50 protein-coding genes and 2 tRNA genes (1 of these 52 running past the window's edge) are annotated in these 57,671 nt (G+C 69.2%); 39 read left to right on the plus strand and 13 right to left on the minus strand.

The features are described 5' to 3' along the window. The first annotated feature begins 126 nt into the window (after positions 1–126). Positions 127–1,914, plus strand: a complete 1,788-nt coding sequence (locus tag IE209_RS34435; protein WP_189688251.1) for a PAS domain S-box protein — start codon at positions 127–129, stop codon at positions 1,912–1,914. Further along, the gene (locus IE209_RS17615) at positions 1,911–6,083 is read left to right on the plus strand and encodes a response regulator (protein ID WP_189688252.1); all 4,173 of its coding nucleotides are present in this window, start codon (positions 1,911–1,913) and stop codon (positions 6,081–6,083) included. The genes IE209_RS34435 and IE209_RS17615 overlap by 4 nt, the downstream gene beginning before the upstream one ends. A 326-nt stretch (positions 6,084–6,409) precedes the next feature. Here the strand turns inward: IE209_RS17615 and IE209_RS17620 are convergent, their stop codons facing one another. Beyond that, positions 6,410–7,384, minus strand: coding sequence for a Bug family tripartite tricarboxylate transporter substrate binding protein (locus IE209_RS17620; RefSeq protein WP_189688253.1), 975 nt, complete (start codon positions 7,382–7,384; stop codon positions 6,410–6,412). Then, positions 7,381–8,466, minus strand: coding sequence for a CDP-6-deoxy-delta-3,4-glucoseen reductase (locus IE209_RS17625; protein ID WP_189688254.1), 1,086 nt, complete (start codon positions 8,464–8,466; stop codon positions 7,381–7,383). Before IE209_RS17625 ends, IE209_RS17620 begins: the two co-directional genes overlap by 4 nt. A 48-nt stretch (positions 8,467–8,514) precedes the next feature. Here IE209_RS17625 and IE209_RS17630 point away from each other — a divergent pair, with 48 nt between their 5' ends. Continuing rightward, positions 8,515–9,426 (plus strand): SDR family oxidoreductase, encoded by a 912-nt coding sequence (locus tag IE209_RS17630; RefSeq protein WP_189688255.1) that lies wholly within the window; start codon positions 8,515–8,517, stop codon positions 9,424–9,426. On the opposite strand, the gene IE209_RS17635 is transcribed toward IE209_RS17630, so the two are convergent. After that, positions 9,427–10,443 (minus strand): S1C family serine protease, encoded by a 1,017-nt coding sequence (locus IE209_RS17635; protein ID WP_189688256.1) that lies wholly within the window; start codon positions 10,441–10,443, stop codon positions 9,427–9,429. Positions 10,444–10,536: 93 nt separating this feature from the next. Then, the gene (locus IE209_RS17640; RefSeq protein ID WP_145550438.1) at positions 10,537–11,067 is read right to left on the minus strand and encodes an Rrf2 family transcriptional regulator; all 531 of its coding nucleotides are present in this window, start codon (positions 11,065–11,067) and stop codon (positions 10,537–10,539) included. Positions 11,068–11,219: 152 nt separating this feature from the next. On the opposite strand from IE209_RS17640, the gene nhaR reads away from it, so the two are divergent. The 3 genes from nhaR (at position 11,220) to rimO (ending at position 14,256) form a co-directional block, all read left to right on the plus strand. Next, positions 11,220–12,116, plus strand: coding sequence for a transcriptional activator NhaR (gene nhaR / locus IE209_RS17645; protein ID WP_189688257.1), 897 nt, complete (start codon positions 11,220–11,222; stop codon positions 12,114–12,116). A 192-nt stretch (positions 12,117–12,308) separates the two neighbouring features. Then, complete coding sequence (phaR, locus tag IE209_RS17650) at positions 12,309–12,842, plus strand: polyhydroxyalkanoate synthesis repressor PhaR (protein WP_189688258.1); 534 nt, start codon at positions 12,309–12,311, stop codon at positions 12,840–12,842. A 34-nt stretch (positions 12,843–12,876) separates the two neighbouring features. Next, complete coding sequence (gene rimO, locus IE209_RS17655) at positions 12,877–14,256, plus strand: 30S ribosomal protein S12 methylthiotransferase RimO (protein ID WP_189688259.1); 1,380 nt, start codon at positions 12,877–12,879, stop codon at positions 14,254–14,256. Between the two features lie 127 nt (positions 14,257–14,383). Here rimO and IE209_RS17660 read toward each other — a convergent pair. Both IE209_RS17660 and IE209_RS17665 read right to left on the minus strand, forming a co-directional pair. Beyond that, a tRNA-Leu gene (locus IE209_RS17660) sits at positions 14,384–14,468 on the minus strand. 262 nt (positions 14,469–14,730) lie between these two features. Further along, positions 14,731–14,815, minus strand: a tRNA-Leu gene (locus IE209_RS17665). A gap of 23 nt (positions 14,816–14,838) precedes the next feature. Between IE209_RS17665 and rnr the strand changes: the two genes are divergently transcribed. After that, the gene (gene rnr / locus IE209_RS17670) at positions 14,839–17,088 is read left to right on the plus strand and encodes a ribonuclease R (RefSeq protein WP_189688361.1); all 2,250 of its coding nucleotides are present in this window, start codon (positions 14,839–14,841) and stop codon (positions 17,086–17,088) included. Positions 17,089–17,131: 43 nt separating this feature from the next. Next, a complete protein-coding gene (locus IE209_RS17675) occupies positions 17,132–17,881 on the plus strand; it encodes an SDR family oxidoreductase (RefSeq protein WP_189688260.1) in 750 nt (249 codons plus the stop codon). 3 nt (positions 17,882–17,884) lie between these two features. On the opposite strand, the gene IE209_RS17680 is transcribed toward IE209_RS17675, so the two are convergent. After that, the gene (locus tag IE209_RS17680) at positions 17,885–19,318 is read right to left on the minus strand and encodes an NAD(P)H-hydrate dehydratase (RefSeq protein ID WP_189688261.1); all 1,434 of its coding nucleotides are present in this window, start codon (positions 19,316–19,318) and stop codon (positions 17,885–17,887) included. A gap of 28 nt (positions 19,319–19,346) precedes the next feature. Next, entirely contained in the window at positions 19,347–20,597 is a 1,251-nt protein-coding gene (locus tag IE209_RS17685; protein WP_189688262.1) for a D-amino acid dehydrogenase, read from the minus strand. A 207-nt stretch (positions 20,598–20,804) separates the two neighbouring features. Between IE209_RS17685 and rpsB the strand changes: the two genes are divergently transcribed. From rpsB to IE209_RS17795, 22 genes are all read left to right on the plus strand, one after another. Beyond that, positions 20,805–21,554, plus strand: a complete 750-nt coding sequence (gene rpsB, locus IE209_RS17690; RefSeq protein ID WP_189688263.1) for a 30S ribosomal protein S2 — start codon at positions 20,805–20,807, stop codon at positions 21,552–21,554. A gap of 92 nt (positions 21,555–21,646) precedes the next feature. After that, a complete protein-coding gene (gene tsf, locus IE209_RS17695) occupies positions 21,647–22,570 on the plus strand; it encodes a translation elongation factor Ts (RefSeq protein WP_189688264.1) in 924 nt (307 codons plus the stop codon). A gap of 84 nt (positions 22,571–22,654) precedes the next feature. Next, positions 22,655–23,377: a UMP kinase gene (pyrH, locus tag IE209_RS17700; protein WP_189688265.1), complete on the plus strand. Its 723-nt coding sequence runs from the start codon at positions 22,655–22,657 to the stop codon at positions 23,375–23,377. Positions 23,378–23,436: 59 nt separating this feature from the next. Further along, positions 23,437–23,997 carry a ribosome recycling factor gene (gene frr / locus IE209_RS17705; protein ID WP_189688266.1) on the plus strand — a complete coding sequence of 187 codons (561 nt, stop codon included), beginning with the start codon at positions 23,437–23,439 and terminating at the stop codon, positions 23,995–23,997. Positions 23,998–24,034: 37 nt separating this feature from the next. After that, a complete protein-coding gene (gene uppS, locus IE209_RS17710; RefSeq protein ID WP_268245968.1) occupies positions 24,035–24,745 on the plus strand; it encodes a polyprenyl diphosphate synthase in 711 nt (236 codons plus the stop codon). A 10-nt stretch (positions 24,746–24,755) separates the two neighbouring features. Continuing rightward, positions 24,756–25,586 (plus strand): phosphatidate cytidylyltransferase, encoded by an 831-nt coding sequence (locus IE209_RS17715; RefSeq protein ID WP_189688267.1) that lies wholly within the window; start codon positions 24,756–24,758, stop codon positions 25,584–25,586. Then, complete coding sequence (gene ispC / locus IE209_RS17720; protein ID WP_189688268.1) at positions 25,583–26,755, plus strand: 1-deoxy-D-xylulose-5-phosphate reductoisomerase; 1,173 nt, start codon at positions 25,583–25,585, stop codon at positions 26,753–26,755. The genes IE209_RS17715 and ispC overlap by 4 nt, the downstream gene beginning before the upstream one ends. A 10-nt stretch (positions 26,756–26,765) precedes the next feature. Next, positions 26,766–28,121, plus strand: coding sequence for an RIP metalloprotease RseP (gene rseP / locus IE209_RS17725; RefSeq protein WP_189688269.1), 1,356 nt, complete (start codon positions 26,766–26,768; stop codon positions 28,119–28,121). Positions 28,122–28,191: 70 nt separating this feature from the next. Then, positions 28,192–30,477, plus strand: a complete 2,286-nt coding sequence (gene bamA / locus IE209_RS17730) for an outer membrane protein assembly factor BamA (RefSeq protein WP_229882920.1) — start codon at positions 28,192–28,194, stop codon at positions 30,475–30,477. Then, positions 30,477–30,998, plus strand: coding sequence for an OmpH/Skp family outer membrane protein (locus IE209_RS17735; RefSeq protein ID WP_189688271.1), 522 nt, complete (start codon positions 30,477–30,479; stop codon positions 30,996–30,998). Before bamA ends, IE209_RS17735 begins: the two co-directional genes overlap by 1 nt. 20 nt (positions 30,999–31,018) lie before the next feature. After that, positions 31,019–32,017 carry a UDP-3-O-(3-hydroxymyristoyl)glucosamine N-acyltransferase gene (gene lpxD / locus IE209_RS17740; RefSeq protein WP_189688272.1) on the plus strand — a complete coding sequence of 333 codons (999 nt, stop codon included), beginning with the start codon at positions 31,019–31,021 and terminating at the stop codon, positions 32,015–32,017. Continuing rightward, positions 32,014–32,454, plus strand: coding sequence for a 3-hydroxyacyl-ACP dehydratase FabZ (gene fabZ, locus IE209_RS17745; RefSeq protein WP_189688273.1), 441 nt, complete (start codon positions 32,014–32,016; stop codon positions 32,452–32,454). Before lpxD ends, fabZ begins: the two co-directional genes overlap by 4 nt. 16 nt (positions 32,455–32,470) lie before the next feature. Beyond that, entirely contained in the window at positions 32,471–33,259 is a 789-nt protein-coding gene (lpxA, locus tag IE209_RS17750; RefSeq protein ID WP_189688274.1) for an acyl-ACP--UDP-N-acetylglucosamine O-acyltransferase, read from the plus strand. A gap of 33 nt (positions 33,260–33,292) precedes the next feature. Continuing rightward, positions 33,293–34,423, plus strand: coding sequence for a lipid-A-disaccharide synthase (gene lpxB / locus IE209_RS17755; protein WP_189688363.1), 1,131 nt, complete (start codon positions 33,293–33,295; stop codon positions 34,421–34,423). Next, positions 34,395–35,036, plus strand: coding sequence for a ribonuclease HII (gene rnhB / locus IE209_RS17760; RefSeq protein ID WP_189688275.1), 642 nt, complete (start codon positions 34,395–34,397; stop codon positions 35,034–35,036). Before lpxB ends, rnhB begins: the two co-directional genes overlap by 29 nt. Then, positions 35,033–35,797: a TrmH family RNA methyltransferase gene (locus IE209_RS17765; RefSeq protein ID WP_189688276.1), complete on the plus strand. Its 765-nt coding sequence runs from the start codon at positions 35,033–35,035 to the stop codon at positions 35,795–35,797. Before rnhB ends, IE209_RS17765 begins: the two co-directional genes overlap by 4 nt. A gap of 223 nt (positions 35,798–36,020) precedes the next feature. Further along, the gene (gene carA / locus IE209_RS17770; protein ID WP_189688277.1) at positions 36,021–37,205 is read left to right on the plus strand and encodes a glutamine-hydrolyzing carbamoyl-phosphate synthase small subunit; all 1,185 of its coding nucleotides are present in this window, start codon (positions 36,021–36,023) and stop codon (positions 37,203–37,205) included. Further along, positions 37,198–40,452 (plus strand): carbamoyl-phosphate synthase large subunit, encoded by a 3,255-nt coding sequence (carB, locus tag IE209_RS17775; protein WP_189688278.1) that lies wholly within the window; start codon positions 37,198–37,200, stop codon positions 40,450–40,452. Before carA ends, carB begins: the two co-directional genes overlap by 8 nt. 18 nt (positions 40,453–40,470) lie before the next feature. Continuing rightward, positions 40,471–41,340, plus strand: coding sequence for a Kdo hydroxylase KdoO (kdoO, locus tag IE209_RS17780; protein WP_189688279.1), 870 nt, complete (start codon positions 40,471–40,473; stop codon positions 41,338–41,340). A gap of 64 nt (positions 41,341–41,404) precedes the next feature. Next, on the plus strand, positions 41,405–41,884 hold the full coding sequence (gene greA, locus IE209_RS17785) for a transcription elongation factor GreA (protein ID WP_189688280.1): 480 nt from the start codon (positions 41,405–41,407) through the stop codon (positions 41,882–41,884). A 12-nt stretch (positions 41,885–41,896) separates the two neighbouring features. Next, complete coding sequence (locus IE209_RS17790) at positions 41,897–42,325, plus strand: DUF4149 domain-containing protein (protein ID WP_189688281.1); 429 nt, start codon at positions 41,897–41,899, stop codon at positions 42,323–42,325. 2 nt (positions 42,326–42,327) lie between these two features. Next, positions 42,328–43,455 (plus strand): aminotransferase class V-fold PLP-dependent enzyme, encoded by a 1,128-nt coding sequence (locus IE209_RS17795; RefSeq protein ID WP_189688282.1) that lies wholly within the window; start codon positions 42,328–42,330, stop codon positions 43,453–43,455. Here the strand turns inward: IE209_RS17795 and IE209_RS17800 are convergent, their stop codons facing one another. After that, positions 43,456–43,938 carry a YhbY family RNA-binding protein gene (locus IE209_RS17800; protein ID WP_189688283.1) on the minus strand — a complete coding sequence of 161 codons (483 nt, stop codon included), beginning with the start codon at positions 43,936–43,938 and terminating at the stop codon, positions 43,456–43,458. A gap of 20 nt (positions 43,939–43,958) precedes the next feature. Here IE209_RS17800 and IE209_RS17805 point away from each other — a divergent pair, with 20 nt between their 5' ends. The 7 genes from IE209_RS17805 to IE209_RS17835 all read left to right on the plus strand — a co-directional run bounded on the left by IE209_RS17805 (position 43,959) and on the right by IE209_RS17835 (position 51,374). Then, entirely contained in the window at positions 43,959–44,630 is a 672-nt protein-coding gene (locus IE209_RS17805) for an RlmE family RNA methyltransferase (RefSeq protein WP_189688284.1), read from the plus strand. Positions 44,631–44,762: 132 nt separating this feature from the next. Then, positions 44,763–46,682, plus strand: coding sequence for an ATP-dependent zinc metalloprotease FtsH (gene ftsH, locus IE209_RS17810; RefSeq protein ID WP_189688285.1), 1,920 nt, complete (start codon positions 44,763–44,765; stop codon positions 46,680–46,682). Positions 46,683–46,744: 62 nt separating this feature from the next. Further along, a complete protein-coding gene (gene folP / locus IE209_RS17815; protein ID WP_189688286.1) occupies positions 46,745–47,644 on the plus strand; it encodes a dihydropteroate synthase in 900 nt (299 codons plus the stop codon). After that, entirely contained in the window at positions 47,641–48,996 is a 1,356-nt protein-coding gene (gene glmM / locus IE209_RS17820; protein WP_189688287.1) for a phosphoglucosamine mutase, read from the plus strand. Before folP ends, glmM begins: the two co-directional genes overlap by 4 nt. A gap of 105 nt (positions 48,997–49,101) precedes the next feature. Beyond that, entirely contained in the window at positions 49,102–49,905 is an 804-nt protein-coding gene (locus IE209_RS17825) for a GNAT family N-acetyltransferase (protein WP_189688288.1), read from the plus strand. Then, positions 49,905–50,777, plus strand: a complete 873-nt coding sequence (locus IE209_RS17830; protein WP_189688289.1) for a UDP-2,3-diacylglucosamine diphosphatase — start codon at positions 49,905–49,907, stop codon at positions 50,775–50,777. The genes IE209_RS17825 and IE209_RS17830 overlap by 1 nt, the downstream gene beginning before the upstream one ends. A gap of 108 nt (positions 50,778–50,885) precedes the next feature. Beyond that, positions 50,886–51,374, plus strand: a complete 489-nt coding sequence (locus tag IE209_RS17835) for a GNAT family N-acetyltransferase (RefSeq protein ID WP_189688290.1) — start codon at positions 50,886–50,888, stop codon at positions 51,372–51,374. Here IE209_RS17835 and IE209_RS17840 read toward each other — a convergent pair. Further along, positions 51,371–53,008, minus strand: coding sequence for a methyl-accepting chemotaxis protein (locus IE209_RS17840; protein ID WP_189688291.1), 1,638 nt, complete (start codon positions 53,006–53,008; stop codon positions 51,371–51,373). The two genes, IE209_RS17835 and IE209_RS17840, sit on opposite strands and share 4 nt — an antisense overlap. Positions 53,009–53,122: 114 nt before the next feature. After that, positions 53,123–54,034, minus strand: coding sequence for an archaetidylserine decarboxylase (gene asd, locus IE209_RS17845; RefSeq protein ID WP_189688292.1), 912 nt, complete (start codon positions 54,032–54,034; stop codon positions 53,123–53,125). A gap of 53 nt (positions 54,035–54,087) precedes the next feature. On the opposite strand from asd, the gene IE209_RS17850 reads away from it, so the two are divergent. Beyond that, positions 54,088–55,731, plus strand: a complete 1,644-nt coding sequence (locus IE209_RS17850) for an aminotransferase class III-fold pyridoxal phosphate-dependent enzyme (RefSeq protein ID WP_189688293.1) — start codon at positions 54,088–54,090, stop codon at positions 55,729–55,731. A gap of 15 nt (positions 55,732–55,746) precedes the next feature. On the opposite strand, the gene IE209_RS17855 is transcribed toward IE209_RS17850, so the two are convergent. Together IE209_RS17855 and IE209_RS17860 are read right to left on the minus strand one after the other, a co-directional pair. Next, positions 55,747–56,370 (minus strand): hypothetical protein, encoded by a 624-nt coding sequence (locus IE209_RS17855; RefSeq protein ID WP_229882921.1) that lies wholly within the window; start codon positions 56,368–56,370, stop codon positions 55,747–55,749. A 52-nt stretch (positions 56,371–56,422) separates the two neighbouring features. Next, positions 56,423–57,016 (minus strand): TetR/AcrR family transcriptional regulator, encoded by a 594-nt coding sequence (locus IE209_RS17860; protein ID WP_189688294.1) that lies wholly within the window; start codon positions 57,014–57,016, stop codon positions 56,423–56,425. Positions 57,017–57,105: 89 nt separating this feature from the next. Here IE209_RS17860 and IE209_RS17865 point away from each other — a divergent pair, with 89 nt between their 5' ends. Next, positions 57,106–57,671, plus strand: the beginning of a protein-coding gene (locus IE209_RS17865; protein ID WP_189688295.1) for an MFS transporter. Its footprint extends 643 nt past the window's final position; the window shows 566 of its 1,209 coding nt (coding positions 1–566); the start codon lies at positions 57,106–57,108; the stop codon falls past the right edge of the window.

Genomic DNA, 57,671 nt, shown 5'->3' on the forward strand with positions numbered 1-57,671 from the left:
GGCGGGACCGCCCTGGCCGCGGCCGCCGCCGCGCTGGCCGCCTGCCTGGCGCTGGGCGCCGCCTGGCTGCGCCGCCAGGCAAGGCAGGCGCGGCAGGCCTGGCAGCGCGGGCAGGCCGCGGCGGCCGTGGCGCGCGAGCTGGCCTTCCAGCAGCGCCTCGTCGATGCCCTACCCAACCCGCTGTTCCTCAAGGACGACCAAGGCCGCTACACCACGGTGAACCGGGCCTTCGAAGCCGCCTACGGCGTGCGGCGCGAGGACCTGATCGGCCGCACGGTGCTGGAGCTGCAGGTGCTCGATGCTGCCGCACGCGAGGAGGCGCACCGCTGCGACATGGAGGTGGTGCGCAGCGGTGGGCGCGTCCAGCGGGCGTTCGAAAACCACTGGGCCGACGGGCGGCTGCACCAGACGCTGTTCTGGGCCCAGGGCCTGCATGCGCCGGACGGCAGCACGGCCGGCATGGTCGGCGTGCTGCTGGACATCAGCGAGCAGGCGCAGGCGCGCGCGGCGCTGCGCGAGCGCGAGCGCTTGCTGCGCGATCTGCTGGAGTCCGCACCCGGCGCGGTGGTGGCGGCCGACGGCAGCGGTCGGGTGCTGTTCCACAACCAGAACGCGCTGGAGATGTTCGGCGTCGATGCCCAGACGCTGGCAGCGCAGGGCATGCGGGCGCGCTACGTCGATCCCTCGCAGCGCGCCGTGCTGATGGAGTGCCTGTGGCGCGACGGCTTCGCGCGCGTCTCGGACCTGGAGATGCTGCGCGGCGACGGCAGCCGCTTCTGGGCCCAGCTCTCGTTCACGCGCGGCAGCTTCGGCGGGCAGCCCGACGTGGCCTTCGGCTGGTGCGTGGACATCACCGAACGCAGGCGCACGGCCCAGGCCATGCAGGCCGCCAGGGATGCGGCCGAAGCGGCAGCGGCGGCCAAGTCGGACTTCCTGGCCAACATGAGCCACGAGATCCGCACGCCGCTGAACACCATCATCGGCCAGGCCCATCTGGCGCTGCAGGGTGCGTTGAGCGCGGCCCAGCGCATGCACGTGCAGAAGGCCAGCAGCGCGGCCCAGGCCCTGCTGGCCATCGCCAACGACGTGCTGGATTTCTCGCGCACCGAGTCGGGCCGGCTGGTGCTGCAGGAGGCCGATTTCGACCTGGATGCGCTGCTGGCGCGGCTGCAGGCGCGCCACGGGCCGCAGGCGGCCGACAAGGGCCTGGCGCTGCGCCTGGAGGCCGACGATGCCGTGCCACGGCAGCTGCACAGCGACGTGCAGCGGCTCGAGCAGGTGCTGGGCCAGCTGCTGGGCAATGCCCTGAAGTTCACCGAGCAGGGCGAGGTGGTGCTGCAGTGCCGGCACCGGCCGGCGGACGACGAAGGCGTGGTGCTGGAGATCGCCGTGCGCGACACCGGCATCGGCATCGCGCCCGAGCAGCTGGGCCAGCTGTTCCAGCCGTTCCGGCAGGTGGACGGCTCGAGCACGCGGCGCTTCGGCGGGCTCGGGCTGGGGCTGGCGCTGGCCCGGCGCCTGGCCAGCGCGGCCGGCGGCTCCATCACGGCGCAGAGCGCCCCGGGCGCGGGCACCTGCGTGCAGCTGCAATGGCCGTGCCGCATGGGCGCGGGGCTGCGGACGCAGGAGGCGCCACTGGAGCCGGCCGCGGCCGGCTGGATGAGCGGCGACCTGGCCGCGCTGACCGACGCCCAGGCCCGCAGCGGGCTGGCACGCTTGTGTGAGATGCTGGAGTCCATGGACGGCGACACCGGAACGCAACTCCATGCCATGCGGCCCTGGCTGCAGCAGCGATTGCCGCCGGCGCAGCTGCAGCAACTGGTGCGCCTGGTGCAGCGCTACGACCTGGAGGATGCGCTGGCGCTGCTGCGCGCCAGCCCGGCCCTGGCGTCCTGGCTGCCGGAGGCGGCATGAGCAGCGCTGCGCCCCAGGGTGCTCCGGCGGGCACGGCGCCGGCCGCCCCTGCCCAGGGTTTCGCCTGGCCGGGCCTGCGCGGCCGGCCGGCCGCGGTGCCGCCCGTGGTGCGCCATGCGGCCGCGGCCCTGGCGCTGGCTTGGCTGGCGCTGGTGGCGGGCCTGGGCTGGTGGGTCTCGCAGCGGCTCCTGGCCGCGCAGCTGGACAGCCTGGCCGCCGGCGCCGACCACGATGCCGAGGCCACCGCACGCATCGTGAACCGGCTGTTCACCGAGATGGTCAGCGTGTCCAACATGGTGGCGCGCCAGGGCCTGGTGATCCAGGTCGCCACGCGCTACCGCCTCGATGCGCCCGGCGCGGCCCGGCTGACGCGCCAGCAGCGCGCCGCACAGTTCACGCGCGACCCCCAGGTGCGCGAAGTCGGCGACTACATGAACGCGGTGGCGAGCGATCTGCGCTACGGCCGCATCTACATGAACAACCTGTCGGACGACACGGTGGCCGCCAGCAACTGGGACCAGGACGACAGCATCGTGGGCCAGATCTATGGCGGACGCACCTACCTGATCGATGCGCTGCGCGACGGTGTGGGCAAGCAGTTCGGTATCGGCCGGCTCAACAACATTCCGGCCTATTTCGTGGCCAGCCGGATCGAAGGACCGCGCGGCGTGCCGCAGGGCTCGGTCACGGTCAAGTTCGACGCGCCGGACATGGCGCCGTACCTGGCGGGGCGGCACATCGCGTTGATCGTGAGCCCGCAGGGGCGCGTCATCACCGCTTCGGCCGAGCGCTTCATGCTGCGCAACGTGGCAGCGCTGCTGCCCGGCGCCACGGTGCGGCCGTCCGACGGGGGCGAGGCGCTCGGGCAGCCGCTGGACGTGCGGGCGCCGGCCGATCCGGTCTACGCCGACCACTGGCTCATCGAGGGCCGGCCCTACCTGCTGCGGCGCCAGCCGCTGTCCGATCCGCAGTACCAGCTGCTCACGCTGACGTCGCTGGACGGGCTGGCGCCCATGCGCCAGCGGCACGCCCTCGTCACCGGCATGGTCGCGGTGCTCGGCCTGGTGCTGGTGCTGGTGGGCAGCCGCGTCGCCGGCAGGATGGTGGTGCAGCGCCGTGAGGAGCTGCGGCTGGCCGCCGAGCATGCAGCCTTCCTGCAGGCGCTGATGGACCGCATCCCGAACCCGATCTTCTACAAGGACGACGAAGGCCGCTTTCTGGGCTGCAACAAGGCCTATGGCCAGGCGTTCGGCCTGCAGCCTGCCGAGCTGATCGGCAAGACCGTGCTGGACCTGCCCTACGTGCCGCAGCGCGAGGCCGGGCACGCCGAGCAGCTGGCGCTGGTGCGCAGCGGCGGCATGCTGAGCCGCGAGGCGCAGTTCGGCTTCGCCGACGGGCGCGTGCACACCACGCTGTTCTCGGTCAGTGCCATCCGCATGGCCGACGACAGCAGCGCCGGCCTGGTGGGCGTGATCGTGGACGTGACGCCGCTCAAGGACGCGCAGCAGCAGCTGCAGGATGCCAACGAGCGGCTGCAGGTGGCCCAGGACGCCGGCGGCATCGGTGTGTACGACCTGGACATGCGCAGCGGGCGCGGCTATTGGGCGCCGCAGCTCGAACGCCTGTACGGCCTGGCACCGGGCAGCTACGACGGCAGCCCGCAGTTCTGGGAGCGGCACGTGCACCTGGAGGACCGTGAGCGCGCCGCCGAGTCGTTCCGCGCGGCCATCGCGGACCCGCAGGTCCGCGACTTCCAGCACGAGTTCCGCGTGCCGCTGCCCGACGGCCGCATCCGTTCGGTGCAGAGCGCGGGCCGCGTGCTGCGTGACGAGGCGGGCCGGGCACGCCGCGTGATCGGCGTGGCCATCGACATCACGGCGCTGGCGCAGGCACGCGACGCCGCGGGCGCGGCCAACCAGGCCAAGAGCGACTTCCTGGCCAACATGAGCCACGAGATCCGCACGCCGATGAATGCGGTGATCGGCATGTCGCATCTGGCGCTGCGCACGCAGCTCACGCCGCAGCAGCGCGACTACCTGAACAAGATCCAGCAGTCGGGCCAGCACCTGATGGGCATCCTCAACGACATCCTGGACTTCTCCAAGGTGGAGGCCGGCAAGCTGGAGGTGGAGCACATCCCGTTCGAGCTCGACCGCGTGATCGACACGGTGGCCGGCGTCATCGCCGACCGTGCCAACGCCAAGCGGCTGGAACTGGTCTGCGACGTGGCGGCCGACGTGCCGCAGCAGCTCAGGGGCGACCCGCTGCGGCTGGGCCAGATCCTCATCAACTACGCCAGCAACGCGATCAAGTTCACCGAGGCGGGCAAGGTCGACATCCGCGTGCGCGTGCTGGAGTTCGGGCGCGGCGGCGGCGAGGGCGGCGAGGGCGGGCCGCAGGTGCTGCTGCGCTTCGAGGTGCGCGACACCGGCATCGGCCTGACCGAGGAACAGCAGCAGCGGCTGTTCCGCAGCTTCGAGCAGGCCGACAGCTCGATCACGCGCCAGTACGGCGGCACCGGGCTGGGCCTGGCCATCAGCAAGCGGCTGGCCGGCCTGATGGGCGGCGAGGTGGGCGTGGAAAGCGTGCCGGGCCGCGGCTCCACGTTCTGGTTCACGGCGCGGCTGGGCCTGGGCGAGCGGCGCGGCCGGCCTGTGCTGCCGCAGATCGACCTGCGCGGGCGCCGTGTGCTGGTGGTGGACGACAACGCGCACGCCGCGCAGGTGCTGTCCGAGCTGCTGGCGGCGCAGTCCTTCGAAGTGCGCACGGTGCTGAGCGGTGCCGAGGCCGTGGCCCAGGTGCGCGAGGCCTGCGAGGCCGGCACGCCCTTCGACACCGTGATGCTGGACTGGCAGATGCCCGGCATGGACGGGCTGCAGACCGCGGCGCGCATCCGTGCGCTGGGCATGGCGCCGCTGCCGCGCATGGTGATCGTCACGGCCTATGGCCGCGAGGAGGTGATCCGCAGCGCGCAGGAGGCCGGCATCGACCACCTGATGCTCAAGCCGGTCAGCGCCTCCGTGCTGTTTGACACCATGATGCGCGTGCTCGGCGAGCATGCCGGCGATGCACCCGCGGCCGCCGCCGCGCAGGAGCGCCGCACGCCGGCGCTGCATGCGCTGGAGCCGCTGCGCGGTGCGCGCATCCTGCTCGTGGAAGACAACGAACTGAACCAGCAGGTGGCTTGCGAGCTGCTGCAGGCCGCCGGCTTCGCCGTCGATGTGGCGGCCGACGGCCGGCAGGCACTCGACCGCATCGCCGCCACCACGCAGCCTGGCGCCATGCCCTACGACCTGGTGCTGATGGACATGCAGATGCCGGTGCTGGACGGCGTCGGCGCCACGCGCCTGCTGCGCCAGGACGCGCGCCATGCCGGTCTGCCGATCCTGGCCATGACGGCCAATGCCATGGCTGCGGACCGCCAGCGCTGTCTGGAGGCCGGCATGCAGGACTTCGTCGCCAAGCCGATCGAGCCCGACGCGCTGTGGCGCGCCCTGGCCCAGTGGATCCGCCCACGCGAGGGCCTGGGCGGCCTGCCGGTGGCGGTGCCGGCCGTGGTGGCGCAGGACGATGCGCCCGTGCTGGCCCGGCCCGTGCCGGGCCTGGACGTGGCCAAGGGACTGCGCCGCGTGCTGGGCAAGCGTTCGCTGTACCTGGCGCTGCTGGGCAAGTTCGTGCAGGGCCAGCGCGACGCCGCGGCCGCGGTGCGCCAGGCCGTGGCTGCGGGCGACCGGGCCACGGCCGAACGGCTGGCCCACACGCTCAAGGGCGTGGCGGGGAACATCGGCGCGCTGCAGTTGCAGGGCCTGGCCGCGGAGCTGGAGGAGGGCTTGCGGAGCGGGGCATCGGCCGATCGGCTGGAGGCGCTGCTGGACGCCGTGGCCACGCCCTTGCAGGCGCTGGTGCAGGCGATCGAAAGCCAGCTGCCGGACGCGGTGCTTGAACCGCGCGCCGCCGCCGTGACCCCGGCCCAGTCGACGGAACTGCTGCAGCGGCTGGCCGCACTGCTGGCGGACAACGATGCCGATGCGCAGGACCTGATCAGCAGCGAGGCGGCGGTGTTCCAGGCCGTGCTGGGCACCGAGGCCTTCGAGGCCTTGCGGCAGGCGGCGGCCGCTTACGACTTCGAGGCCGGCGCCGAGCTCGTGCGCAAGGCGCTGAGCGCTTGACTCTCCCGCCGAGAGCCTGCTTTCCTACAGGCGCAGCGGGGCGGCGGCGGGATGATGGGTTCTCGGTGCATCCAGACAAGGTGCTTTCTGGGAAGCGGATGCATCGATTGGGCTGCCCTCGGGCAGCCCTTTTTCTTGCCGGTGCTCAAGGCACGCGGTGGCAGAAGCAGCAAACGCAAGTGACGATGGCGATGGCCAGCAACGTGCCCAACATGGGTGCCTCCCGGGTGGATCGCCGCGCGGGTTGCGCGGTCCCTTCGTCCAGGTTGGTCGGTGGAGCGGTCCGCCGCTGTCGGACAGTGCCGGGATGCGGCGCCCGCCGAACGTCAATCCACCTGCGCGCCCGAGGCCTTCACGAGCTTTTGGTACTTGGCCAGTTCGGCCTGCATGAAGGCGCCGAACTGGGCGGAAGTACTGGGCACGGGCTCGGCCAGCAGGTTGGCGAAGCGCTGGCGCGTCTCCTCCGATTGCAATGCCGCGACGAAAGCGTGGTTCAGCCGTTCCAGCACGTCGGCGGGCGTGCCGGCCGGCGCGACCAGGCCCCACCAGGTGTCGATGGCGAAGCCCTTGAGCGTGTCGGCCACGGGCGGCACCTCGGGCAGGGCCGGCGAGCGCTGCGCCGTGGTGACGGCCAGGGCCTTGAGCTTGCCCGAACGGATGCCGGGCGCGGCCGTGGCCAGGTTGTCGAAGTTGAAATCGACCTGGCCCGACAGCAGCGCCAGCTGGGCCGGGTTGCCGCCGTTGTAGGGAATGTGCAGCGCGAAGATGCCGGCCTGGGCCTTGAACATCTCGCCGGCCAGGTGACCGGCGCTGCCGTTGCCGCCCGAGCCGTAGTTCAGCTTGGCCGGGTTGGCCTTGGCGTAGGCGATGAGGTCGGCCACGGTGGCGATCTTGAGCCGTTGCGCGGTCTCGGCGTTCATGACCAGCACGTTGGGCACGCGCACCATCTGCGTGATGGGCGCGAAGTCGCGCGCGGCATCGAACGGCATCCTGCGGTACAGCCAGGGGTTCACGGCGTGGGTGGCGGTGGCGGCGATGCCGATGGTCAGGCCGTCGTGCGGCGCCTTGGCCACGGCGTCGGCACCGATGTTGCCGCCGGCGCCTGGCTTGTTCTCGATGATCACGGTGCCGAGCTGGTCCTTCACGCGCTCGGCCAGCACGCGGGCCGTGACGTCGATGGGGCCGCCGGCGGCGTAGGGCACGATCAGCCGGATGGGCTTGTTCTGGGCCAGCGCGGGCACGGCGGCCACGGCCAGGGCGGAGAGCAGCACGGCGCGGCGCAGGGCGTTGATGCGGGTCATGCTGGGGCTTTGTCGGCTTCGGTGGTGAAGGCGTCGGCGAAGAATTCCTCGGGCGGCAGGCCGGCTTCGGCGCTGTAGTCGGCGCGGGCCGAGTCGACCACGATGGGCGCGCCGCAGGCGTAGACCTGGTGGCCCGAGAGGTCGGGCAGGTCTTCCAGCACGGCGCGGTGCACGAAGCCGGTGCGGCCGGTCCAGTTGTCTTCGGGTAGGGCGTTGGAGATGACCGGCACATAGCGCAGGTTGGGCATCTCGGCCAGCTTTTGGCGCAGCCAGGCGTCCATGTACAGGTCGGCCGGGCGGCGGCCGCCCCAGTAGACCGTGGCGGGGCGCGTGCTGGCCTTGAACTGCAGCTGCTCGATGACGGCCTTGATCGGCGCGAAGCCCGTGCCCGAGGCCAGCAGCACGATGGGCTTGTCGGAGTCCTCGCGCAGGAAGAAGCTGCCGTAAGGGCCTTCGATGCGCAGGATCTCCTTTTCCTTCATGGCGCCGAACACGTGGTCGGTGAACTTGCCGCCGGGCATGTGGCGGATGTGCAGCTCCACGCTGGGGCCCACGGGCGGCACGGCACCGGGCTGGCCGCCGGCGGTGTGCGGGGCGTTGGCCATGGAGTAGCTGCGGCGTGCACCGTCGCGCAGCAGGAACTCCACGTACTGGCCCGCGTGGTAGCGCATGGTGTCGTTGGCGGGCAGCTGCAGCCGGATGACCATCACGTCGTGCGAGACCTTGGTCAGGCTGGCCACGCGCGCAGGCATGCGCTTGATCGGGAAGGCGCTCTCGTCGGTGACCTGGCGCGATTCGAGCACCACGTCGCTGAGCGGCACGCCGCAGCAGGTGAGGATCAGGCCGGCGGCCTCTTCCTCGGCCGACAGCGCCTTGCTCTGGTGCGGCCCGTGCTCGACGCGGCCTTCCAGCATCTTGCACTTGCACGAGCCGCAGGCACCGTCCTTGCAGCCGTAGGGCAGGCCCACGCCCTGGCGGATGCCGGCGGCCAGGATGGCCTCGCCGGCGCTGGCTTCGAACGAACGGCCGCTGGGCTGCACGGTGATCTTGAAGGGGGGCGCGGCGGCCGGCGTCAGGGTCATCTTTGGGTATCCTCGTGGGCTTCTCGCCGCTTCAGTGAACCCAGGATTTTGCCTTCAAACCAGTTTCCGCTCGGCGCGCTGCCCGGGCGCTTTCGCCGCACACGCGTGCTGATCGTCGGCTGCGGCGACGTGGGGCAACGCGTGGCGGCCCGGCTGCCGGCCGGTGTGCGGGTGCTGGCGCTGACCTCGTCGGCCGAGCGCGTGGCTGGACTGCGCGCACAAGGCCTGGTGCCGCTGCGTGGCGACCTGGACGACGCGCGCTCGTTGCGCCGGCTGGCCGGCCTGGCCGACCGCGTGCTGCACCTGGCGCCGCCGCCGGGCGAGGGCGCGCGCGATGGGCGCACGCGCGCGCTGGGCCAGACCCTGCTGCGGCGCACGCGGCCGCGGGCCCTGGTCTACGGCTCCACCAGCGGCGTCTACGGCGACTGCGGCGGCGACTGGGTGGACGAGACGCGGCGGCCGGCGCCGCGCACGGAGCGCGCCCTGCGCAGGCTCGATGCCGAGGCGGCCGTGCGCTTCCTCGGCCGGGCCGGCGGCCTGCGCGCCAGCGTGCTGCGCATTCCGGGGATCTACGCGCCCGACCGCGCCGGCGGCACACCGCGCGAGCGGCTGGCCAAGGGCACGCCGGTGCTACGGGCCGAGGACGACGTCTACACCAACCACATCCATGCCGACGACCTCGCGCGCGCCTGCATCGCCGCGCTGTGGCGCGGCCGGGCGCAGCGTGTGGTCAACGCCAGCGACGACACCGCGCTCAAGATGGGCGACTACTTCGACCTGGCGGCCGATCTGTACGGCATGCCGCGGCCGCCGCGCGTGGCGGCCGAGGAGGCGCGCGGCCAACTGCCGCTGATGGTGCTGAGCTTCATGTCCGAGTCGCGCCGGCTGCTGAACCAGCGCCTCAAGCGCGAACTGCGGTTGGCGCTGCACTACCCGACGGTGGCGTCCGGGCTGCGCTGATCAGATGCCCTTTGGCTTGCGCAGGGTGCTCATGCGGTCGACGGGCTTGACGGTCAAGGTCTTCACGTCCGCGCCCTGCAGCACGGTCAGCTGTACCTCGGCCTGGGCATCGGCGCGGTCCCAGAGCTTCTTGTAGAAGCCTTCCAGCGTGGTCACCTTGGTGCCGTCCACGGCCAGCACCACGTCGCCGGGCTGCAGGCCGGCCGCCCAGGCCGGGCTGGCCTTGCCCACACGCGCGACCTGCACGCGGCCGGACAGCTCCACCGAGTTGAGGCCCAGCCAGGGCCGCCTGCTGAGCCGGGTGGTGCCGGTGCTCTGCATCTCCGCGAGGATGGGCTTGAGCAAGTCCACCGGCACGAACATGTTGCCGGGCAGCCGCTGGCCCGTGCCCAGTGCGTCCATCACGAGCAGGCTGCCGATGCCGACCAGCTCGCCCCGCTGGTTGAACAGCGGCGCGCCGGAGTGGTTGGCGATCGGCGGGCTCGTGAACAGGGCGGTGTCGATGAAGTATTCCCAATAGCCCGAGAAGGCGCGCTTGCCGACCAGCTGGGTCATGGCCACGTCGCCGCCGTTGCCGCCGGTGGCCGTCATCAATGCCATGCCGGGTTCGAGCTCCGGGAGGCTGCCCAGCGGCACGGCCGCCACGCCGCGCAGCGGCAGCAGCGGGCGCAGCAGGCCGAAGCCGGTCGCCAGGTCGTAGGCCACCGCCTGCGCTGGCAGCCGCCGGCCGTCCTGCGTGACGATCTGGATGTGCTCGGCCTCCAGCATCAGGTAGCCGATGGTGAGGATCAGGCCGTCCGGGCCGATCACCACGCCAGAGCCCTGGCGCTGGCGCCCCAGGGTTTCGGCCGAGACGGCGTCCTCGTCGGACACGACCTGCACGCCGACCACGGCTGCGTGGGCGCGGCTCAGCGCGTCGATGGTCTGCTGGACGGGGGGCGGGGGAGTGGCTGCGAAACCAGGGCCCTGCGCAAACGCCAGGGCGAGGACGAGGCAGACACATCGGATGCTGCGCATGGCGAACTCCCGGAACTGGGGGCGATGCGCACAGAATGCACCTGGAAACATGCCACTGCAAGGCCCATGGGCAAGGGCCTTGCAGGGCGGGCGTCAGCCCTTGAGCTGCAGGTACTGGCCGTAGGCGAACACGGAGTTCGGTGCGCGCACGGTGGCCTGGCGCGGCCGCGGCAGCACGGCAGCGCGGCGGCGGCTGGGCGCGGCCTCGATCTCCACACCCTTGGCGCGCTGTTCGTCGGCGAGCTGGCGCAGCGAGATGCCCTGCATGTAGTCGAGCATGCAGGCGGACAGGCTGTCCCAGAGGTCGCCCGCCATCTTGGCGTCCGGATCACCTTGCGCCACGGCGCCTTGCGCATCCTGCGCGGCCTGGTCGTCCACGGCCAGGATGATGTCCGCCACGCTGATGGCGCTGGCCTTGCGCGCCAGCGTGTAGCCGCCGCCGGGGCCGCGTGCGCTCTCGACCAGGCCGGAACGGCGCAGCCGGCTGAACATCTGCTCCAGGTACGACAGCGAGATCTTTTGCCGGGCGCCGATGGCCGACAGCGTCACGGGACCCAGGTGTTCCCGCAGTGCGACGTCGATCATCGCGTTCACGGCGAAACGGCTCTTGGTGGTCAATCGCATGGCTGGGCTCCTTGTTGTAGCGGACTGTGGGCGGAAAGAGGCAACTCTAAAGGTTCGGACACTTCGCGTATATTCGTATTTGAGACAAAAACACTTCGAGAAAAGCGATGGAACCTTCTGAACGGTTGACCCAGCTTTCGGCGGGAGGTTCCATGAACTTCAAGCATTTGCGCTATTTCTGGGTGGTGGCCAAGGCCGGTGGCGTGATGCGCGCCGGCGAGCAGTTGCACACCACGCCGCAAACGCTGTCGGGCCAGATCAAGCTGTTCGAGGACTGGATCGGGCACAAGCTGTTCCGCAAGGTCGGCCGCCGGCTCGAGCTGACCGAGCAGGGCCGCGTCGCGCTGGACTACGCCGAGGAGATCTTCGCGCTGGGCGCCGAACTGGAGACCTCGGTACGGCACAGGCGCGGCGAGCGTCGCTCGCTGGACTTTCGCGTGGGCGTTGCCGATGCGGTGGCCAAGTCGGTGGTCTACCAGCTGCTGGAGCCGGCCCTGGACGGGGCCGAGCCCGTGCGCCTGATCTGCCACGAGGGCAAGTACGAGGATCTGCTGGCCCAGCTCGCGCTGCACCGGCTGGACTTGCTGATCGCGGACGAACGCGTCTCGCCCAAAGTCAGCGTGCGTGCCTTCAACCACCTGCTGGGGCGCAGTCCCATGAGCTTTTTCTGTGCCGAGGGCCTGCGCGAACGGCTGGCCGGGGCCTTTCCGCAATGCCTGGACAACGCACCCATGCTGGTGCAGGGGCCGACGGCCTCGGTGCGCCGGCAGCTCGATCCCTGGCTGGTGCGGCACCGGCTGCGGCCGCGCATCGTCGGCGAGTTCGACGACACGGCGCTCATGAACGCCTTCGGCCGCGAGGGCCGCGGCGTGTTCATGGGACCGACCGTGCTGGAGGCGCAGATCGCCGCGCAATACCGCGTCGGCGTGCTGGGCCGCAGCGATGAGCTGGTCGAGGAGTTCTTCGCGATCTCGGTGGAGCGGCGCATCAGCCACCCGAGCGTGGCCGCCATCACGCATGCTGCGCGGGCCAAGCTGTTCCACGTCTGAGAGGATCGGGTGGGGCATGGACACGCAGCCTAAGGACATCGGCCGCCAGGCCGTGTAGGAGCAGGCGGACAAGGCGCTGTCGGCCCCCATGCCGAGCCCGGCGCCCACCGTCAGGGTTATCCTTGGGCGCCCGCTGCAGGGCGGCTCTCTAGAATCTGCTGCAGTGCAACGAGCACCAACCCGAGGAACGCAGTGCAGACCAAGAAGCCCAGCGCCGAGAAGCCGGCCCAGCGTGTGATCAAGAAGTATCCGAACCGCCGGCTCTACGACACGGACACTTCGACCTACATCACGCTGTCGGAGGTCAAGAAGCTGGTGATGGGCAATGAGCCTCTGGTCGTGCGGGACGCCAAGACCGGCGAAGACCTCACGCGTTCCATCCTGCTGCAGATCATCCTGGAAGAAGAGGCCGGCGGCGCCCCGTTGTTCACCGAGCAGGCGCTGGCGAACATCATCCGCTTCTACGGCAACACCATGCAGAGCTTCATCGGGCCCTACCTCGAGAAGAACATGCAGGCCTTCGTCGACATGCAGGCCAAACTGACCGAGCAGTCCAAGAGCATGTCGCCCGAGCTGTGGGCGCAGTTCCTGAGCATGCAGTCGCCCCTCATGCAGGGCATGATGGGCAGCTACGTGGAGCAGTCCAAGAACGTGTTCGTGCAGATGCAGGAGCAGATGCAGAAACAGACCGAGCAGTTGCTCGGCACCCTGGGCGTCAAGCGCTGAGATCCGCTGCCCGCATCGCGGCGACAATAGCGCGATGACCGTTGCGCAAGCCCCCACGAAAGCCCCGAAGATCGGCTTCGTCAGCCTTGGATGCCCCAAGGCCTTGACCGATTCCGAACTCATCCTCACGCAGTTGAGCGCCGAGGGCTACCAGACCAGCAAGACCTTCGAAGGCGCCGACCTGGTGATCGTCAACACCTGCGGCTTCATCGACGATGCGGTCAAGGAAAGCCTGGACACCATCGGCGAGGCGCTGGCCGACAATGGCCGCGTGATCGTGACTGGTTGCCTGGGCGCCAAGACCGGGCAGGGCGGTGGCAACATGGTGCGCGAGATGCACCCCAGCGTGCTGGCCGTGACCGGACCGCATGCCACGCAGGAAGTCATGGATGCCGTCCATGCCAACCTGCCCAAGCCGCACGACCCCTTCGTGGACCTGGTGCCAGCGCAAGGCATCAAGCTCACGCCCAAGCACTACGCCTACCTCAAGATCAGCGAGGGCTGCAACCACCGCTGCACCTTCTGCATCATCCCCTCGATGCGCGGCGACCTGGTGTCACGGCCCGTGGGCGACGTGCTCAAGGAGGCACGCGCGCTGTTCGAAGGCGGGGTCAAGGAACTGCTGGTCATCAGCCAGGACACCTCGGCCTATGGCGTGGACCTCAAGTACCGCACCGGTTTCTGGGACGGCAAGCCGGTCAAGACGCGCATGCTCGAGCTCGTGCAGGCGCTCGGCGAGCTGGCCGAGCCGCACGGCGCCTGGGTGCGCCTGCACTACGTCTATCCCTATCCCAGCGTGGACGACATCCTGCCGCTGATGGCCGCGGGGCGCGTGCTGCCCTACCTGGACGTGCCGCTGCAGCACAGCCACCCCGACGTGCTGCGTCGCATGAAGCGGCCGGCCAGCGGCGAGAAGAACCTGGAGCGCATCCAGCGCTGGCGCGAGATCTGTCCGGAGCTCGTGATCCGCAGCACCTTCATCGCCGGCTTCCCTGGCGAGACGGAGGAGGAGTTCGCCCACCTGCTCGACTTCATGCGCGAGGCGCAGATCGACCGCGCCGGCTGCTTCGCTTACAGCCCGGTCGAAGGCGCGGCTGCCAACACCATCGCGCCGATGCTGCCTTTGGCCCTGCGCGAGGAGCGCCGGGCGCGCTTCATGGCGGTGGCTGAAGAAGTGTCGGCTGCGCGCCTGCGCCGGCGCATCGGGGCCAACATGCAGGTCCTCGTGGATTCGGCGCCGGGCCTGGGCCGCAAGGGCGGCAAGGGCCGCAGCTACGCGGACGCACCCGAGATCGACGGCGTGGTCCACCTGCTGCCGCCGGAGAAGATCAGCAAGACGCTCAAGGTCGGCGAGTTCACGCGCGCCCGCATCGTCGGCACGCAGGGCCACGACCTCGTGGCGGTGCCGGTTTGATCTTGGTAGCGGCGAAGGCCTCGTCCCGTCGGGGAGGCTTTTCGCTTCCGGGTGGCTCGAAAACAAAAAAGCCGCTGATCGCTCAGCGGCCTCGTTGCGTTTCTTCTGATGTGTTCCAACCGATGGTTGGTGCCCAGGAAGGGACTCGAACCCCCACGATGTTACTCGCTAGTACCTGAAACTAGTGCGTCTACCAATTCCGCCACCTGGGCATCTCAGGAAGCCTACGATTCTAGCAATGTTTTTCAGGCCACTCGGCGTTTTGCGCTTCGAAGATCAAAAAAATTCAGATCGGAGAGTGGGGCGGCTGCCCGTGCACGTCATGCGTGGGGTTCTGCCGTTCGCTGCGTTTGCGTGCTTCGCGTCGTCCGTGGGGCCTGCACGCGCAACGATGGTTGTCGAGCGGGCAACAAAAAAGCCGCTGATGACTCAGCGGCTTCGTTGTGTTCTTTCCAATGTGTTCCAATCGATGATTGGTGCCCAGGAAGGGACTCGAACCCCCACGATGTTACTCGCTAGTACCTGAAACTAGTGCGTCTACCAATTCCGCCACCTGGGCATTTCAGGAAAGAAAGCGATCATATCATCAAAAATTCCAACTACACAACAAGCCTTCTCGAAGAAGTGGAAGGCACGGTCCAGGGACACCGCGATGGCCACGGTTTCGTGCAGCGCGACGATGGACAGTCGGACATCTATCTGCCATCCAACGAGATGCGCGCGGTGCTGCACAAGGACCGCGTCAAGGCGCGCGTCGTGCGCTACGACCGCAAGGGGCGGCCCGAAGGTCGCGTCGTCGAGATCGTCGAGCGCCCGCCGCAGCCCATCATCGGCCGGCTGTTGCAGGAGAGCGGCGTCTGGCTCGTCGCGCCCGAGGACAAGCGCTACGGCCAGGACATCCTGATCCCCAAGGGCGCGACCGGCACGGCCAAGCCCGGCCAGGTCGTCGTCGTCGAACTGACCGAGCCTCCGGCCCTGTACGGCCAGCCGGTCGGCCGCGTGAAGGAGGTGCTGGGCGAGGTCGACGACCCGGGCATGGAAATCGAGATCGCGGTGCGCAAGTACGACGTGCCGCACGTGTTCTCCGACGCCTGCATCGCGCTGGCGCGCACGCTGCCCGACAAGGTGCGGCCGCAGGACAAGCGCCAGCGCATCGACCTGACTGACGTGCCGCTGGTCACCATCGACGGTGAGGACGCGCGCGACTTCGACGATGCCGTCTATTGCGAGCCGACCAAGGTCGGCCGCAGCAAGGGCTGGCGTCTGCTGGTTGCGATTGCCGACGTGAGCCACTACGTGGAGACCGGCTCGGCCATCGACGTGGACGCCTACGAGCGCGCCACCAGCGTGTACTTCCCGCGCCGCGTGATTCCCATGCTGCCCGAGAAGCTGTCGAACGGTCTGTGCTCGCTGAATCCCGAGGTCGAGCGGCTGTGCATGGTGTGCGACATGCTCGTCACCTCCAAGGGCGAGGTGCACGCCTACCAGTTCTACCCTGCCGTGATGTTCAGCCATGCCCGCTTCACCTACACCGAGGTGGCGGCGATCCTGGCCAACACGCGCGGCCCCGAGGCCGTGCGCCGCAAGGCGCTGGTGCCGCAGCTGGAGCATCTGCACGACGTCTACCGCGCGCTTCTGGCCGCGCGCGGCAAGCGTGGCGCGGTCGACTTCGACACCATGGAGACGCAGATCGTCTGCGACGAGAACGGCCGCATCGAACGCATCGTGCCGCGCACGCGCAACGACGCCCACCGGCTCATCGAGGAGGCCATGCTGGCGGCGAACGTCTGCAGCGCCGACTTCATCGCGCAGAACAAGCGTCCGGGCCTGTACCGCGTGCACGAGGGCCCCACGCCCGAGAAGAAGGAGACGCTGCGCAACTATCTCAAGGCCGTCGGTGTCGGTCTCAGCATCAGCGACGACCCCACGCCCTCGGAGTTCCAGGCCATCGCCGAGGCGACCAAGGACCGGCCGGACGCGCAGCAGATCCACACCATGCTGTTGCGCTCCATGCAGCAGGCGATCTACACGCCGATCAACAGCGGCCACTTCGGGCTGGCCTACGAGGCCTACACGCACTTCACGAGCCCGATCCGGCGCTATCCGGACCTGCTGGTCCACCGCGTGATCAAGTCCATCCTCGCGCACAGCCGCTACCAGTTGCCGGCGCTGCCCACGCCCGGCGAGGCCCATGCCAAGCTGGCCAAGCGGCTGCAGAAGAACCAGGTCGCGCGCCTGGGCGACAAGGTGGCCGAGCCCGAACAGCGGCCGCGCAAGACCAACGCCGAGATGCAGGGCTGGGAGGCCGCGGGCCTGCATTGCAGCGCCAACGAGCGCCGCGCCGACGAGGCCAGCCGCGATGTCGAGGCCTGGCTCAAGTGCAAGTACATGCGCGAGCACCTGGGCGAGGAGTACAGCGGCGTCGTCACGGCGGCCACGAGCTTCGGCATCTTCGTCACGCTGGACGCGATGTACGTCGAGGGCCTGGTGCACATCACCGAACTGGGCGGCGAGTACTTCAAGTTCGACGAGGCGCGCCAGGAGCTGCGCGGCGAGCGCACCGGTATCCGCTATGCCGTGGGCACGCGGGTGCAGGTGCAGGTCAGCCGCGTCGACCTGGATGGGCGCAAGATCGATTTCCGGTTGATCCGCGAAGGCGACGAACTTGGGCCCCGTACCATCCGGGACAAGGCGGCGGCGCGCGAAGCCGCGGGCGATGCGCGCAGGGACGGCCCCAAGCGGCGCGAGGACAAGAGCGGCGGCCTGGCCAGGACGCTCAAGACCGCGGGCAAGAAGGCCGCGGCGAAGAACAAGTCACGCAGCCGTCGCTGAGCCAGGCATCCACAACGATCAATGCAAAAAGAAGGAGATCTCCATGGGTTCGAATGACAAAGTGGCCATCGTGACCGGTGCGGGCACCGGCATCGGCAAGGCCGCGGCGCTGGCGCTGGCGGCCGGTGGCTGGCGTGTGGTGCTGGCCGGGCGCCGGCCTGAGCCGTTGGAAGAGGTCAAAGCCGCCGCGGGCCAGGGCGCGCTGGTCGTGCCGACGGACGTGGCCGACGCGGCCTCGGTGGCGGCACTGTTCGACACCGCGGTCAAGGCCCATGGCCGCGTGGATCTGCTGTTCAACAACGCCGGTGTCAACGCGCCCGGTGTCCCGCTCGAAGACCTCACGCTGGAGCAGTGGAAGAACGTGGTCGACATCAACCTGACCGGCATGTTCCTGTGCATCCAGCAGGCCTTCCGCGTCATGAAGTCGCAGACGCCGCGGGGCGGCCGCATCATCAACAACGGCTCGATCTCGGCCACCGCGCCGCGGCCGAATTCGATCGCCTACACCTCGACCAAGCATGCCGTCCAGGGCCTGACCAAGTCGGCCTCGCTGGATGGGCGCAAGTACGACATCGCGGTCGGGCAGATCGACGTGGGCAATGCCGCCACCGAAATGGCCATGCGCATGGCCAAGGGTGTGCCGCAGGCCAATGGCGAGATCGCGGTCGAGCCGCTGATGGACGTCAACATCGTCGGCCAGTCCGTGCTCTACATGGCCAACCTGCCACTGCAGGCCAACGTGCTGTTCCACACCGTCATGGCCACCAAGATGCCGTTCGTCGGCCGCGGCTGAGCTTCAGGCCGCGGCGCGGGCCAGCGCCGATGCCGTGAGGGCGCGACCCGCAGGCCAGGTGTCGGCCAGCGCGCCGTGTGCGTAGGCGGCGTGGCAGGCGGCCTCCCAGGCGGTGCTGCCGGCAGCCAGATGCGCCGCCACGAAACCGGCCAGCACGTCGCCTGTACCGGCGGTGGCGAGCCGGGCATTGCCCGTGGGATTGATGGCCGGTGCACGGCCGGGCTCCGTGACCACCGTTCCCGATCCCTTGAGCAGCACGACGGCGCCGAAGCGTGCGGCCAGCGCCCGTGCGGCCGCCAGACGATCGGCCTGCACGGCGGTGGTGCTGCTGCCCAGCAGCCGGGCGGCCTCGAGCGGGTGCGGCGTCAGCACGGTGGGCTGCGCGCGCCAGCGCAAAGCGTCCTGCAGACCCGTGTCGGCCGCCACTGCATTGAGGGCATCGGCATCGAGCACGAGTTGGGCCGCTTCGGCCAACACCCGTGGCAGCCAGGCCGCGACCTGCGGGCCGCCGCCGCAACCGCAGGCGACGGCCAGCCGGGCCAGTGCGAGCTCAGGTGGCGCGCGCCACATGAGCTCCGGCGCATCGGCCGCGAGATCGACCGTGCCGGCGTCCAGCGCAGCGACGTAGACGCGTCCCGCGCCGGCATGCAGCGCGGCGGAGGCGGCCAGCACGGCCGCGCCGCGCATGCCGGGTGCGCCACCCAGCACCGCCACGTCGCCGTAGCTGCCCTTGTGGCTGGCATGCGCGCGAGCGCGTGCGGGCGGCGGACCGGCCAGCGTCGCATCGGACGGCACGGTGTCGCCGTCCTGCAAGGCGTCGAACCAGACCTGGCCTGCGAGGTCGCGGCCCATGCCCGTGAACAGGCCGGGCTTGAGCGTCAGCAGGCTCAGCGTGTGCCGCGCCCGCACGGCGGGGCCATGGGCTTGGCCCGTGTCCGCGGCCAGGCCGGTCGGCAGGTCGATGGCCAGCACCGGGGCGGCGCTGGCGTTGAGCGCTGCGATGCAGGCGGCCAGATCGCCGGTCGCCGCGCGCGCGTTGCCCAGACCCAGCAGTGCATCGATGGCGAGGTCCTGGGATTGCAGTTCCGGCATGGCGTCGGTGAACAGCACGCCGGCGGCGCGAGCACGCGCCAGTGACGCCGCGGCGTCGGGCGCAAGCCGCTGCTCGTCGCCGAGCCAGCGCACGCGCGGCCGCTTGCCCCAGTGCTGCAGATGCATGGCCGCCTCCAGCCCGTCGCCGCCGTTGTTGCCGGGGCCGCAGGCGATCCAGACCTGCCGCGCATGCGGTGCGAGCGCCAGCGCGAGCCGGGCCGTTGCGAGGCCGGCGCGCTGCATCAGCACATGGGGTCCGGCTGCCGCGATGGCGCGGGCTTCCAGTTGCCGCGTGGCAGCGCTGCCGTGCAGGGCCCAGGCGCGCTCGGGGGTGATGGGGTGCATGGCGCCGATTGTGCGGCGCGCCACGGGTTCAGCGGCGCAGGCGTTCGATGCCCAGGCCCTCGGTGTCGACGGCTGGCGTGCGGCCCGCGATCTGGTCGGCCAGCACGCGCGCGCTGCCGCAACTGAGCGCCCAGCCACTGGAGCCGTGGCCCAGGTTCAGCCAGATACCCGGAACGCCGCTGTGGCCCAGCACCGGAGGACCGTCCGGCAGCATCGGCCGCGCACCCTTCCAGACCTGCACGCCGGCCTGCATGCTGGCCGCGCCCGGAAACCAGTCGTGCAGCACCTTGTACAGCGTCTGCACCGAGGCCTCGCGGTGGCGGTCGGGATCACCTCCGATCTCGGCGCTGCCGGCCACGCGCACGCGCAGGCCGAGCCGGGAGATGGCGACCTTGTAGCGCTCGTCCATGACGGCGCTGCGCGGGGCGTTCAGCGCTTCGCGGATCGTGGCCGTGATCGAGTAGCCATGGACCGCGGCCAGCGGCAGGCGCAGGCCCAGCGGGCGCAGCAGCTGCGCGGAGTGCAGGCCCGCGCAACAGACCACGGCGTCGAAGCTGCGCGCCGAGCCGTCTGCCAGGCGCAGCGCGACGGGCGGCCCGGCCTCGATGCGCGCGATGCGGCTGCCGAACTGGAAGTCGACGCCCAGGCCTTGCGCCTCGGTCTTGAGCAGCATGCAGAACTGCCGGCAGTTGCCGACCTCGTCGTCGGGCAGCTGGATCGCGCCGTGGAAATCCATGTCCGGACTCAGCGCGGGCTCGACCAGGCGCGCCGCGGGCGCATCCAGCCGCGCGAAGCGCACGCCGGCGTCCTGCAGCACCTGCAGCCCGGGCTCGACCAGGCGGGCATCCTGTTCGGAACGCAGCAGCACCATGTAGCCGTCGCTGCGGTCGTAGGCCAGGCGCAGGTCCTGGGTCAGCTGGTGCAGCCGTTCGCGGCTGTAGAAGGCCAGCCGCTGCATGCGGGCGCGGTTGGCCAGATAGGTGTCGAGCCGGCAGGCGCGCAACCAGCGCGCCATCCAGGCCAGATCGCGTACGCCCAGCGGCCAGCCCAGCGTGATCGGTGCATGGCGCTTGAACAGGTAGCGCAGCACCTTGCCGGGCATGCCGGGGGCGGCCCAGGGTGTCACATAGCCCGGGGCCACCACGCCCGCATTGGCGAAGCTGGTTTCCGCTGCGGCCGCCGTGTGGCGCTCGAAGACCGTGACCTGGTGGCCGTCCGCGGCCAGCTCGTAGGCCGTGGTGATGCCGACGACGCCGGCACCGATGATGGCAATGTGCATGGGGAAGGGGCGCCGGTCTGGCTGGCCCGTGATGTGCTAGACTCTTTGGGTTTTGCGAAGCGGGCATGGCGCTCCGCTTGATCATCGCAAGACAAATCGCAAACCTGCCCACTCAAGGTGTTGCGCCTGATTCAGCCGCCCGTTCAGCACGGGTCAGCATGGCGCAAAACGGGCGGGATTTTAGACCCAACCTTCGGAGTTACTTCAATGTCCGTCACCATGCGCGAAATGCTGGAAGCCGGTGTCCATTTCGGCCACCAGACCCGCTTCTGGAACCCCAAGATGGCCCCGTTCATCTTCGGTCACCGCAACAAGATCCACATCATCAACCTGGAAAAGTCGCTGCCGATGTTCCAGGAGGCGGCCAAGTTCGCCAAGCAGCTGACCGCCAATGGCGGCACCATCCTGATGGTCGCCACCAAGCGCCAGGCCCGCGAGATCGTGGCCGAGGAAGCCCGCCGCGCCGGCGTGCCCTTCGTCGACCAGCGCTGGCTGGGCGGCATGCTGACCAACTTCAAGACGGTCAAGACCTCGCTCAAGCGCCTGAAGGACATGAAGGCCCAGCAGGAAGCCGGTCTGGACAGCATGAGCAAGAAGGAGCAGCTCATGTTCGCCCGCGAGATGGCCAAGCTGGAAAAGGACATCGGCGGCATCCAGGAAATGGGTGCGCTGCCCGACGCGATCTTCGTGATCGACGTGGGCTTCCACAAGATCGCCGTCGCCGAAGCCCGCAAGCTGGGCATTCCGCTGATCGGTGTGGTCGACTCCAACCACTCGCCCCAGGGCATCGACTACGTGATCCCCGGCAACGATGACTCGGCCAAGGCCGTGGCGCTGTACGCGCGTGGCATCGCCGATGCGATCATCGAAGGCCGCAACGCTGCCGGCGCCGAAGTCGTCAAGGCCGTGGCCGGCGAGAGCGACGACGAGTTCGTCGAGGTCAACGAGGCTGCCTGAGCCCGACTCACGCGCGACATCCCGCGCGATCAAAGTGGGGCTGCATGGCCCCCTTTTTTTTAGTTTCTTGAATTCGAGATGGAGATCTGAACATGGCTGCTATCACCGCAAGCATGGTTGCTGAACTGCGTGGCAAGACCGACGCACCGATGATGGAATGCAAGAAGGCGCTGACCGAAGCCGGTGGCGACATGGTCAAGGCCGAAGAACTGCTGCGCGTCAAGCTGGGCAGCAAGGCCGGCAAGGCCGCCTCGCGCGTCACGGCCGAAGGCGTGGTCGCCAGCGCCCTGAACGGCAATGTCGGTGCCCTGATCGAAGTGAACTGCGAAACCGACTTCGTCACCAAGAACGACAGCTTCCTGGCGCTGGCCCAGGCGGCCGCCAACCTGATCGTGCAGCACAACCCCGCCGACATCGCGGCCCTGGGCGCGTTGGCCTACGAGCAGGACGGCTTCGGCCCCACGCTGGAAGATGTGCGCAAGGGCCTGATCGGCAAGATCGGCGAGAACATGAGCTTCCGCCGCTTCAAGCGCTATGCCGATGGCGGCAAGCTGGCCGGCTACCTGCACGGCACGCGCATCGGCGTGCTGGTCGAGTACGAAGGCAGCGAGACCGCCGCCAAGGACGTCGCCATGCACGTGGCGGCCATGAAGCCGGTGGCGCTGTCGTCGGCCGAAGTGCCGGCCGAGCTGGTCGAGAAGGAGCGGTCTGTCGCCGCGGCCAAGGCCGAGGAAGACAAGAAGGCCGCCGAAGCCGCCGGCAAGCCCGTGCAGTCGGCCGACATCGTGGCCAAGCGCATCGAAGGCGGCGTGCAGAAGTTCCTCAAGGAAGTCTCGCTGTACAACCAGCCTTTCGTGAAGAACGACAAGCAGACCGTCGAGCAGATGCTCAAGGCCGCCGACACGCAGGTCAAGTCGTTCACGCTGTACGTGGTCGGCGAAGGCATCGAGAAGAAGGTCGACGACTTCGCGGCCGAAGTGGCCGCCCAGGTCGCTGCTGCCAAGTCCGGCGCCTGATCGCGCCATGCGGGTCCGGCGTCTGAACTGTCGTCGGCCCGCGCTACCATTGCCCCCCATTTGCACCACCTGAAGGAATTGCCCATGCCCGATCTCGCGCCAGCCCACAAGCGCATCTTGTTGAAGCTGTCGGGAGAGGCCCTCATGGGAGACGATGCCTTCGGCATCAACCGCGCCACCATCGTGCGCATGGTCGAAGAGGTGGCCGAGATCACGCGCCTGGGCGTCCAGGTGGCCGTGGTCATCGGCGGCGGCAACATCTTCCGCGGCGTGGCGGGTGGCTCGGTCGGCATGGACCGCGCCACGGCCGACTACATGGGCATGCTGGCCACGGTCATGAATTCCCTGGCCCTGGCCGACACCATGGACAAGGCCGGCCTGATCGCCCGCGTGATGTCGGCCATCGCCATCGAGCAGGTGGTGGAGCCCTACGTGCGCCCCAAGGCCTTGCAGTACCTCGAAGAGGGCAAGGTCGTGATCTTCGCCGCCGGCACCGGCAACCCGTTCTTCACCACCGATACCGCCGCCGCGCTGCGCGGTGCCGAGATCGGCGCCGAGCTGGTACTCAAGGCCACCAAGGTGGACGGCGTGTACACCGCGGATCCCAAGAAGGATCCCTCGGCCACACGCTACAGCAGGATTTCATTCGACGAGGCGATCTCGCAGAATCTGGGCATCATGGATGCCACGGCGTTCGCGCTGTGCCGCGACCAGAAACTGCCGATCAAGGTCTTCTCGATCTTCAAGCACGGCGCCCTCAAGCGCGTGGTGCTGGGTGAAGACGAGGGCACCCTGGTCTACGCCTGAGAGGCTGGGGCAGCGGCGCCGTTCGCTGCTGGCCCGACCGACAAGAAGCCGGAGAGAGCATGACGATTGCAGACATCAAGAGCGCGGCGGACAGCCGCATGGACCAGTCCCTGGCCTCGTTGAAGACCGCCCTGGCGCGCGTGCGCACGGGCCGCGCCAACCCGGCGCTGCTGGACGTGGTGCAGGTCGACTACTACGGCTCCATGGTGCCGATCAGCCAGGTGGCCAACGTGTCGCTGCTGGACGCCCGCACCATCAGCGTGCAGCCCTGGGAGAAGGGCATGGGTGCCAAGATCGAGAAGGCCATCCGCGAGAGCGACCTGGGCCTGAACCCTGCGTCCATGGGTGAGTTGATCCGCGTTCCCATGCCCATGATGACCGAGGAGCGCCGCAAGGAGCTGACCAAGGTCGTGCGCAGCGAAGGCGAGAACGCCAAGGTCGCGATCCGCAACCTGCGCCGCGACGCCAACGAGGCGGTCAAGAAGCTGGTCAAGGACAAGCTGGCCTCCGAGGACGAGCAAAAGCGTGCCGAGGCCGAGATCCAGAAGGTGACCGACAAGCACATCGCCGAGGTCGACCACATCGTGGCGGCCAAGGAACAGGACCTGCTGGCGGTTTGATGCGCAAGCTGCCTGGCCGTCAGCGGGAGACGCGCGCGTGAGCGGTGTGCCGCACCACATCGCCATCGTCATGGACGGCAACGGCCGCTGGGCGACGCGTCGCTTCCTGCCGCGCGTGGCCGGCCACCGGCAGGGCGTCGAGGCGCTGCGCCGCTGCGTGCAGGCCTGCCTGGACCGCGACGTGCGCGTGCTGACGGTGTTCGCGTTCTCGTCCGAGAACTGGGACCGGCCGCAGGATGAGGTCTCCGGCCTGATGTCCTTGATGGTCAGCGTGCTGGCCAAGGAAGTGAAGCCGCTCAAGGCCAATGGCGTGCAACTGCGCTTCGTCGGCGCGCTGCATGCGCTGTCGGACAAGGTGCGCGCCGGGCTGGAGCAGGCCGAGCGCGAAACCGCCGGCAACCAGCGCCTGGTGCTCAACATCTGCTTCAACTACGGCGGCCGCTGGGACATCGCCCAGGCCGCGCAACGCCTGGCGGCGGCCGGCGAGGCCATCACCGAAGCCAGCCTGGGCCGGACCATGGCGCTGGCCCATGTGCCAGACCCGGACCTCGTGATCCGCACGGGTGGCGAGTTCCGCATCAGCAACTTCCTGCTCTGGCAATCGGCCTACTCGGAGTTCGTGTTCAGCGACAAGCTGTGGCCCGAGTTCGACCCCGCGGCACTGGACGACGCCATCGCGGCCTACGGCCGGCGCGAGCGCCGTTTCGGGAAGACCTCCGAGCAAGTCGTCGCCAACCAGGCGGCCTGAGGCCTGCGCCATGCTGCGCACGCGCATCATCACCGCCCTGGTTCTGCTGGCCGTTCTGCTGCCGGCCCTGTTCTACGCCGATCCCACGCCCTTCGGCATCGTCGCGCTCGTGATGATCGCCGCCGCAGCCTGGGAATGGGGCCGCCTCAACCAGATGGGGCAGGTCGGTGCCTGCGCGTTGGCGCTGGTCGCCGCCGCCCTGTGCGCCGCGATGTGGCAGGCGGGCTGGCTGGTGCGGCCGTCGCTCACGCTTTGGACCCTTGCCGGCGGTGCCTGGGTGCTCGCGGCCGTGCTGCTGATCCGCGGTGGCGTGCCGGGCTGGGCGCCGATTCCACGCCCCTTGCGCGTCGTCGGCGGCCTGCTGGCGCTGTGCCTGGCCTGGCTGGCCGTGGTGCAGGCACGCGTCATCGGCATCGGTTTCCTGCTCTCCGTGCTGACGCTGGTCTGGATGGCCGACATCGGCGCCTACGCCGCGGGCCGCAGCTTTGGACGCCGCAAGCTGGCGCCCGCGATCAGCCCGGGCAAGAGCTGGGAGGGCGTCTATGGCGGTGCCGTCGGCGTGCTGCTGTTGTCGGCGGGCTGGGTGCTTGTCGACGGCCCGTCGGGCAACAACCTGTTCAGTCGGCTCTGGACCGGCATGCCCTGGCTGATGCCGCTGGCCGTGCTGTTCCTGTGCGCCATGAGCGTGGTGGGCGACCTGGTCGAGTCGCTGATCAAGCGCAGCGCTGGCGTCAAGGACAGCAGCGCTCTGCTGCCCGGCCACGGCGGTGTGCTGGACCGCGTCGACGCGCTGCTGCCGACGCTTCCGCTGGCGATGATGTTGTACTGCGTGGTGGCATGAAGCAGCGGCTGAGCATTCTGGGCTCCACGGGTTCCGTGGGCGCCAACACGCTGGACGTGGTCGCCCGGCATCCGGAGCGTTTCGAGGTGCTGGCGCTGACGGCGGCGACCCAGGTCGAGACCATGCTGCAGCAATGCGCGCAGTTCCGGCCGCGTTTCGCCGTCATGGCCGATGCCGATGCGGCGCGCCGGCTGCGCGAGCGCATCCACGCCGAGGGCTTGCCGGTCGAGGTCATGGCGGGCGCCGAGGCGATTGCCGAGGTCGCCGCGCATCCCGAGGTGCATGCCGTGATGGCCGCGATCGTCGGCGCGGCCGGCCTGGCGCCCTGCCTGGCGGCGGCGCGCGCCGGCAAGCGCCTGCTGCTGGCCAACAAGGAGGCGCTGGTCGTCGGTGGCCAGGTGTTCCTGGACGCCGTGCAGGCCGGCGGCGCGCTGCTGCTGCCGATCGACAGCGAGCATTCGGCCGTGTTCCAGTCGCTGCCCGAGGATCCCGCCACCTGGAGCCAACGCATCGAGAAGATCATGCTGACCTCCTCGGGCGGGCCGTTCCGCACGCGCGACCCGGCCACGCTGCGCGAGGTGACGCCCGAGCAGGCCTGTGCGCATCCGAACTTCGCCATGGGTCGCAAGATCTCGGTCGACTCGGCCACCATGATGAACAAGGGGCTGGAGGTCATCGAGGCCAAGTACCTGTTCGGCGTGACGCCCGAGCAGATCGAGGTCGTGATCCACCCGCAGCAGATCATCCACTCGATGGTGCAGTTCCACGATGCGTCCGTCATGGCCCAGCTGGGCACGCCCGACATGCGCGTGCCCATCGCCTACGGCCTGTCCTGGCCCGAGCGCATCGAGAGCGGCACGCCGCGGCTGGACTTCTCCCGCATGGCGGCCATGACCTTCGAGCTGCCCGACCTCGCGCGCTTCCCCTGTCTGGCCCTGGCCTGGGAGGCCCTGCGCGCACCGTCGGGCACCTGCGCGGTGCTGAACGCCGCCAACGAGGTGGCGGTCGCGGCCTTCCTGGACCGTCGCATCCGCTTCGACCAGATCCACCACCTCAACCATGCAACTTTGGAGGGGCTGGCGCCCTCCAAGCCGGGGTCGCTGGCAGACCTGTTGGCGCTCGATGCGCTGGCGCGCGAGCACGCGCACGGGCACATCGCCCGGCTTTGAAAGGATCCCCATGCTGACCGTCGTGGCCTTCATCGTTGCGTTGGGCCTCTTGATCGCGGTCCACGAGTACGGCCACTACCGTGTGGCGGTCGCCTGCGGCGTCAAGGTCGAGCGCTTTTCCATCGGCTTCGGCAAGGTGCTGTGGCGCTGGCAGCCCAAGGGCTCGCCCACGGAGTTCGTGATCGGCGCCTTCCCGCTGGGCGGCTACGTCAAGATGCTGGACGAGCGTGAAGGCCCGGTCGATCCCGCCGAGCGCCACCGCGCCTTCAACACCCAGACCCTGGGCAAGCGCGCGGCCATCGTCGCTGCCGGCCCGGCCGCCAACCTGCTGCTGGCCGTGCTGCTCTACGCGCTGGTCAACTGGAGCGGCGTGCAGGAACCCCAGGCCGTGCTGGCCAGCCCGGTGCCGGCGTCGATGGCCGAGCAGGCCGGTGTGCGCGGCGGCGAGCACGTGCTGCGCGGCGCCTGGGACGGCGACACGCTGCAGCCGCTGCGCTCGTTCGAGGAACTGCGCTGGCTGCTGACGCGCGGTGCGCTCGACGGGCACGACGTGCGACTCGAACTCGACGCGCAGGGCGCGACGCGCGAGCTCGTGCTGCCGCTGGCGCAGATGGGCGTGCGCGAGGCCGATGCGCAGCTGTTCCGGCGCATCGGCATCGTCTCGCCCTGGACCCAGCCCGTCATCGGCGACGTTGTTGCCGATGGCGCAGCCGCCAAGGCCGGCCTGCAACCCGGCGACGTGGTGCTGGCCATCGGCAGCACGCCCATCGTCGACGGGCCGCAACTGCGCGAGACCATCCGCGCCTCAGTGCGCGGCGAGGAGCCACTCACGCAGCGCTGGCGCATCGAGCGCGCCGGCCAGCGCCAGGAGATCGAGGTCACGCCGCAGCCCCTGCGCGAGGGCCAGGCCTGGATCGGCCGCATCGGCGCCATGGTCGGCGCGGCGCCGGCCATGGTCACGGTGCGCCACGGCCCGATCGATGGGCTGTGGAACGGGGTGGTGCGGACCTGGGAGGTGTCGGCCCTCACGCTGCGCATGATGGGCCGCATGGTCATCGGCGAAGCCTCGCTCAAGAACCTCAGCGGACCGCTCACGATCGCCGACTATGCGGGCAAGTCCGCCAGCCTGGGATTGACGCAATACCTGGTGTTCCTGGCCCTCATCAGCGTGAGCCTGGGGGTGCTGAACCTGCTGCCGCTCCCGGTCTTGGATGGGGGGCACCTGATGTATTATCTTTGGGAGGCCGTGACCGGCAAAGGCGTGTCGGATGCATGGATGGAACGCATGCAGCGCACCGGGGTCGCCTTGCTGCTCGTGATGATGTCCATCGCCTTGTTCAACGACGTGACACGAATCTTCGGCTGACCCGGCATCGGGCTCGGCCCACCAGCCCGGCCAACGCCGTCGGCCCTCTTTCTAATCCATGAAACATTCCATGCTTCGCTTTCGCACGCGCGCGCTGACCACGGCCCTGGGGCTGTTGTTGGTGGCCCACCAGGCCTGGGCGGTCGACCCGTTCAAGGTGCGTGACATCCGCATCGAAGGCCTGCAACGCGTGGAGCCCGGCACCGTGTTCGCATCCCTGCCATTGCGGGTGGGCGACACCTATTCCGACGAGATGGGGGCCTCGGCGATCCGTGCCTTGTTCGGCCTGGGCCTGTTCACCGATGTGCGCATCGAGGTCAGCGGCGACGTGCTCGTGGTGGTGGTCGAAGAGCGCCCCACGGTCGCCGACGTCACCTTCGCCGGCACCAAGGAGTTCGAGCAGGACGCGTTGAAGAAGGCGCTGCGCGACATCGGCCTGACCGAAGGCCGCCCCTTCGACAAGGCGCTGGCCGACCGCGCCGAGCAGGAACTCAAGCGCCAGTACATCAACCGCAGCCTGTACGGTGCCCAGGTCGTCACCACGGTCACGCCGGTCGAGCGCAACCGCGTGAACCTGACCTTCACGGTGACCGAGGGCGATCCGGCCAAGATCAAGGAAATCCGCATCGTCGGCAACAAGGCCTTCAGCGAAGGCACGCTGCGTGACCTGTTCGAACTCGACACGGGCGGCTGGCTGAGCTGGTACACCAAATCCGACCGCTACTCGCGGGCCAAGCTCAACGCCGACATCGAGACGCTGCGCTCGTACTACCTCTCGCGCGGCTACCTGGAGTTCCAGGTCGAGTCGACCCAGGTGGCGATCTCGCCCGACAAGGAAGACATCGCCATCGTGCTGAACATCACCGAGGGCGAGCGCTACGTGGTGTCCAGCGTCAAGCTGGAGGGCAACTACCTGGGCCGTGACGACGAGTTCAAGTCGCTGATCACGATCCGCCCCGGCGAGGCCTACAACGCCGACCGCGTGGCCGAGACCACCAAGGCCTTCCGCGACAACTTCGGCAACTACGGCTTCGCGTTCGCGAACGTGGAGGCGCGGCCCGACATCGACCGCAGCAACAACAGCGTGGCCCTGTTGCTGACGGCCGAGCCCTCGCGCCGCGCCTACGTGCGCCGCGTCAACGTGGTGGGCAACACGCGCACGCGCGACGAAGTCATCCGCCGCGAGTTCCGCCAGTTCGAATCGTCCTGGTACGACGGCAACAAGATCCGCCTGTCGCGCGACCGCGTCGACCGCCTGGGCTACTTCACCGAAGTCAACATGGAGACCCTGGAGGTGCCGGGCGTGCCCGACCAGGTCGACCTGCAGGTCACCGTGGCCGAAAAGCCCACCGGCAGCCTGACCATGGGCGCCGGCTTCTCCAGTGCCGAGAAGCTCGCGCTGTCCTTCGGCATCAAGCAGGAGAACGCGTTCGGATCGGGCAACTACCTGGGCCTGGACATCAACACCAGCAAGTACAACCGCGCCATCGTGCTGAACACGGTGGACCCGTACTTCACGACCGACGGCGTGTCGCTGTCGCTGGACCTGTTCCACCGCAACTCGCGGCCTTACAACGACCAGGGCGGCAACTACCAGCTGGAGACCACGGGTGCGGGCGTGCGCTTCGGCGTGCCGTTCAGCGAGGTCGACACGGTCTACTTCGGTGGCACGCTGGAACGCACGACCATCAAACCCGGCACCAACATCCCGGCCGCCTACCTGGCCTATGCCGACAAGTTCGGCTACACCAGTTACTCGTTCCCGCTGTCGGTCGGCTGGCAGCGCGACAGCCGCGACAGCACGCTGGTGCCCACCAATGGCACCTTGAACAAGGTCAACGCCGAGATCGGCCTGTTCGGCGACACGCGCTACGTGCGCAGCAGCTACCAGTACCAGCAGTTCATCCCCTTGAACAAGCAGTACACGCTGGCCTTCAACGGCGAGCTGGGCTACGGCAAGGGCTTGTCGGGCCGGCCGTTTCCGGTGTTCAAGAACTTCTACTCCGGTGGCCTCGGGTCGGTGCGCGGCTTCGAGCAGGGCACGCTGGGCCCGCGCGACGTGACGGGCTCCGTGATCGGCGGCACCAAGAAGGTCACGCTGAACGCGGAGATCCTGACGCCGTTCCCGGGCGCCGGCAACGACCGGACGCTGCGCATGTACGGCTTCGTCGACGTCGGCAACGTCTACGGCGAGGACGACAAGTTCGAGCTCAGCGACATGCGCGCCTCCGTCGGCGTGGGTGTGAGCTGGATTTCCCCTGTCGGTCCGCTGCGCTTGGCCATCGCCAATCCAGTGCGCAAATTCGCGGGCGATAGAATCCAAAAACTGCAATTCCAGATAGGTACGTCGTTTTGATGAAGACTTTCATGCGCCCATTCGCAGCCTCCCTGGTGCTGGGGCTGGCTGCACTGGCAGCCCAAGCGCAGGCTGAAGACTTCCGGATCGGGTTCGTCAACATCGACCGCCTGCTGCGTGAAGCCAATCCGGCCAAGGTCGGGCAGAGCAAGCTCGAGGCCGAGTTCTCCAAGCGCGAGAAGGATCTGATGGAAGCCGGCAACGTGCTCAAGGCTGCCTCGGAGAAGTTCGAGCGCGAGGCACCCACCCTGGCGGAAAGCCAGCGCGCGGCGCGCCAACGCCAGCTGACCGAGCAGGACCGCGACTTCCAGCGCAAGCGCCGCGAGTTCCAGGAAGACCTGAACCTGCGCAAGAACGAAGAGCTGCAGCAGGTCATCGACAAGGCCAACCGCATCATCAAGCAGGTCGCCGAAACCGAGAAGTACGACGCCGTCCTGCAGGAGGCCGCGTACATCAACCCCAAGCACGACATCACCGACAAAGTCATCAAGGCTTTGAACGCGGCCAATCCCGTCAAGTGAGCGGGACGTGCGGACCTGACGTGGCTTTGGACCTTGGCGCAATCGTCGATGCGCTGGGTGGAGAGCTGCACGGCGAGCGCTCCGTGGCCATCGAAGGGCTGGCGCCTTTGGCCTCGGCCGCTCGGGGGCAGATCACCTTCCTGAGCAATGCCAAGCTGGTGGCGCAACTGGCGCCCAGCCAGGCCGCCTGCGTGATCGTCGGCCCGGCCTTGCGCGATCAGGCCCAGGCGCGCGGCGCCTGCATCGTGACCGACGATCCCTATCTCTACTACGCCCGGCTGACGCAGCTCTGGAAGCGTACGCAGATGCCCGCCCGCCCGGCGGGGGTGCATCCCAGTGCCTTCGTCGATCCCGAGGCCGAGGTCGATCCGACGGCCTGGATCGGCCCGCTCTGCGTGGTCGAGCGCGGTGCGCGCATCGGCGCGGAGACCGTGCTGACCTCGCGCGTGACGGTGGGCGAGCGCTGCAGCATCGGCGCGCGCTGCACGCTCCAGCCCGGTGCCGTGATCGGTGCCGACGGCTTCGGCTTCGCGCCGAATGCAGGCCGCTGGGAGAAGATCGAGCAGTTGGGCGCGGTGCGCATCGGCGATGACGTGGACATCGGCGCCAACACCTGCATCGACCGTGGCGCCATGGGCGACACCGTGATCGCGGATGGCGTCAAGCTCGACAACCTGATCCAGATCGCGCACAACGTGCGCATCGGCAGGCACTCGGCCATCGCCGGCAGCGCCGCAATTGCGGGCAGCACCACGGTCGGCGAGCACTGCACCATCGGCGGTGCGGCCAAGATCACCGGCCACGCCACCATCGCCGACCACGTGCACATCGGCGGTGGCGCCTCGGTCACGGGCAGCATCCGCAAGTCCGGTGCCTATGGCGGGGTCTACCCGCTGGACGAATTCGGGAAATGGGAGAAGTCCGCCGCCACGCTGCGCCAATTGCCGGCACTGCGCGAACGGCTGCGCGCGCTGGAGCGCCAGATCGCCCGCGATGGAAAAGAAGAGACCAAGACATGATGGACATCCACCAGATCCTCAAGAAGCTGCCGCACCGCTACCCCATCCTGCTCGTGGACCGCGTGCTGGCCATCGAGAAGGACGTGCGCATCAAGGCGCTCAAGAACGTCTCGATCAACGAGCCCTATTTCGTCGGCCATTTCCCGAACCGCCCGGTGATGCCGGGTGTGTTGATGCTGGAAGCCATGGCCCAGGCCGCGGCGCTGCTGTCCTTCGCGAGCAGCGGCCAGGACCTGGACGACAACACGGTCTACTACTTCGCCGGCATCGACGCGGCCCGCTTCAAGCGGCCGGTGGAGCCCGGCGACCAGCTGGTGCTGGACGTGGAACTGCTGCGCCAGAAGGCCGGCATCTACAAGTTCAAGGGCACGGCCAGCGTGGGCGAGAACATCGCCTGCGAGGCCGAGCTGATGTGCACCATGCGCAAGGTGGCCTGAGCGGGGAAGCTGCCACATGGCCCATGTCCACCCCAGTGCCATCGTCGATCCGGCGGCCGAGCTCGACGACTCGGTGCGCGTGGGTGCGTTCAGCCTGATCGGCCCGCATGTGCGCATCGGCGCCGGCACCGAGGTCGGCCCGCACTGCGTGATCGAGGGCCACACCACCATCGGGCGCGACAACAGGATCTTCCAGTTCGCCTCGCTGGGCGCCGTGCCGCAGGACAAGAAGTATGCGGGCGAGCCGACCGAACTCGTGATCGGCGACCGCAACGTGGTCCGCGAGTTCTGCACCTTCAACCTGGGCACCGTGCAGGACGCCGGCGTCACGCGCATCGGCAGCGACAACTGGATCATGGCCTACGTGCACATCGCACACGACTGCCAGATCGGCAACCACGCGACCATGGCCAACAACGCTACGCTGGCCGGCCATGTGCAGCTGGGCGACCACGTCACCGTGGGCGGCCTGACCGGCATCCTGCAGCGCATGCGCATCGGCGACCACGCCATGATCGGCTTCGCGAGCCACGTGAACAAGGACGTGCCGCCGTTCCTGGTCGTCGATGGCAATCCCCTGCAGGTACGCGGCGTGAACCTCGTCGGCCTGCGCCGGCGCGATTTCTCGGCTGAGCGGCAGACCGCCGTGCGCGAGATGCACAAGCTGCTCTACCGCCAGGGCAAGACGCTGGACGAGGCCATCGCCGGCATCGAGGCGCTGACCGCCACGCACCCGGAGGCCGCCGGCGAGGTGGCGGCCATGCTGGGCTTTCTGCGCAGCTCGACCGCCGGCATCGCGCGCTGAGCCATGGCCGGGGCTGCGGCGCGGCGTTGCGCGATGGTGGCCGGTGAGGCCTCGGGTGATCTGCTCGCCGGGCTGTTGCTGGACGGGCTGCGGGCGCGCTTGCCGGCCCTGCAATCCATGGGCATCGGCGGCCACCAGATGCAGGCCCGTGGTTTCGACGCCTGGTGGCCCAGCGAGGCCCTGGCCGTGCGCGGTTACCTGGAGGTGCTGCCGCACCTGCGCCGGCTGCTTGCGATCCGGCGCGAACTGGGTGACCGGCTGTTGCGCGAGCGGCCCGACATCTTCATCGGCATCGACGCCCCCGATTTCAACTTCGGCCTGGAGGCACGGCTGCGCGCCGCCGGCATCCCGACGGTCCACTTCGTGAGCCCCTCGTTCTGGGCCTGGCGCGCGAAGAAGGTCGAGACGCTCAAGCGCAGCGCCGACCATGTGCTGTGCATCTTCCCGTTCGAGCCGGACCTGCTGGCCGCACATGGCGTGCCGGCCACCTATGTCGGCCACCCGCTGGCCAGCGTGATTCCGCTGGCGCCGGACCGCCAGGCCGCGCGCCAGCAACTCGGCTTGGCGTCGGACGCCTGCGTGGTCGCCGTGCTGCCGGGCAGCCGGGGTTCTGAGATCCAGCAGATGGGCGCGCGCTTCTTCGCCGCGGCGCGCACGCTGCTGCGCAGCCGACCGGCCCTGCAGTTCGTGGTGCCGGCCGTGCCGTCGCAGGAGACTGCAATCTGCCGCCTGGCCGATGCCGCCGGCCTGGGCGCGCGCCTGCAGGTCGTGCGCGGCCAGTCGCACACCGTGCTGGCGGCCTGCGACGTGGCACTCGTGGCCAGCGGCACGGCCACGCTGGAGACGGCCTTGTACAAGCGGCCCATGGTCATCGCCTACCACATGAACCGGCTGTCGTACTGGCTCATGCGCGGGCGCAACCTCATGCCCTGGATCGGCCTGCCCAACATCCTGTGTCGCGACACCGTGGTGCCCGAGCTGATCCAGGATGCCGCCACACCCGAGGCACTGGCCGCGGCATTGGAACGCTGGCTGCACGCGCGGGAGGCGGCACCGGAGACAATCGCGGCCTTGGAACAACGCTTCACGGCGCTGCATCTGGAACTGCGGCGCGATACGGCACGGTTGGCGAGCGATGCGATCGAAAAACTTCTTGCGGGCTGAGCAGCAGGTGCTGGGCTGGGCCGCACCGGGACTGATGGCGGGCGTGGACGAGGCGGGGCGCGGCCCGCTGGCGGGCCCCGTGGTGGCCGCGGCCGTGATCCTGGACGAGCGCCAGCCCATCGAGGGCCTGGCCGATTCCAAGACCCTGACGGCGCCGCGCCGCGAGCGCCTGTACGACGAGATCCGCGCCAAGGCGCTGTGCTGTGCGATCGGCGAGGCCTCGGTCGAGGAGATCGACCGGCTCAACATCCTCAAGGCCACGCTGTTGGCCATGCAGCGTGCGGTGCAAGGGCTGCGGCTCAAGCCCGTGCGCGTGCTCGTGGATGGCAACCAGTTGCCGGTGCTCGAGATGCTGGCCGAGGCCGTGGTCAAGGGCGATGCGCTGGTGCCCGCCATCTCGGCCGCTTCCATCCTGGCCAAGGTGCACCGTGACCGCTGGTGCCACGAGATCCACGCGCAGTTCCCGCAGTACGGCTTCGACGCCCACAAGGGCTACGGCACGGCGGCACACCTGGAGGCGCTGCGCCTGCACGGCGCCTGCGCCTGGCACCGCCAGTCCTTCGCGCCCGTGCGCGAGGCCGGTGCGCGCACCGCGATGGTGGTCGGGCCATGAGCGTGCTGGAAATCCGCTCGCGCGAGAACCCGCAGTTCAAGGAACTGCGCCGGCTCGCCCAGGAGAACGGCGCCTACCGGCGCCAGGGCCGCATCTGGATCGAGGGCGAGCACCTGTGCCGTGCCGCGCTGGCCCGGGGCTGGCAGCCTGCGCAGCTGGTCATGTCCGAGCAGGGCGAGGCCATGGCTGCCTCATTGGGCCTGGACGCGAACGTGCCGCGCCTGCTGCTGGCCGATGCGCTTTGGAACCAGCTCAGCGCGCTGGGCTCGCCGGCCGGCTTCGCCTGCGTGCTGGCCCTGCCGCCCGCGCCGGCACTCGACCCGCTGGCCGCCACCGTGGTGCTGGACCGGCTGCAGGACGCCGGCAACGTCGGCTCCATCCTGCGCAGCGCCGGCGCCTTCGGTTTCGGCCAGGTGCTGGCGCTGGCCGGCACCGCCGCGCTGTGGTCGCCCAAGGTGCTGCGCGCCGGCATGGGTGCCCATTTCGGCCTGCGCCTGATCGAGGCGGCAGACGACGACGCCGTCGCCGCGCTGCAGGTGCCGCTGGTGGCCACCAGTTCGCACCAGGGCGAATGGCTGCACGTGGCGGCGCCGCCCTATCCTTGCGCATGGCTGATGGGCCATGAAGGGCAGGGCGTGTCGCCGGCACTGCAGGCACGGGCCCAGCTGCACATCCGCATCGCCCAGCCGGGCGGCGAGGAGTCGCTGAACGTGGCGGCCGCCGCCGCCATCTGCCTGCACGCGAGCGCGCCGCGGCTCTGAAATGCGACGGCTGCGTGCAAACCTAGGGTAAATCCCAGGTTTGCACTCCGGTTCAGGGTCTGCTCCGCCGGGCGAGGCGGCGCCCCGCGCTACAATCGTGGGCTTTTTCGCAATCGCGTCGCCGGCCGCATCCACCGCCACATCCCCTTAAAGCAGCAGTCCAGGGAAGCACTCCAAGTGCTTGTCGAGGGCGCCGGGCGACCGTCACCATCCGGAGAACCCAGTGCTTTCATCCCTCCAGGGATCCTTCCCGCCCGCGATCCTGGCGCTAGCTGACGGCACGGTCTTTCTCGGCAACTCGATCGGCGCCCCCGGCGCAACCGTCGGCGAGGTCGTGTTCAACACCTCGCTCACCGGCTACCAGGAAATCCTGACCGATCCGAGCTACTGCCAGCAGATCGTCACGCTCACCTATCCGCACATCGGCAACTACGGCACCAACGCCGAGGACATCGAGGCCGACAAGATCCACGCCGCCGGCCTGATCATCAAGGACCTGCCGCTGCTGGCATCGAACTTCCGCAGCAACGCCAGCCTGGGCCAGTACCTGGTGGCCGGCAAGACGGTGGCGATCGCCAACATCGACACGCGCAAGCTCACGCGCCACCTGCGCACCAAGGGCGCGCAGAACGGCGCCATCGTGGCGCTGGCCGCCGGCAGCACGGTCACGCAGAAGGACATCGATGCGGCCGTCGCCCAGGCCAAGGCCGCGCCGGCCATGTCGGGCCTGGACCTGGCCAAGGTCGTCTCGGTGCGCGAGACCTACGAGTGGACCGAGACCGAGTGGAAGCTGGGCGCGGGCTACGGCGTGCAGATCACGCCCAAGTTCCACGTCGTGGCCTTCGACTACGGCGTCAAGAAGAACATTTTGCGCATGCTGGCCCAGCGCGGCGCGCGCATCACGGTGGTGCCGGCGCAGACCCCGGCGTCCGACGTGCTCAAGCTCAAGCCCGATGGCATCTTCCTGTCCAACGGCCCGGGCGACCCGGAACCCTGCGACTACGCGATCGAGGCCACGCGCCAGCTGATCGAGACCGGCATCCCGACCTTCGGCATCTGCCTGGGCCACCAGATCCTGGCCCTGGCCTCGGGCGCCAAGACCTTCAAGATGAAGTTCGGCCACCACGGCGCGAACCACCCGGTCAAGGACCTGGACAACGGCCGCGTGTCCATCACGAGCCAGAACCACGGTTTCGCGGTCGACGAGAAGACGCTGCCGGCCAACCTGCGTGCCACGCACGTGAGCCTGTTCGACGGCACGCTGCAGGGCCTGGCCCGCACCGACAAGCCGGCGTTCTGCTTCCAGGGCCACCCGGAAGCCTCGCCCGGTCCGCACGACATCGGCTACCTGTTCGACCGCTTCACCGCGTCGATGGAAAAATTCAAGGCGGAGGCGAAGAATGCCTAAGCGCACAGACCTCAAGAGCATCCTCATCATCGGCGCCGGCCCCATCGTCATTGGCCAGGCCTGCGAATTCGACTACTCCGGCGTGCAGGCCTGCAAGGCGTTGCGCGAGGAGGGCTACAAGGTCATCCTGATCAACAGCAATCCCGCGACGATCATGACCGACCCGGCCACGGCCGACGTCACCTACATCGAGCCCATCACCTGGCAGACGGTCGAGAAGATCATCGCGAAGGAGCGTCCCGACGCCATCCTGCCCACGATGGGCGGCCAGACCGCTTTGAACTGCGCGCTGGACCTGTGGCGCAACGGCGTGCTGGACAAGTACAAGGTCGAGCTGATCGGCGCCACGCCCGAGGCCATCGACAAGGCCGAGGACCGCCTGAAGTTCAAGGACGCGATGACCAAGATCGGCCTGGGCTCGGCGCGCTCGGGCATCGCCCACTCCATGGACGAGGCCTGGGCGGTGCAGAAGAACGTGGGCTTCCCGACCGTGATCCGCCCCAGCTTCACGCTGGGCGGCACGGGCGGCGGCATCGCCTACAACGCCGAGGAGTTCGAGACCATCTGCAAGCGCGGCCTGGAAGCCTCGCCGACCAACGAGCTGCTGATCGAGGAATCGCTGCTCGGCTGGAAAGAGTACGAGATGGAGGTCGTGCGCGACAAGGCCGACAACTGCATCATCGTCTGCTCGATCGAGAACCTGGACCCGATGGGTGTGCACACGGGCGACTCCATCACCGTGGCGCCGGCGCAGACGCTGACCGACAAGGAATACCAGATCATGCGCAACGCCAGTCTGGCGGTGCTGCGCGAGATCGGCGTGGACACGGGCGGCTCCAACGTGCAGTTCTCGGTCAACCCGGCCGATGGCCGCATGATCGTGATCGAGATGAACCCGCGCGTGTCGCGGTCCTCGGCGCTGGCCTCCAAGGCCACGGGTTTTCCGATCGCCAAGGTCGCGGCCAAGCTGGCCATCGGCTACACGCTGGACGAGCTGCGCAACGAAATCACGGGCGGCGCCACGCCCGCGAGCTTCGAGCCCAGCATCGATTACGTGGTGACCAAGATCCCGCGTTTCGCGTTCGAGAAGTTCCCGACGGCCGACAGCCACCTGACCACGCAGATGAAGAGCGTGGGCGAGGTCATGGCCATGGGCCGCACCTTCCAGGAGAGCTTCCAGAAGGCATTGCGTGGCCTGGAAGTCGGCGTCGATGGCATGAACCAGAAGACGCAGGACCGCGAGGTGCTCGAAGAAGAGCTCGGCGAGCCCGGCCCCGAGCGCATCTGGTACGTGGGCGATGCCTTCGCTTCCGGCTGGACGCTGGACGAAGTGCATGCGCTGACCAAGATCGACAAGTGGTTCCTCGTGCAGATCGAGGAGATCATCAAGATCGAACTCGACCTGGACAAGCACACCGAGGAACACGGCGCGGCTGCGTTGTCCCAACTGACGGCCGACGAGCTGCGCCTTCTCAAGAAGAAGGGCTTCTCCGACCGCCGCCTGGCCAAGCTGCTCAAGACCGACGAGAAAGCCGTGCGCGCCGCGCGCCATGCGCAGAACGTGCGCCCCGTCTACAAGCGCGTGGACACCTGCGCGGCCGAGTTCGCCACCGACACCGCCTACATGTACTCGACCTACGAGGACGAGTGCGAGGCCGAGCCCACCGACAAGAAGAAGATCATGGTGCTGGGCGGCGGCCCGAACCGCATCGGCCAGGGCATCGAGTTCGACTACTGCTGCGTGCATGCGGCGCTGGCCATGCGCGAGGACGGCTACGAGACCATCATGGTCAACTGCAACCCCGAGACCGTCTCGACCGACTACGACACCTCGGACCGCCTGTACTTCGAGCCGCTGACGCTGGAAGACGTGCTCGAGGTGGTCGAGAAGGAAAAGCCGGTGGGCGTGATCGTGCAGTACGGCGGCCAGACCCCGCTCAAGCTCGCGCTGGGCCTGGAAGCGGCCGGCGTGCCCATCATCGGCACCACGCCCGACATGATCGATGCGGCCGAGGACCGTGAGCGCTTCCAGAAGCTGCTGCACGACCTGGGACTGCGCCAGCCGCCGAACGCCACGGCCCGGGCCGAGCCCGAGGCGCTGGAGAAGGCGCAGGCCCTGGGCTACCCGCTCGTGGTGCGCCCGAGCTACGTGCTGGGCGGCCGCGCGATGGAGATCGTGCACGAGCAGCGCGACCTGGAGCGCTACATGCGCGAGGCCGTCAAGGTCAGCAACGACTCGCCGGTGCTGCTGGACCGCTTCCTGAACGACGCCATCGAGTGCGACGTGGACGCCGTGCGTGATGCCACGGGCCGCGTGTTCATCGGCGGCGTGATGGAGCACATCGAGCAGGCCGGCGTGCACAGCGGCGACTCCGCCTGCTCGCTGCCGCCGTACTACCTCAGCAAGGCCACGGTGGACGAGCTCAAGCGCCAGACCGCGGCGATGGCCGAAGGCCTGAACGTGGTGGGCCTCATGAACGTGCAGTTCGCCATCCAGCAGATCGAGAAGGATGGGACGACGCAGGACGTGATCTACGTGCTGGAAGTCAATCCGCGTGCCAGCCGCACCGTGCCCTTCGTGTCCAAGGCCACCGGCATCCAGCTGGCCAAGGTCGCGGCGCGCTGCATGGCGGGCCAGTCGCTCGATGCCCAGGGCATCGGCGCCGAAGTCACGCCGCCTTACTTCAGCGTCAAGGAAGCCGTGTTTCCGTTCGTGAAGTTCCCGGGCGTGGACACCATCCTGGGCCCGGAGATGAAGTCCACGGGCGAGGTCATGGGCGTGGGCAAGACCTTCGGCGAGGCCTTCGTGAAGAGCCAGCTCGGCGCCGGCACCAAGCTGCCGAGGGCAGGCACGGCCTTCCTGACGGTCAAGAACAGCGACAAGCCGCGTGCCGTGGAAGTGGCGCGTGCGCTGGTGGCGCTGGGCTTCAGCGTGGTCGCGACCAAGGGCACGGCCGCCGCCATCGCGGCCGCCGGCATCGCGGTCAAGACCGTCAACAAGGTCACCGAAGGCCGGCCGCACGTGGTCGACATGATCAAGAACAACGAGATCGTGCTCGTGGTCAACACGGTGGAAGAGCGCCGCAACGCGATCACCGACAGCCGTGCGATCCGCACCTCCTCGCTGCTGGCGCGCGTGACCACGTTCACGACCATCGCCGGCGCCGAGGCCGCGGTCGAGGGCATGCGCTACCTGGACCAGCTGGACGTCATCTCGGTGCAGGAGATGCACGCGCAGCTGGCCTGACCGGGTGAGGGCCGGCCGATGACGTCGCAACTGGTGGAGCTGGACCTGGCCGACTGGGCCGGGGCCCGCTCCAACGACGACTGGATCGCCGCGCTGGAGGCGGGCAAGGTGCTGTACTTCCCGCGTCTGCGCTTCGAGCTGCTGGCCGGCGAGGAGCGCCTGCTCGATCCTGCACTGCTGGCCGAAGGCTCGCGCAACATCAGCCTGGACGCCGCGGGCCGGCTCAAGGGTGCGGCCGGCGATGCCGCCACGCAGCAGGCGACGGCCGCCATGGTGGCGCGCTTTCGCAGCCAGGCCCGCCAGCTCGTGGACGGGCTGCTGCCGGCCTATGGCCCGACCTTGCGCATGGCGCCCACGAGCTTTCGGCCGGCCCAGGTCGAGACCCGCACGCAATCCTGGCGGGCCGACGACAAGCGCCTGCACGTCGATGCCTTTCCCTCGCGGCCCAATTACGGCGAGCGCATCCTGCGCGTCTTCACCAACTTGAACCCGCGTGGCACGCCGCGGGTCTGGCGGGTGGGCGAGCCGTTCGAGGCCGTGGCCGCACGCTTTCTGCCGCGGCTCAAGCCCTATGTGCGCTGGCAGGCCAAGGCGCTGCGCGCGCTGCGCGTGACCAAATCGCTGCGCAGCGAGTACGACCACCTGATGCTGCAGCTGCACGACGCCATGAAGTCCGATCTCGACTACCAGCAGAACGCGCCGCAGCAGACCGTGCCGTTCCCGCCGGGCTCGGTATGGGTGTGCTTCTCCGACCAGACCTCGCACGCCGTGATGTCGGGCCAGTTCATGGCCGAGCAGACGCTGCACCTGCCGGTGGCGAGCCAATACAATCCCGCCGCAAGTCCGCTGGCGATTCTGAGCCGGTTGACCGGACGAACACTCGTCTGATTCCCGCTCACCCCACACCGCCGAACGGCAACGCTCGGCGGTTTGTTTTTTGGAGACCCGAACAATGTCCTCAACCTTTCCCGTGACCAAGCGTGGTGCCGAAGCGCTCAAGAACGAGCTGCACCGCCTGAAGACCGTGGACCGCCCCTTCATCATCAACGCGATCGCCGAGGCGCGCGCCCAGGGCGACCTGTCCGAGAACGCCGACTACGACGCCGCCAAGGACCGCCAGGGCTTCATCGAAGGCCGCATCCAGGAGATCGAGGGCAAGCTGTCCGTCGCCCAGGTCATCGACCCGGCCGAGCTCAATGCCGGCGGCAAGGTGGTGTTCGGTGCCACCGTGGACCTCGAAGACGAAGACAGCGGCCAGGCCGTGACCTACCAGATCGTCGGCGAGGACGAGGCCGACCTCAAGCTGGGCCGCATCAACATCTCCAGCCCCATCGCGCGCGCGCTGATCGGCAAGAGCGAGGGCGACAGCGCCGAAGTGCAGACGCCCGGCGGCATCAAGCACTACGAGATCGTCGGCGTCCGCTACATCTGACGGCGCCGAGCGATGCGTGCGCGCGTGCCGCTGCTGGCGGCGGCCCTGTGGTGGGGCAGCCTGACGGCGCTGTTCTGGACCGTGCCGCTGCTGTTCGTGCACCTGCCCAGCCCCGCGCTGGCCGGTGGCGCTGCGGCACGCCTGTTCAGCGCCCAGACCTGGGCCACGCTGGCCTGCTGCCTGCTGCTGCTGATGGCTTCGCGCCCACGCGATGCCGACCGCATGGCCCACTGGGCCCGGCCCGTGCTGCCCTGGGTGCTGGGCGGGCTGCTGCTGGCCCTGCTGGTCGAGTTCGCGGTCGCGCCACGCATCGTGGCGCGCGAGAATCTCAAGCTCTGGCACAACCTGGGCAGCGGCATGCTGCTGGTGCAATGGCTCTGTGCGAGCATCACGCTGTGGCAACTGGCGCGCCCTGCGCCCCCATCCCAACAAGGAGACTGACCATGCCCGGACTCTTGCCCGATGTCGACCCGGACGGCCTGCTGGAATTCTCGGTGGTCTACACCGACCGCGCGCTGAACCACATGTCCAAGCGCTTCACGGGCGTCATGCAGGACATCCTGTCCACGCTCAAGCAGGTCTACCACGCGCACACCGCCGTGCTGGTGCCCGGCAGCGGCACCTTCGGCATGGAGGCCGTGGCCCGCCAGTTCGCCAACCGCGAGAAGGTCCTGATCGTGCGCAACGGCTGGTTCAGCTACCGCTGGAGCCAGATCTTCGACGCGGGCGGCCTGGGTGGCGGCGCCGTGGTCTGCAAGGCGCGCCGCGTGGGCGAAGGCCCGCAGGCGCCCTGGCAACCGGCACCGGCCGAAGAGGTGGCGGCCACGATCCGTGCCGAGAAACCCAAGGTCGTCTTCGCGCCGCACGTGGAAACCGCCAGCGGCATCCTGCTGCCCGACGGTTACCTGCGCACCATCGGCGCTGCCGCGCACGAGGTCGGCGCGCTGTTCGTGCTGGACTGCGTGGCGTCCGGCGCGATGTGGGTGGACATGCAGGCGACCGGCGTCGACGTGCTGATCTCCGCGCCGCAAAAGGGCTGGAGCAGCTCGCCATGCTGCGCCATGGTGATGCTGAGCGCACGGGCGCGAGAAGCCATCGAGGCCACGACCAGCAGCAGCTTCTCCTGCGACCTCAAGAAGTGGATGCAGATCGCCGAGGGTTACGAGAAAGGCCAGCACGCCTACCACACGACCATGCCGACCGACGCGCTGGTGCGCCTGCGCGACGTGATGCTGGAGACGCGTGAGATCGGCTTCGACAAGGTGCGCACCGCGCAGATCGAACTCGGCAGCAAGGTGCGGGCGCTGCTGGAATCGCGCGGCCTGCCCAGCGTGGCGGCCGAAGGCTTCAAGGCGCCGGGCGTGGTGGTGAGCTACACGACCGACCCGGAAATCCAGAGCGGCAAGAAGTTCCTGGCCGCCGGCCTGCAGACCGCCTCCGGCGTGCCGCTGCAGTGCGACGAGGGCCCGGACTTCCGCACCTTCCGGATCGGCCTGTTCGGCCTGGAGAAGTGGCAGAACGTGGACCGCACCGTCGGCCACCTGGCGACGGCGCTGGACAAAGTTCTCTGATCAGGTCTGGCTGCGCTTCTTGACGCTGGTCGGCGGCTTGGGCTTGGCCCGCTTGACCTTGCCGCCGGCCGTCAGGCGCTGGTTGCCCAGCACGCGCAGGGTCTTGACCTCGGGCCGCTGCCCGCCGCGCTTGCTGAACTTGAGCACCTTGACGTCGCGCGGGCCGGGCATGCGGTCCTCGTCCTCGGCACGCTCGCGCTCGACTTCGGGCTTGGGCCGCCAGAGCACCAGCAGCTTGCCGATGTGCTGGATCGGCGCGGCGTTGAGCTGGTCGGCCAGTTGCTGGTAGATGGCTTCGCGCCCGGCACGGTCGTCGGACAGCACGCGCACCTTGATCAGGCCGTGCGCGTTGAGCGCGAGATCGGTCTCGCGCACCACCGCGGGGGTCAGGCCGTCGCCGCCGACCATGACCACGGGGTCCAGATGGTGGGCCTCGGCGCGGTGGACCTTGCGTTGCGCGGGGGTGAGTTGAATTTGGGGCATCCCCGTATTATCCCGGTTGCATGAAAGTCAAGACCAAATCGAAAAAGGTCAACAAGGCGTGGTTGAACGACCATGTCAACGATCCTTACGTCAAGCTCGCCGGCAAGGAGGGCTACCGCGCCCGCGCGGCCTACAAGCTCAAGGAGATCGACGAAAGCCTCAAGCTGCTGCAGCCCGGCCACCTGGTGGTGGACCTGGGCTCCACGCCCGGGGCCTGGAGCCAGTACGTGCGGCGGCGCCTGTCGCCCCAGGGCGCGGCCGTGGGTGAGCTCAACGGCGCCATCATCGCGCTGGACATCCTGCCCATGGAGCCCATCGAGGGCGTGCAGTTCCTGCAGGGCGATTTCCGCGAGGCCGAGGTGCTGGAGCAGCTGCAGGCCGCGATGGGCGGGCGCAAGGCCGACGCCGTGGTGTCCGACATGGCGCCCAACCTGTCGGGCATCGAGTCGGCCGACGCCGCCCGCATCGCCCATCTGGTCGAACTGGCGGTGGATTTCGCCAAAAGCCATCTCAAGCCCGAGGGCGCGCTGGTCACCAAGGTGTTCCACGGCAGCGGCTACGACCAACTGGTCAAGTTGTTCAAGAGCGAGTTCCGGGTCGTCAAGGCGCTCAAGCCCAAGGCCTCGCGCGACAAGTCGTCCGAGACCTTCCTGGTCGGCATCGGGCTCAAGGCGGTTTCTGCGGCCCAATAGGCCGCCTAAATCCTTGCGATAGCCATGGCTGACACGGGTTAACCACCCGTGTCAAGAACTTGAAACGCCTAAAATGGTTCGCACGTACGCCCCAACGCCGTTGCATGTCGTACGGCTTACCGGAGTCCCCGCTTGAAGAATCCCTGGTTTTCCAAAGTTGCTGTCTGGCTCGTGATCGCCATGGTGCTGTTCACGGTGTTCAAGCAGTTCGACACCCGCGCCACGGCGGGTGCAGGCTTCATGGGCTATTCGGACTTCCTCGAAGAGGTCCGCAACAAGCGCATCAAGACTGCCACCATCCAGGAAGGGCAGGGCGGCACCGAGATCGTCGCGATCACCACCGACGACCGCCGCGTGCGCACCACCGCGACCTATCTGGACCGGGGCCTGGTCGGCGACCTGATCGCCAACAACGTCAAGTTCGACGTCAAGCCGCGCGAAGAGGGTTCGCTGCTCATGACCCTCCTGGTCAGCTGGGGGCCGATGCTGCTGCTGATCGGCGTCTGGGTCTACTTCATGCGCCAGATGCAGGGCGGCGGCAAGGGCGGCGCCTTCAGCTTCGGCAAGAGCAAGGCGCGCATGCTGGACGAGAACAACAACACCGTGACCTTCGCCGATGTCGCCGGCTGCGACGAGGCCAAGGAAGAGGTCAAGGAGGTCGTCGACTTCCTGAAGGATCCGCAGAAGTTCCAGAAGCTGGGCGGCCGCATCCCGCGCGGCCTGCTGCTGGTCGGTCCCCCGGGCACGGGCAAGACGCTGCTGGCCAAGTCCATCGCGGGCGAGGCCAAGGTGCCGTTCTTCAGCATCTCGGGTTCCGACTTCGTCGAAATGTTCGTCGGTGTGGGCGCGGCCCGCGTGCGCGACATGTTTGAGAACGCCAAGAAGAACGCCCCCTGCATCATCTTCATCGACGAAATCGACGCGGTCGGCCGCCAGCGTGGCGCTGGCCTGGGCGGCGGCAACGACGAGCGCGAGCAGACGCTGAACCAGATGCTCGTGGAGATGGACGGCTTCGAGACCAATCTGGGCGTGATCGTGGTCGCCGCGACCAACCGCCCGGACATCCTGGACGCCGCCCTGCTGCGCCCGGGCCGTTTCGACCGCCAGGTCTACGTGACGCTGCCCGACATCCGCGGCCGCGAACAGATCCTCAACGTGCACATGCGCAAGGTGCCGATCGGTCAGGACGTGAGCCCCAGCATCATCGCGCGCGGCACGCCGGGCATGTCCGGCGCCGACCTGGCCAACCTGTGCAACGAGGCCGCGCTGATGGCCGCCCGCCGCAATGCGCGCGTGGTCGAGATGCAGGACTTCGAGAAGGCCAAGGACAAGATCATCATGGGCCCCGAGCGCAAGAGCATGGTCATGCCCGAGGAAGAGCGGCGCAACACCGCCTACCACGAGGCCGGCCACGCGCTGATCGGCAAGCTGCTGCCCAAGTGCGACCCGGTGCACAAGGTCACCGTGATCCCGCGCGGCCGCGCGCTGGGCGTGACCATGAGCCTGCCCTCGCAGGACCGCTACAGCTACGACAAGGAATACATGCTGAGCCAGATCAGCATGCTGTTCGGTGGCCGCATCGCCGAAGAGGTGTTCATGAACCAGATGACCACCGGCGCCTCCAACGACTTCGAGCGCGCGACCTCGATCGCCCGCGACATGGTCACGCGCTACGGCATGACCGACGCGCTGGGCCCCATGGTCTACGCAGAGAACGAAGGCGAGGTGTTCCTGGGCCGCTCGGTCACCAAGACCACCAACATGAGCGAGCAGACCATGCAGAAGGTCGATGGCGAGGTGCGCCGCATCATCGACGAGCAATACAGCCTGGCCCGCCGCCTGATCGAAGAGAACAGCGACAAGATGCACGCCATGGCCAAGGCCCTGCTCGAGTGGGAGACCATCGACACCGAGCAGATCGACGACATCATGGCCGGCCGCGAACCGCGTCCGCCCAAGGACTTCACGCCGCGCACGCCCACGGGCGGCAACGGCGGCGGCAGCGGCGGTGCGCCGGCCGTCAATCCGGAGCCGTCGCCGTCCGCGGCATGATGCGCTCGGTCTGAACCACAATACGGGGCCCTCGCGGCCCCGTTTGTTTTTCCGCTCGCTCCATGTTCTGGCAGACCTCCCGCCACCTGATCGATCTGCGCCAGCCCCGCGTCATGGGCATCGTGAACCTGACGCCCGATTCCTTCTCCGATGGCGGCCACCATGCCGGGCCGGGCGCGGCCTTGCGGCATTGCGAGCAGCTGCTGGCCGAGGGTGCCGGCATCCTCGACCTGGGCGCGGAGTCCTCGCGCCCCGGCGCGGCCGTGCTGCCGGCCGACGAAGAGCTGGCACGCCTGCTGCCGGTGCTGCGCGATGCCGTGCGGCTGGGCGTGCCCGTCTCCGTCGACACCTACAAGCCGCGCGTGATGCAGGCCGCCCTGGACCTGGGCGCCGATATCGTCAACGACATCTGGGCGCTGCGCTGGCACGACGCGGCTGCCGGCGAAGCGCCGGCCGCGGCTCAGGCCGTGGTGGCGGCCCATCCGAACTGCGGCGTATGCCTCATGCACATGCATGGCGAGCCCGCCACCATGCAGCGTCAGCCCATGGACGGCGATGCGCCGGCCCAGGTGCGCAGTTTCCTCGCCGAGGCCACGCTGCAACTGCGCGCGCGCGGCGTGGCGGCCGAGCGCATCGTGCTCGACCCTGGTGTGGGCTTCGGCAAGACCGTGGCGCAGAACTTCGCGCTGCTGGCGCACCAGGCCGATCTGCTGGCCTTGGGCCATGCGCTGCTGGTGGGCTGGTCGCGCAAGTCCTCGCTGGCCGCAGTGGCCGGTGGCGCCGACCGCCCGGCCAGCGAACGCCTGGTGCCCAGCGTCGCGGCGGCCGTGCTGGCGGTCGAGCGCGGTGCGCGCATCGTGCGCGTGCACGACGTGCGCGACACTGTGGCGGCCTTGCGGGTATGGCGCGCCGCCACGCCCCCCACTTTCGACGACACACCACAAGAAGGAAACACTCCATGACCCGTCGCTATTTCGGCACCGATGGCATCCGCGGCACCGTGGGCCAGGCCCCGATCACACCCGACTTCGTGCTGCGCCTGGCCCATGCCGTGGGCCGCGTGCTGCGCAAGACCGAGGCCCGGCCGACGGTGCTGATCGGCAAGGACACGCGCATCTCGGGCTACATGCTGGAAAGCGCACTGGAATCGGGCTTCAACTCCGCCGGTGTCGACGTGGTGCTGTTGGGCCCGCTGCCCACGCCCGGCGTGGCCTACCTCACGCGTGCCCAGCGCGCGAGCCTGGGCGTGGTCATCAGCGCCAGCCACAATCCCTTCGCCGACAACGGCATCAAGTTCTTCAGCGCCCAGGGCACCAAGCTGCCCGACGACTGGGAGATCGCGGTCGAGGCCGCCCTCGAGCTGCCGCCGCAGTGGGTGGATTCCGCCAGCCTGGGCAAGACCACGCGGCTCGAAGACGCGGCCGGCCGCTACATCGAGTTCTGCAAGAGCACCTTCCCGAGCGCGCTCACGCTCAAGGGCTTGCGCATCGTGGTCGACGGTGCCAACGGCGCGGCCTACCAGATCGCGCCCATGGTGTTCCATGAGCTCGGCGCGGAAGTCGTCCGCATCGGCTGCACGCCCGACGGCCTCAACATCAACGAGAAGGTTGGCGCCACCCATCCCGAGGCCATGGTCGAGGCCGTGCGCGCGCACCGGGCCGATTTCGGCGTGGCGCTGGATGGCGACGCCGACCGCCTGCAGATGGTCGACCGCGACGGCCGCATGTTCAACGGCGACGAGCTGCTCTACATCATGGTCAACGAGCGCCTGTCGCGTGGCGGTGCGCAGCGCAGCAAGCGCGCCGGCGAGGCCGTCGAGGGTGTGGTCGGCACCTTGATGACCAACAAGGCCGTCGAGGTCGCGCTGCGCGCCAAGGGCGTCGAGCTGGTGCGCGCCAAGGTCGGCGACCGCTACGTGCTCGAGGAGCTCGACAAGCGCGGCTGGGTGCTGGGCGGCGAGGGCTCCGGCCACCTGCTGGCACTGGACAAGCACACCACGGGCGACGGCCTCATCAGCGCGCTGCAGGTGCTGCAGATCTGCGTGCGCAACGGCCAGAGTCTGGCCCAGGCACTGGGCGAACTAACGCTGTTCCCGCAGTCCATGGTCAACGTGCGGCTGGCCGTGGGCCAGGACTGGAAATCGAACCAGGCCATGGCCCAGGCCCAGGCCGAGGTCGAGCGCGAGCTGGGCGACGACGGCCGCGTGCTGATCCGCGCCAGCGGCACCGAGCCTGTGCTGCGCGTGATGGTCGAGGCGCGCGACGCGGCCCAGGCCCGCCGCTGCGCCGAGCGCATCGCCGCCACGCTGCGCTGAGCGTCACGAAGCTGCCATCGGCGCGACATGCGCCGGTCACGGCGGCTTCGCACACTGGCTCCCGTGCGCTCCCCGGTGGGGCGCCCATGTCGCAGGAGCCAGACCATGAGAGAGTTGCCGTCCCCGGCCTACCCGCTGTCGCTGGGGCCGCGTCCTGCGCCGCCGGCATCGTCCGTGGCCGGTGGCCTGCTGGTGCGCTGGGCGCAACACCAGGACGAGGTGCGTGCCGCCCAGCGCCTGCGCTACACCGTGTTCGCGGGCGAAATGGGTGCGCGCCTGGCCACGCCGCTGGCCGGCCACGACATCGACCTGTTCGACGATTATTGCGAGCACCTGCTGGTGGCCGATGCCGCCAGCGGCGAGGTCGTCGGCACCTACCGCGTGCTCACGCCCGTGCAGGCGCGCCGCATCGGCAGCTTCTACGCCGACACCGAGTTCGACCTGACGCGGCTGCGCCAGCTGCGCCCACGCATGATGGAACTGGGCCGCAGCTGCGTGCACCCGGGCCACCGCCAGGGCGGGGTGATCATGAGCCTGTGGTCGGCGCTGACCGGCTTCATGCAGCGCAACGGTCTGGACCTTGTGATCGGCAGCGCCAGCGTGCCGCTGCGCCAGCAGGGCGTGTTCAATCCGGCCGTGGCCGCCAGCCTGTGGCGCCGCTTGCGGATCGACCACCTCGCCCCCATCACCGAGCATGTGCTGCCGCGCCTGCCTCTGCCGGTGGAGCGGCTGGACGACAGCCTGCAGGTCGAGGCACCGCCTCTGGTCAAGGGCTATCTGCGCCTGGGCGCCAAGCTGCTCGGCCCGCCGGCCTGGGACCCGGACTTCAACACCGCCGACCTGCCGCTGCTGATGCGCTTGCAGGACATGCCGGCGCGCTACAGCCGCCATTTCGGCGGGAGCCGTTGATGCGCGCGGCCTTCGACGCCGCGGGCTTGTGGCAAGGCACGCCGGATGCTGTGGAGCCCTCCGTCCCCCTGGACGCCGAGGACAGCGGCCCACCGCGCTTCCGCGCCGTCTTCATCTCCGACCTGCACCTGGGCACGCCCGGCTGCCAGGCCGGGCCGCTGCTCGAATTCCTCAAGGCCCACCCGAGCCAGCTCCTGTACCTGGTCGGCGACATCGTCGACGGCTGGCAGCTGCGCCGGCGCTGGTTCTGGCCGCAGGCCCACAACGACGTGGTGCAAAAGCTGCTGCGCCGCGCGCGCAAGGGCTGCAAGGTGGTGTTCGTGCCCGGCAACCACGATGAATTCGCGCGCGGCTTCGCCGGCCACCATTTCGGCGGCATCGAGGTGCGCGAGGAGGCCGTGCACACCACGGCCGACGGCCGGCGCCTGTGGGTCGTGCACGGCGACCACTTCGACGCCGTGATCCAGTGCGCCAAATGGCTGGCCTACCTGGGCGACAACGCCTACGAGCTCACGCTGCGGCTGAACCGCCACCTCAACAGCCTGCGCGCGCGCATGGGGCTGCCGTACTGGTCGTTGTCGGCCTACCTCAAGCACAAGGTCAAGAAAGCCCTCAACTACGTCACGGCCTTCGAGCAGGCCGTGGCCGCCGAGGCGCGCAAGCGCGGCTACCAGGGCGTGGTCTGCGGCCACATCCACCGCGCCGAGATGCGCGAGATCGACGGCACGCTGTACTGCAACGACGGCGACTGGGTCGAGAGCCTGAGCGCGCTCGTGGAACACCACGATGGCCGGCTCGAGCTCGTGCAGTGGCATGGCGCCCACCAGCACCCGGTGCGGACCCCGGCCGCGGCGCAGTCGGCCCCGGTCTGACATCGGCTTCGGCGAAAATACCGGCCCCGTCCCGTTGCGGCATGGCCGCTTTTCCCGTCCGTTTTGACCTGTTCCGCTTCTGTCCGTTCGCGCTGGCATGTGCGCCCCATGTCGGCCGCCGACCTGCCCTGTGTGATGGCCATCCAGGCCGAGGCCTACGCCGCCGCCGACTTCGCACCCGAGCAACCCGCCGTCTTTCGTGACCGCATGGCGCTGGCGCCGGCCCTGTGCCTGGTGGCCTGCGATGCGGCCGGCGCCGTGCTCGGCTATCTGCTGTCCCACCCCTGGCTGGAGGCTGCGCCGCCAGCCCTGCACAGCGCGCTCGGCCGCTTGCCGGCGGCCGCCAGCTGCTGGTATCTGCACGACTGCGCCGTGGCCGCGCGGGCCCATGGCCAGGGCATGGCGGCCGTGCTGTACGCCCGGGCCCTGGCGCAGGCGCGCGCCCAGGGCCTGGTCCAGGGTGCCCTGGTGGCCGTGGGCGGCGCGGCAGGCTACTGGCGGCGGCTGGGCTACGCGACGCGCGACCTGGGCGCAGGCCAGTCCAAGCTCGCGGCCTACGGCCCCGGCGCGGCTTACATGGTGCGCGCGCTGGACTAAGCGGGCAGGGCGGCGGCCGCTGGCAGCGCGGGTGCCTGGCTGCGCCGTGGCGCCGCACTGACCGGCTGCAGGGCCGCCGCGGGCGCACTGGCCTGGAACACGCCGATCGCATCGAGCAGCTGGCGCGCCTGGGCGCGCAGGCCGCTCGCGGCCTCGCGCGCATGGCCCACCATCGCGGCGTTCTGCTGGGTCATCCGGTCGAGCTCCGTCACCGCCACGTTGACCTGGTCGATGCCCTGCGACTGCTCGCGGGCCGAGGCGCCGATCTCCTGGATCAGGTCGGCCACCTTGCCCACCTGCTGCACGATGTCCTGCATGGCCGCGCCCGCATCGCGCACCTGCTGGTTGCCGCTGTCCACCTGCTCGCTGCTGTTGTGGATGAGCTTGCCGACCTCCTTGGCCGCCTGGGCGCTGCGCTGGGCCAGCGCCCGCACCTCGGCCGCCACCACCGCGAAACCGCGGCCCTGCTCGCCCGCACGTGCCGCCTCCACCGCGGCATTGAGCGCCAGGATGTTGGTCTGGAACGCGATGCCGTCGATCACGCCGATGATGTCGCGGATCTTGCTGCTGGCCGCCGTGATGGCGTCCATGGTCTGCACCACCTGCCCGATCACGGCGCCGCCCTGGCGCGCGGCCGCGCTCGCGGTGCCGGCCAGGCCCACGGCCTGCGCCGCGGCGCTGGCGCTGGCCTTCACCGTGGCCGTCATCTGCTCCATCGAGGCCGCGGTCTGCTGCAGGCTGGAGGCCGCCTGTTCGGTGCGCGCGCTCAGGTCCTGGTTGTCACGCGAGATCCCCTGGCTGGCCTGCTCCACGCCCGCCACCTGCTGGCCCACGTCGTCCACCAGCGAGCGCAGGTTCAGCCCGGCCTGGTTGACGGCGCGCAGCACCATGCCGATCTCGTCGACGCGGTCCAGGTGCACGTTCTCGCCCGGGCTGCCGGAGGCCACGCACTGGGCCTGCTGCAGCACGCGCTGCAGCGGCCGGGCGATGCGCGCCTCCAGCCACAGCGTGGCGACGGCGCAGGCCAGGGCCACGGCTGCCGCGACGGCCTCCGGCGCCATTCCCAGACGGGGCAGCAGCGCGGCGCCGCCCACCGACACCAGCAGCACGAACAGCAAGGCAGCACGCAGCCGCCAGCGCACGGGCATGGTCTGCGGCAGCGAGAGCCAGCGCAGCCAGCCGGTGCGCAAGACCAGGCCCTGGTGGAAGGCCCAGCCCCTGGCCTGGCCTGAACGGAAGCGCGCATACAGCGCCTCGGCCTGGGCCACCTCTTCGCGCCCGGGCTTGGTGCGCACCGACATGTAGCCCGTGGTCTGGCCGTTGCGCACCACCGGCGTCACGTTGGCGCGCACCCAGTAGTGGTCGCCGTCCTTGCGCCGGTTCTTGACCAGGGCCGACCAGGAGCGGCCCGACTTGAGCGTGGCCCAGAGGTCGCCGAAGGCTTGCGGCGGCATGTCCGGATGCCGCACCAGGTTGTGCGGCTGGCCGATCAGCTCGTCCTGGTCGAAGCCGCTGGCCTGCACGAACGCGGCATTGGCGTAGGTGACGTAGCTCTGCAGATCCGTGGTGGACAACAGGGTGGCGTCGTCCGGAAAGATGTACTCCTTCTGCGTCACCGGAAGATTGCTGCGCATCGATCGCTCCTGTCGTTCGCAAGAGTGCGCAGTATGCAAATCGAAGATCAACGATGGTCGTGTGCTGGTACTCCGTGCGACGAACGCCGTGCGCAGGCCGACAAGCGGGTGCGGTCAGGCAGCTCCGCCGGCCGGCCGCGGCGGCAAGTGCATCAGCGCCTGCCCCATGCGCACGCGCGCCCCACTGGCAATGCCGTCGGCCAGCGCGAAGCCTCTGGGTGCGAACACGATGATGGTCGAGCCATGCTCGAACCAGCCCATCTCCTGTCCCTTGGCGAAGTGCTCGGCGCAGTCCACCGGCTGGCTGCCCAGCGTGCGCAGGTGCAGCAGCGTGTCCATGAAGTGCAGCCGGATGCTGGCCACGAGGATGGCCGCCACGGGCACCAGCGCAATCGGATGGCCGCTGGCCAGCCGCATGCGCAGCACGGCGCGCTCGTTGCGGCAGAACAGCCGCTCGATGCGGCGGAGCGCGATGGGGTTGACGTTCCAGGTGTCGCCCGAGAGGTAGGTCAAGCGCTCCACCGTCCCCTCGTGCGGCGCATGGAAGCGGTGGTACATGGCCGAGGTCAGCCGCAGCGTCACGTACTGGCCGCCGTGCCAGGGGCGGGCCGCTTCCGCGTCGCCGAACAGCTCGCCGATTTCGTACGGGAAGCCCTTGGCCTGGAACACGCGCGTGCCGTCCACCGTGCCGCAGGCGCCGACGATGCCGTCGCAGGGGCTGGCCAACACACCGGGGTCCATGGCCACGGGGCGCGCACCGGGCTTCAAGGCGCGCGTGAACATGGCGTGCAGGCTCTTGAAGCGCTGCTCCTGCGCGTCCGACAGGTCGATCTCGGTGCAGGCGCGCCACACCGCGATCGAGGCGGCGCGGACCAGCGGGTTCTCGATCTGGCTGAACCAGCCCATGAAGCGCGTGAGCGCGAGCCGCGGCACGCGGTTGGTCAGCAGGAAGTTGAGGTCCTCCTGCAGCAGCAGGCGGTCGCGCAGGCGGGCGAGGGCGGATGGGGTGGCGGTGGTCTGCGTCATCGTGTTGACAAATGAAGGGGTTACCAATGGGGGATCGCCATTTCCACGACCCCATGAACGAACTCACTTTTCTCGGCGGCTTCGGCGCCGCGGCCGTGCTGGCGCTGCTGCCGGCAGCAGGGCAACGCCTGGCCCTGTCGCGCGCCAAACACCGCTCGCTGGCCGGCCACTCCAAGCTGTCGCGCCGCGTCGCGCGCCGGCTGCCGTTCTACGATTTCGGGCCCGAGCGCTTCTTCGCCTCGGACGGCGCACCGGCCGCCGTCGCCGCGCAGCGCGAGGCCGGCATGGCGCGGCTCGCGGCCCTGTTCGCCCAGCGCTTTCCGAAGACGCTGGCCATGACCGAGGCCGCGCGCGAAGGCATCGCCGACCTGCAGTTCACGAGCCGCTACCGCGTGCCCTTCCAGTACAGCCGCGTGCTGCGCGAGAGCCTCAAGATGGGCGCCTTCGTCCAATCCAGCCAGGGTGTGCAGATCACCGACCTGGACGGCAACGTCTTCTACGACCTGGCCGGCTCCTACGGCGTGAACCTGTTCGGCCAGGACTTCTACAAGTCCTGCATCGCCGAGGGCAGCGCGCGCGTGCAGGACCTGGGCCCGGTGCTCGGCAGCTACCACCCGGCCGTGCTGGACAACGTGCGCACGCTGCGCCGCATCTCGGGCAAGGACGAGGTGTCCTTCCACATGTCCGGCACCGAGGCCGTGATGCAGGCGGTGCGGCTGGCGCGCTACCATACGCGGCGCACGCACATCGTGCGCTTCTGCGGTGCCTACCACGGCTGGTGGGACGACGTGCAGCCCGGCATCGGCAACCCGGTCCCCGCCGAACGCACCTACACGCTGCGCGACATGGACGCGCGCACGCTGCGCGTTCTGAAGAGCCGGCGCGACATCGCCTGCGTGCTCGTCAACCCGCTGCAGGCCCTGCACCCGAACGCCAACGCGCCCTCGGACTCGGCCCTGGTTGCCGCCCGGCCCGCGCCGGCCTTCGACCGTGCGGCCTACACCGCGTGGCTGCAGCAGCTGCGCGAAGTCTGTACCGCGCGCGGCATCGTGCTGATCTTCGACGAGGTGTTCCTGGGCTTTCGCCTGGCGCCCGGCGGCGCGCAGGAATACTTCGGCGTGCAGGCCGACATGGTCACCTACGGCAAGACCCTGGGCGGCGGCCTGCCGGTGGGCGTGGTCTGCGGCCCGCACCGGCTCATGCAGCGCTGGCGCGAGGACAAGCCGGCCGACATCTGCTTCGCACGCGGCACCTTCAATGCGCACCCCTACGTGATGGGCGCCATGCAGGTGTTTCTCGAGCGGCTGCAAGCGCCCGCGGTGCAGGCCCTGTACGAGAACCTGGACGCCACCTGGGAAGGCCGCGCCGCGCAGCTCAACGGCCTGCTCGAAGACGCGGGTCTGCCGGTGCGCGTGGGCGCCATGTCCACGGTCTGGGCCGTGGGCTTCACGCAGGCCTCGCGCTACCACTGGATGCTGCCCTACTACCTGCGTGCGCAGGGCCTGGCGCTGAGCTGGGTCGGCACGGGCCGGTTGATCTTCAGCCTGAACTACGGCGATACCGAGTTCGCCGAGGTGGCGCGCCGCTTCGTGGCCGGTTGCCAGGCCATGCAGGCCGATGGCTGGTGGTGGCAGGACGCGGGCTTGACGAAGAAGGCGATCCAACGCCGCATCCTGCGGGAGATGTTGGGGCGCTGAACTGCGGGGGCCTGCTCAGCGGGCCACGTCGTGCATCGGATCGATCAGCTCGCCGCGCATCAGCGCGAACGGGCTCTTCCAGTACAGCTTGATGTCGTGGAAGGGGTCGGTCAGGATCTTGGTGGCCCAGGCCAGGCCGGCCACCACGCCTTGCAGGAAGAACAGGTGCACGGTGCGCATCAGCACGGCGGCCACGCCCAGCGCCAGCCAGGCCAGGCCGACATGGCGCAGCCAGCCTTCGGTCCCGGCGGCCGGCTCGACCAGTCCGAACAGGTCGGGCTGCAGCCAGAGCAGCAGCGGCACGGCCACCCACAGCAGCATCAGCACCACCTTGCGGCGCAGGTTGTAGCCGACCTTGATCTCTTCCTTGTAGGCGTGCGTGGCCTGGTTCACATGGTCGTAGCCCTTGGGCTCGAAGAAGAAGTGGCCCGCCTGGCGGCTGGTCATGGCCACGGTCCAGGCCAGCAGGGCGGCCGCGGCCGGGTCGACGAACAGCAGCACGTAGCTGCACACGAAGGTGCAGGCCGACAGCAGGTGCAGGCTCTGGTTGATGCGGCTGTGGTGGTAGTAGCGGTGGTCGTCGTCGCGCTGGACCTGGACCGTCCGGAAGAAGTCGTGCATGGGCACCCCCGTTGTCATGTGGCGCGATCGTGACGACCGCGCATGAAGCACTGATGACAGGGGGCCGCGCTCAGCGGCTGCGCGAACGCCGCTCGGCGCTGGCCGCGTCGGCGCAGGCGCCGGCCCACTGCGCGACCTGCTGCGCGCTGGCCGGGACCATGCCGAACAGCAGGCGGTAGATGATGGGAGCGACGAGCCGGTCCATCACGTCCTCCACCGTGGGCACGGCCTCGCCGCGTGCCGCACCGCGCTGCACCAGCACCGACACCACGCCGGCCGTGAACTGCGCGCACTGGCAGCTGCCGGCGGCCTCGCCGCGGCCGGCCGAGGCCACCACGTCGCGCAGCATGGCCTGCCCGACCTCGGACGACATCTCCTCGTGGAACTGCTCGGCCCATGCCAGCAGGTCACCGCGGAAGCTGCCCGTGTCCGCCGGCTCGCCCTCGGGGCGCATGCGCGCGACCGAGACGTCGGCCATCAGCTCGGCCAGATCGCCCCAGCGCCGGTAGATGGTGGACGGCGTGACGCCCGCGCGTGCCGCGATCAGCGGCACGGTCAGCGCCTCGCGACCGTGCTGCTCGATCAGCTCGCGCGTGGCCTGGTGGACGGCGGCCTGCACGCGCGCGCTGCGCCCGCCGGGCCGAAGAGTGGGGCGTGGAGGCATGGAACGATCTTAACGCAAAGGGTTTGCTTTATGGGTCGGTCCGGTGCACAATGGCATAAACGCTATTTCTTTGCGTTTGGAAAGTTCGCATGTCCATCCCGCATCCCGCCACGACGCCATCGCCGCGCCAACCCCTGGCGCCCCGCGCTGCGCTGTGGTGGACGGCCGCGATGATGGTCACCTTTCTGGCCGCGTCCAGCGCGCCGTCGCCGCTGTACGCGCTGTACCGCGAGGCCTGGGGCTTCTCGGCGTTCGTGCTGACCTGGGTGTTCGGCAGCTACGCGTTCGCGCTGCTGGCGGCCTTGCTGATGTTCGGCCGGCTGTCGGACCATCTGGGCCGGCGGCGCGTGATCGTCGGCGCACTGGTGCTGGAGTTCCTTTCCGTCGTGCTGTTCTGGCAGGCCGAGTCGGTGGCCTGGCTGTTGGCGGCCCGCATCCTGCAGGGCGTGGCCACGGGCATCGCCACGAGCGCGCTGAGTTCCATGCTGCTCGACCTGAGCCCCCTGCGCGCCTCGGTGATGAACGGTGTCGCGCCGATGGTGGGCATGGCCCTGGGCGCCGTGGGCACGGCGGCGCTGGTGCAGTTCGCGCCGGCGCCCACGCGGCTGGTCTACGAAGTGCTGCTGGTGATGCTGGCCGTGCAGGTCGCGATGGC

Origin of the sequence: Pseudorhodoferax aquiterrae, assembly GCF_014652235.1 — a bacterium.
In the GTDB taxonomy this organism is placed as follows: domain Bacteria; phylum Pseudomonadota; class Gammaproteobacteria; order Burkholderiales; family Burkholderiaceae_C; genus Pseudorhodoferax; species Pseudorhodoferax aquiterrae.

Coding starts and splice junctions, on each gene's coding strand:
- IE209_RS17615 (WP_189688252.1), top strand. CDS start 1,911: ATGAGCAGCGCTGCGCCCCAGGGTGCTCCGGCGGGCACGGCGCCGGCC.
- IE209_RS17620 (WP_189688253.1), bottom strand. CDS start 7,384: ATGACCCGCATCAACGCCCTGCGCCGCGCCGTGCTGCTCTCCGCCCTG.
- IE209_RS17625 (WP_189688254.1), bottom strand. CDS start 8,466: ATGACCCTGACGCCGGCCGCCGCGCCCCCCTTCAAGATCACCGTGCAG.
- IE209_RS17635 (WP_189688256.1), bottom strand. CDS start 10,443: ATGCGCAGCATCCGATGTGTCTGCCTCGTCCTCGCCCTGGCGTTTGCG.
- IE209_RS17640 (WP_145550438.1), bottom strand. CDS start 11,067: ATGCGATTGACCACCAAGAGCCGTTTCGCCGTGAACGCGATGATCGAC.
- nhaR (WP_189688257.1), top strand. CDS start 11,220: ATGAACTTCAAGCATTTGCGCTATTTCTGGGTGGTGGCCAAGGCCGGT.
- rimO (WP_189688259.1), top strand. CDS start 12,877: ATGACCGTTGCGCAAGCCCCCACGAAAGCCCCGAAGATCGGCTTCGTC.
- IE209_RS17675 (WP_189688260.1), top strand. CDS start 17,132: ATGGGTTCGAATGACAAAGTGGCCATCGTGACCGGTGCGGGCACCGGC.
- IE209_RS17680 (WP_189688261.1), bottom strand. CDS start 19,318: ATGCACCCCATCACCCCCGAGCGCGCCTGGGCCCTGCACGGCAGCGCT.
- IE209_RS17685 (WP_189688262.1), bottom strand. CDS start 20,597: ATGCACATTGCCATCATCGGTGCCGGCGTCGTCGGCATCACCACGGCC.
- rpsB (WP_189688263.1), top strand. CDS start 20,805: ATGTCCGTCACCATGCGCGAAATGCTGGAAGCCGGTGTCCATTTCGGC.
- tsf (WP_189688264.1), top strand. CDS start 21,647: ATGGCTGCTATCACCGCAAGCATGGTTGCTGAACTGCGTGGCAAGACC.
- pyrH (WP_189688265.1), top strand. CDS start 22,655: ATGCCCGATCTCGCGCCAGCCCACAAGCGCATCTTGTTGAAGCTGTCG.
- frr (WP_189688266.1), top strand. CDS start 23,437: ATGACGATTGCAGACATCAAGAGCGCGGCGGACAGCCGCATGGACCAG.
- IE209_RS17715 (WP_189688267.1), top strand. CDS start 24,756: ATGCTGCGCACGCGCATCATCACCGCCCTGGTTCTGCTGGCCGTTCTG.
- ispC (WP_189688268.1), top strand. CDS start 25,583: ATGAAGCAGCGGCTGAGCATTCTGGGCTCCACGGGTTCCGTGGGCGCC.
- rseP (WP_189688269.1), top strand. CDS start 26,766: ATGCTGACCGTCGTGGCCTTCATCGTTGCGTTGGGCCTCTTGATCGCG.
- bamA (WP_229882920.1), top strand. CDS start 28,192: ATGCTTCGCTTTCGCACGCGCGCGCTGACCACGGCCCTGGGGCTGTTG.
- IE209_RS17735 (WP_189688271.1), top strand. CDS start 30,477: ATGAAGACTTTCATGCGCCCATTCGCAGCCTCCCTGGTGCTGGGGCTG.
- fabZ (WP_189688273.1), top strand. CDS start 32,014: ATGATGGACATCCACCAGATCCTCAAGAAGCTGCCGCACCGCTACCCC.
- lpxA (WP_189688274.1), top strand. CDS start 32,471: ATGGCCCATGTCCACCCCAGTGCCATCGTCGATCCGGCGGCCGAGCTC.
- lpxB (WP_189688363.1), top strand. CDS start 33,293: ATGGTGGCCGGTGAGGCCTCGGGTGATCTGCTCGCCGGGCTGTTGCTG.
- rnhB (WP_189688275.1), top strand. CDS start 34,395: ATGCGATCGAAAAACTTCTTGCGGGCTGAGCAGCAGGTGCTGGGCTGG.
- IE209_RS17765 (WP_189688276.1), top strand. CDS start 35,033: ATGAGCGTGCTGGAAATCCGCTCGCGCGAGAACCCGCAGTTCAAGGAA.
- carB (WP_189688278.1), top strand. CDS start 37,198: ATGCCTAAGCGCACAGACCTCAAGAGCATCCTCATCATCGGCGCCGGC.
- kdoO (WP_189688279.1), top strand. CDS start 40,471: ATGACGTCGCAACTGGTGGAGCTGGACCTGGCCGACTGGGCCGGGGCC.
- greA (WP_189688280.1), top strand. CDS start 41,405: ATGTCCTCAACCTTTCCCGTGACCAAGCGTGGTGCCGAAGCGCTCAAG.
- IE209_RS17790 (WP_189688281.1), top strand. CDS start 41,897: ATGCGTGCGCGCGTGCCGCTGCTGGCGGCGGCCCTGTGGTGGGGCAGC.
- IE209_RS17795 (WP_189688282.1), top strand. CDS start 42,328: ATGCCCGGACTCTTGCCCGATGTCGACCCGGACGGCCTGCTGGAATTC.
- IE209_RS17800 (WP_189688283.1), bottom strand. CDS start 43,938: ATGCCCCAAATTCAACTCACCCCCGCGCAACGCAAGGTCCACCGCGCC.
- IE209_RS17805 (WP_189688284.1), top strand. CDS start 43,959: ATGAAAGTCAAGACCAAATCGAAAAAGGTCAACAAGGCGTGGTTGAAC.
- folP (WP_189688286.1), top strand. CDS start 46,745: ATGTTCTGGCAGACCTCCCGCCACCTGATCGATCTGCGCCAGCCCCGC.
- glmM (WP_189688287.1), top strand. CDS start 47,641: ATGACCCGTCGCTATTTCGGCACCGATGGCATCCGCGGCACCGTGGGC.
- IE209_RS17825 (WP_189688288.1), top strand. CDS start 49,102: ATGAGAGAGTTGCCGTCCCCGGCCTACCCGCTGTCGCTGGGGCCGCGT.
- IE209_RS17830 (WP_189688289.1), top strand. CDS start 49,905: ATGCGCGCGGCCTTCGACGCCGCGGGCTTGTGGCAAGGCACGCCGGAT.
- IE209_RS17835 (WP_189688290.1), top strand. CDS start 50,886: ATGTCGGCCGCCGACCTGCCCTGTGTGATGGCCATCCAGGCCGAGGCC.
- IE209_RS17840 (WP_189688291.1), bottom strand. CDS start 53,008: ATGCGCAGCAATCTTCCGGTGACGCAGAAGGAGTACATCTTTCCGGAC.
- asd (WP_189688292.1), bottom strand. CDS start 54,034: ATGACGCAGACCACCGCCACCCCATCCGCCCTCGCCCGCCTGCGCGAC.
- IE209_RS17850 (WP_189688293.1), top strand. CDS start 54,088: ATGAACGAACTCACTTTTCTCGGCGGCTTCGGCGCCGCGGCCGTGCTG.
- IE209_RS17855 (WP_229882921.1), bottom strand. CDS start 56,370: ATGACAACGGGGGTGCCCATGCACGACTTCTTCCGGACGGTCCAGGTC.
- IE209_RS17860 (WP_189688294.1), bottom strand. CDS start 57,016: ATGCCTCCACGCCCCACTCTTCGGCCCGGCGGGCGCAGCGCGCGCGTG.